Source organism: Luteimonas salinisoli, assembly GCF_013425525.1.
In the GTDB taxonomy this organism is placed as follows: Bacteria; Pseudomonadota; Gammaproteobacteria; order Xanthomonadales; family Xanthomonadaceae; genus Luteimonas; species Luteimonas salinisoli.
The window spans coordinates 1-55,320 of record NZ_JACCKA010000049.1 but is presented as its reverse complement, the minus strand read 5'-3'; the positions used below and the strand labels follow the sequence as shown (position 1 = coordinate 55,320).

The window sequence follows — 55,320 nt, the reverse complement described above, 5'->3', positions numbered from 1 at the left end:
GCGAGGGCGCCTGAGCCCGGCCGGACATCGGTACGCGGTCAGCGCCGCGGGGGGCCGCCGCCGCCCACCGGCAGCTGCCAGCCGTGCCGGATCGCCATGAACCGCAGCGCGAAGCACAGCACCGCGCCGCCGATCGCGGACAAGGCCGCGGGCCAGCCGAGCGCATCGCCGGCGACCACGCAGGCCGCGCCGAGCAGGGCGGCGACGGCGTAGAACTCCCGCCGGAGGACGATGGGGATCTCCGCGACCAGCAGGTCGCGGGCGATGCCGCCGCCGATGCCGGACAGCATCCCCAGCATCACCGCGCCGCTCGGCCCGAGGCCGGCGGCCAGCGCCTTGCCGGCGCCGGTGACCGCGAACAGCGCCAGCCCGACCGCGTCGAACAGTTGCACCGGGTTGCGCAGTCGCTCCACCCGTTCGTGCGCGTGGAAGGTGACCAGCCCGGCCAGCAGCGAGACCGCCAGGTAGCGCCAGTCCGCCAGCGCCACCGGCGGCACGGCGCCGATCAGCACGTCGCGGGCGATGCCGCCTGCGGTCGCCGCGGCGAAGGACAGCACCAGCACGCCGAACAGGTCCAGCTGCTTGCGCACGCCCAGGGTGGCGCCGCTGATCGCGAATGCGAAGGTGCCCGCCAGGTCGAGCACGAGGATCGGCAGCGACGTCATCATGCCCGCGCCGCCGCCGTCCATGTCAGGCCGCCGCCACCTGCACCACCCGCAGCGGGTTGTCCCATTCGCGCAGCAGCTCGGCCTCGCGGGCCTTGGCGGCGTGCAGATGCGCTTCCTTGACGTGGCCGTAGCCGCGGATGTGCTCGGGCACGCTGGCGATCTGTGCGGCGAGGTCGACGTTGCCGCCGTCCAGTCTTTCCAGCAGGCCGCCCACGGTGCGCTCGTAGTCCTCGATCAGCTGGCGCTCCATGCGCCGCTCGGCGGTGTAGCCGAAGATGTCGAGCGCGGTGCCGCGCAGGCGGCGCAGCTTCGCCAGCACGCCGAAAGCGCGGAACACCCAGGGGCCGAATTCCTTCTTCTGCAGTTCGCCCTTGTCGTTCTTCCTGGCCAACAGCGGCGGCGCGAGGTGGAAGTGAACGGTGTAATCGCCTTCGAACTGCTGTTCCAGGCGGCGGCGGAACTCGCCGCTGGTGTACAGCCGCGCCACCTCGTACTCGTCCTTGTAGGCCATCAGCTTGAAGAAATAGCGCGAGACCGCTTCGGTGAGGTCGGTGGAGCCCGGCGTATTTTCCGCTTCGGCCGCGCGTACTCGGGCGACGAAATCGCCGTAGCGACGCGCGTACCCGACGTCCTGATAGTCGGTGAGGAAGGCGATGCGGCGGGCGATCAGCTCGTCGAGCGAGCGCGACAGGCGCAGGTCGTCCAGCGGCAGGAAGGCGACATTGCCGTCACCGGTGGCCGTCCGGCCGCCCACGTCGCGGGCGATGTCCCCGTCACCCGCGGCGCGGGCGGCGGACATCGGCGGGCGGTCCGCGGCCGTCGGATCCGAGGCGGGCAGATGACGCAGATCGTCCTCGTCGCGGAGCGGCTTGGGTGCGCTGGTGGCGCCCCATTCGTTGCCTTCCCAGTCGCCCGGAGGGAGCGCGTCGAGCAGGTGCGGCGTGGACTCTGCAGCGGTCGGGGCGTTGCGCACGATCCCCGCCGCCTCTTCCACTGCGGACAAGTCGATCGCCGCCAGCCGACCCCAGGCGAACGCGGTCCTGTTCATCTCCACCGCCGCGCCGTTGAGCTCGACCGCGCGCATCAGCGACTCCAGCGACAGCGGCACCAGACCGCGCTGCCAGGCGTAGCCGAGGATGAAGAGGTTGGCGGCGATCGCGTCGCCCATCAGCGCGGTGGCCAGCTGGGTGGCGTCGACCAGCAGCGGCGCCTCCCCGCCCAGCGCGCCCTGGATCGCGGCGACGATGTCGGTGGCCGGGAACTCCATGTCCGGGCGGGTGGTGAAGGTGCCGGGCATCGCTTCCCAGGTGTTGAGCACCACCTGGCTGCGGCCGGCGCGGATCTTCGACAGCGCCCAGTAGTCGTTGACCACCACCATGTCGCAGCCCAGCACCAGGTCGGCTTCGCCGGCGGCGATGCGCACCGCGTGGATGTCGGCCGGCTTGCGGGCGATGCGGATGTGGGTGGTCACCGCGCCGCCCTTCTGCGCCAGTCCGGTCTGGTCGAGCACGGTCGAACCGCGGCCCTCCAGGTGCCCGGCCATGCCCAGCAGCGCGCCAATGGTGACCACGCCGGTGCCGCCGACGCCGGTGATCAGGATGTTCCAGGGCTGCGAAAGGTCGGTGCGGAACTCCGGCATCGGCAGGTCTGCCAGGCGCTCGGCCGCGGAGACCTTGCGGCCCTTGCGCGGCCTGCCGCCGTGCACGGTGACGAAACTCGGGCAGAAGCCCTCGACGCAGCTGTAGTCCTTGTTGCAGTTGGACTGGTCGATCGCGCGCTTGCGCCCGAACTCGGTGTCCTGCGGCAGCACCGAGACGCAGAAGCTCTTCTGCCCGCAGTCGCCGCAGCCCTCGCAGACCAGGGTGTTGACGAACACGCGCTTGGCCGGGTCCTCGATCTTGCCGCGCTTGCGGCGGCGGCGCTTCTCGGTGGCGCAGGTCTGGTCGTAGATCAGGATCGAGACGCCCTTCACCTCGCGCAGGCGCCGCTGCACCGCGTCCAGCTCGCCGCGGTCGAAGAACTCGACCCCGGACGGGAACAGCTCCGGCTTCGACCATTTGCCGATGTCGTCGCTCACCACCACGATGGTCTCGATGCCCTCGGCGCGCATCTGGTGGGCGATGTCCGGCACGCTGAGGCTGCCGTCGACCGGCTGTCCGCCGGTCATCGCGACGGCATCGTTGTAGAGGATCTTGTAGGTGATGTTGACCTTGGCGGCCACCGCCTGGCGGATCGCCAGCGAGCCGGAATGGAAATAGGTGCCGTCGCCGAGGTTCTGGAACACGTGCGGGGTCTCGGTGAACGCCGCCTGCCCGGCCCAGGTGACGCCTTCGCCGCCCATGTGGGTGAAGGTGTCGGTGTCGCGGTCCATCCACGTCACCATGTAGTGGCAGCCGATGCCGGCCAGCGCTCGCGAGCCTTCCGGCACCCGGGTGCTGCTGTTGTGCGGGCAGCCCGAGCAGTAGTGCGGTACGCGCGGGAACTGCGCCCGCGGCAGCGCCAGTTCGCTTTCCTTCTGCTCCATCCACGCCAGCACCTGGCGCATCTGTTCGGAGTCGTGGAAGCGCTGGATGCGGCGCGCGATCACCGCGGCGATCCGAGCCGGGGTCAGCTCGCCGGTGGAGGGCAGGATCCACTCGCCGGCCTCGTCGTACTTGCCGACGATGCTCGGCCGCCCGCCGCCGGGCAGGCCGAAATCGAAGTTGTAGAACAGCTCCTTCATCTGGCCCTCGATGAAGCCGTGCTTCTCCTCGACCACCAGGATGTCCTCGAGGCCCTGGGCGAAGGCGCGGATGCCCACCGGTTCCAGCGGCCAGGTCATGCCGACCTTGTAGACGCGGATGCCGAGCTCGGCGCAGGCGCGTGCGTCCAGGCCCAGGTATTCCAGCGCCTGCAGCACGTCCAGGTAGCTCTTGCCGGTGGTGACGATGCCCAGCCGCGGTCGCGGCGCGTCGATCACCACGCGGTCGATGCGGTTGGCGCGCGCGAACGCCTGCGCAGCCTTCACCGCGTAGCGGTGCAGGCGCATCTCCTGGTCCATCGGCGGGTCGGGCCAGCGGATGTTGAGGCCGCCGGGCGGCAGCTCGAAATCTTCCGGCGTGGCGATCTGCAGCGCGAACGGATCCACGTCCACCGACACCGATGATTCGACCGTCTCGGCAATGGTCTTGAACCCCACCCAGCGGCCGGTGTACCGGCTCATCGCCCAGCCCAGCAGGCCCATGTCGAGGATGTCCTGCACCCCGGCGGGGTTGAGCACCGGCATCATCGCGCTGGTGAATTCGCCCTCCGAGCCGTGCGGCAGGGTCGAGCTGCGGCAGGCGTGGTCGTCGGCGGCCAGGGCCAGCACGCCGCCGTGGCGCGCGGTGCCGGCGGCGTTGGCATGCTTGAACACGTCGCCGCAGCGGTCCACGCCGGGGCCCTTGCCGTACCACATCGCGTACACGCCATCGACCCGCGCGCCCGGGAACAGCCCGGTCTGCTGGGTGCCCCAGACCATGGTCGCGCCGAGATCCTCGTTGAGGCCGGGCTGGAACTTCACCCCCGCCTCTTCCAGGTGCTTGCGCGCGCGCCACAGCTCCAGGTCGAACCCGCCCAGCGGCGAGCCGCGGTAGCCGGAGACGAAGCCGCCGGTGTCCAGGCCTGCGGCCCGGTCGCGCAGCCGCTGCATCAGTGGCAGCCGCACCAGCGCCTGCACGCCGGACAGGTAGATCCGTCCGCCGGTGCGGGTGTAGCGGTCTTCCAGGGTGTAGTCGGGATCGACCACGCCGCGGGTCAGGCCGGTATCGGCCGAGGCGGGCGAGGAGAGCTCGGCGGTGCTGGTCATGGCGGAGTCTTCGGCTTGCGAACGGGTCGCTGGCGGGCCGCGGCGGCGTGACGCGGCGTCCGGGCAGCCGGAAATTGTAGCAGCGGCCCATCCGCCCTCGTCCGGACAGGTGGCGGACTGGCGCCGTCGGGCCAACGGGCGCAGGATGGCGACGGGGCGGGGAACCTTACCCGGCCACCGTAGGGGGCGAGAGGGATGTCGGCCATGGCGCAGGCAACCGATCGAAGCGAAAGCGGCACCTGGGCGCGCCGCCACAACCAGGCACTGGTGGCGCTGGCCAGGGAGGTCTGGCACGACCGCTGCAGCCTGGAGACCGCGTATGCGCGGATCTGCGAGATCGCCGCCGCCACCCTGGAAGCCGACCGCGTGGGCGTGTGGCTGCTCGATCCCTCCCGCGCCCGGCTCGCCTGCGTGCACCTGTACCTGCGCGCCGGTGCCCGGCACAACCCGGCCGGTTCGCGCGAGGAACTCGTCCTGGGCAGCGAATACGCGGCACGGCTGGGCGAGCTGCGGGTGATCGATGCCGCCGACCTGGCCGGCGATCGCGCCCTGACCGCCGCCGACCCGGCCCTGGACGGGTATCTCCGGCGCCACGACATCGCCTCGATGCTCGACGCCCCGGTGCGCTGCGCCGGCGAGGTGGTCGGCGTGGTCTGCCACGAGCAGGTCGGCGCGCAGCGGCGGTGGAGCGCCGAGGACCAGGCTTTCGCCGCCAGCATCGGCGACTACGTGGCGATGGCGGCGGAGATCGACCGCCGCCGCGAGGCCGAGGGCCGGCTGCGCTACCTGGAGCTGCACGATCCGCTCACCGATCTGCCCAATCGCGATCACCTGCTGGAGGTCGCGCACGCCGCGCTGCGGCCGCTGCACGGCGATTCCCGGGGTCTGGCGGCGATCCACCTCCAGGTCGAGCCCGGCGCCGTGGTCGGCGACGACGCCACCGTGCTGGTGGCTGCGGCCGGGCGCCTGCGCCGGGAATTCGGCGATGCCGCCACCCTGGCGCGGGTCCGCGAACACGCTTTCGCGCTGCTCCCGCACGGCCACGTGCTCGAGGCCGAGGCGCTGGAGATCGCCGAACGCTGCCTGGCCCTGGTGCAGGGTGCCGGCCATGCGGTGGCGGTGGGCATCGCCTTCGCCCACGACCTGGTCGCGCCTTCGGCCGATACGTTGCTCCGCAACGCCGAACTCGCCAGCCAGCGCGCGCGCAGCGGCGGGCAGAACCGCTGCGAAGTGTTCGATGCCGAGCACCACCGCGGCCTGCTGCGGCGCCTGGCCACCGAGCGCGCGCTGCGCGAGGCGATGGTGGAGGACCGGCTGGAGGTCTGGTACCAGCCGGAGCTGGACCTGCGCGACGGGCGCTGGCTGGGCGCCGAAGCGCTGCTGCGGATGCGCGATGCGGATGGCGCCCTGCATGCAGCGCAGGACTTCATCGACGTCGCCGAATCGTCCGGCCTGATCGTGCCGATCGGCCGCCGGGTCCTGGAGCGCGCCTGCCGCACGGCCTGCGGCTGGCCGGCGCGCGACGGGGTCGCGCCGGTGCTGCGGGTCAACGTCTCGGCGCGGCAGTTCGAGCAGCCCGGCCTGGTCGCCGACGTCGAGCAGGTGCTGCACGCCACCGGGCTGCCGCGCGCCCGGCTGTGCCTGGAGCTGACCGAGACCGCGCTGCTGGCCGACGCCGAGGGGGCCGCGCGCACCCTGGGGCGACTGCGGGCGCTCGGGGTGGGCGTCGCGCTGGACGATTTCGGCACCGGCTGGTCGTCGCTGGGCTATCTGCGGCGGCTGCCGATCGACACCATCAAGCTCGACCGAAGCTTCGTGGCCGGACTGCCGGGCGACCGCTACGACAGCGCCATCGTCGAGGCGGTGGCGGGAATCTCGCGCCGGACCGGGCTCGAGGTGGTGGCCGAGGGAGTGGAGTCGCAGGCGCACGTCGACGCCCTGCGGGCGCTGGGGATCGTCCGCGCCCAGGGCTTCCTGTTCGCGCCGGCGCTGCCCAACGGGGAACTGCTGGCGCGCTACGGCGGCGGCTGAGTGCGCAGTCACGCAGGGGTCCGCGCGCGCCGCTACAATGCCCGCGGGGATCCGGAACACGTGCCACTGCCATGAAAACCATGCTTGTCCGAGGCCTGGGCCTTGCGCTCCTGCTGCCGCTCGTCGCCCTCGCCCAGAGCCTGCCGCGGCCGAAGGAGTTCTACTTCTCCGAGGACGCCTTGACCACGCGTCCGGTGGTCGCCATCGAGGGCAGCGACGAGGCCACCCTGGCGCGGCTGATGCAGGTCGTCGAGCGCGGCCAGCGCGACGCCGACCGTGCCGCCGCGCAGCTGGCCCACGCGGCGATGCGAACCGGACGCACCGGGACCGGCATCGCCCTCTACGAGCGCGCGCTCGCCGACAGCGCGCGGCGCAGCCCGCTGCGCACGTCGATCCACTGGAACTACGGCTGGGACCTGCTGCGCAGCGGCGATGCCGAGGGCGCGCTGCAGCAATGGCAGGCGGCCGTATCGGGGCGCCTGGCCGGTCCGGAATGGCTGCCGCCCACCCTGGCCATGGCGCTGTGGCGGCTGGAGCGCCGGGACGAGGCCCGCGACTGGTACGCCGCCGCCGTGCGCACCCATCCGGAGCGCTGGCGCAGCCCTGGCGACTTCAGCGCGCTGCTGCCCGACTGGCGGGCCGACGAGCGCGCCACCCTCGGCGAAGTGCATGCCGCCTGGCAGGAGAATCCGCCGGCCTGGCCCTGAGGGCCGGGCCGCCCGCAGGAGCGGCCCATGGCCGCGAAGACCGCGGGAGTCCCCGGCCGGATGGGCGGTGATACCCGGTGTGCGAACCGCAGCGCCGTCGCGGTTCAACCGCCGGCGGGATCCTCGATCGCCACGTCATGGGCGCGCAGCCAGTCGCGGATCCGCTCGCGGCCGCGCTTGGCCTCGCCGCTGAGCACGTCCTCACGGGTGGTGAACAGGAAGCGCTGGAAGGTGACGTCCTGCACGTTGCGGGCATTCGGGTCGGCGCCCGCCTCGAGCAGCTTCAGTGCGTTCACCGGGTCGTTGTACTTGGCGGCCTGGTGCAGCGGCGTGTTGCCGCCGCGATCGGCGGCGTTGGGGTCCGCGCCGGCATCGAGCAGGGCCTGCAGTTGCGCCTCCCGCTTGCCCCGCAGCGCCGAGGCCAGCGGCGTGGCCTGGGTGACGGCATTGCGCGCGCCTGGATCGGCGCCGCGCGCCAGCAGCAGTTCCAGGTACTGCGCATCGTTCGCCATCGCCGCCAGGTGGATCACCGTGTCGCCGTCGATCCCCGGCTGGGCCGGATCCGCGCCGGCGTCGAGCAGCGCTTCCATGCCGCGCGGCGACTTGTTGAGCAGTGCCCACTGCAGCAGCGTGACCTGCTTGTCGCCCTGCGCATCGAGGGGCGCGCCGGCCTGCGCCAGGGCGCGCACGGCCGCGGCATCGCCGGCGGCGACGGCGGCGGCCAGCTCGGCCGCGCGCGGATCTGCGAAGACTTCGTTGGCATCCACCGGTTGGGCTCCCTGTCTGGCGCAGGCGGCGCCGGACAACAGCATAAACGAGAGCACCGCGACCCAGCGGAGCAGGGCGCAGTGCGACGGGGTTCGAGGGGAAGGCGGCATCGCGGCGATCGGCACGGAAGGCTGGCCCGCAGTCTAGTGAAGGCCCGCCACCGCCGAGGTGAACGGCATGCGTGCGCCGCACCCGGCGGACGTCGCAGGGCGGGGCCGCGCGCTACGGCGCATCAGAACCAGTTGCCGGGATTCCAGTTGCTGTCCTTGAAATCGTTCCAGCGGTCCTGGGTCCATTCGCCGGCGGCATTCAGGCCGCTGCTGACCTTGTCGCCGGCCCAGTCGAGTCCGCGTTCCGCCCAGCCGCCGACGGTGTCGAGCCCGTCGCCCAGCCACTGCGTGCCGCCCTCGACCCAGCCGCCGACGGTCTCGCCCGCTCCGGGCAGGCCGACCGCGTCGCCGAGGTCGCGGATCAGGCCCCCGGCGAGATTGCCGGTCGCATTGACCGCATCCCCGGTCAGGGCAAGGCCGCGGTTGAGGACGTTGCCCGTGCCCTGCAGCGCGAACTCGGCGATGTCGCCGGTGGCCCCGACCACGGCGTCGATGGGACGGCCGTTGGCCAGGTCGCGCCCGGAATCGAACAGGTCGCGGCCGAGCTCGACGCCGTCGCGCGCGGTGTCGACCACCAGCCCGCCGCCCTCGCGGATGGCGTTGCCGGCGAAGTCGAAGACCGCCTCACCGGGGCGCTCGATGGCGCTGTCCAGCGGCGAGGTTTCCACCGGCGTGACGTTGCCGCGCTCCAGGCCGCTGAGCACGGCCGGCATCAGGTGCGCGCGGATCGGGTCCTTGATGAAGTTGGTGTTGTCCAGGCGCAGTTCGTGACCGACCGCATTCGGCAGCGGCATGCCGTTCTGCTGCACTCCGGTCAGGATGTCGTTCTCGACGTTGTAGCGCCGCACCTGACCGTCGGCGGCGACCTCGCGCGCGCCGTTGGGGGTGAAGCCGAGACTGCGCAGCGATTCGTCGCTGAGCCCGGCGGCGTTGAAGGTCACCGCCGGATTGCCGGTGGCCAGCGACGCGGCCGAGGCCAGTCCACCGCCGAGCGAATGTCCGGTGATCACCAGGCCATCGCCCCACTCGGCGCGCGCTTCGTGGGCGAGCGCCATGGCGTCGCGGTACTGCGCGGTGTCGAAGCCCAGGCCCTGGCCGGCATTGGTCAGCCAGTCGCTGCCGCTGGCCGGATCGGTGCCGGCGAAGGCGAGCACGTAGCGGCCGTTGCCGTCGGTGTAGATGGCGGCCTGGAAGCCGCTGGCGTCGCTGGACAGGGGCGTGGAGATGCCGGGCGGCAGGTCTTCGACCCGGGTCCAGCTGCCGGCGCCGATGGCGGTGGCGCCTTCGGCGTTGTAGACGTCCTCCGAGAGCAGCGCCAGGTCCATGTCGAGCACGGCCTGCGGCTCCTGGCCGCGGGCCTGCTCGGCGAACGAGCCGGCGGGGACCGGGGAGGCGTCGCCGTTGGCCGCCATCAGGCTGCCGAACTGCGGATGGTAGGCGGGCTCGGCGACGTAGGGCGCGGCTTCCTGCAGCCACTGGTTGTAGCCGGCGGGATTGGTCTCGGGGTTGGGCGGCGGCGGCAGGTTGTGCTGCTGCGCCAGCGAAACCGCATTGTCGAACTGGACGGACATGTCCCTGCTCCGGTCGGGCGTCACCCGTGTCGCTGCCCACGCTAGGGCAGCGCGGACGCCGCTGCCAGCTAGGGCTGACCCGAGTCCGCCGCCCTGCGCGCGGGTGCGGCCCGTGGCCGAGCGCCCGGGCAGCGCCGGGTGCTTGGCGGCGATCGCGGGCGTGGTGGCCGCGCCGGTCTTCGCGTGCATGGCACGCTCCTACGCGGGGCGGGGCGGCGCGCTTTCCCGCAGGAGCGGCCCATGGCCGCGAAGGCCGCGGGCGGCTCCGGCCGGGCTGGCGGTGATTCCGGCTTCGGCGACCGCGCCGCTTTCGCGCGCACGACACGCTCCTACGGCGCTGGGCGGTGGCTGTCGGCGCGACGCCTTTCGCCGCCCGATCAGTCGCCCGCGCCTGCCTCCAGCGGGACGTCGTGCGCGCGCAGCCACGTCAGCACCGCCTCGCGGCCGCCGCGCGCCTCGGCGGTCAGGCGGTCGGCCGGGGTCTTGAACAAATACGCCTGGAAGGTGGCGTCCTGGGCGTTCTTGGCGCCGGGGTCGGCACCCGCCTCGAGCAGAGCCAGCACCTGGCTGCCGGCATTGAGCATTGCCGCGCGGTGCAGCGGGGTGTTGCCGGTGCGGTCGGCCGCGCCGGGGTCGGCGCCCGCCTCCAGCAGGTGCCGGAACTGCGCATCGGTGCGCGGCCCGGTCGCGCCGGCGAGCGGCGTGGCGCCGGTTTCGCCGTGGCGGGCGTCGGGGTCGCCGCCGTGCGCGAGCACGATCTCCAGGTACTCCGGGTCGTCGGCGATGGCGGCGCCGTGCACCGCGGTGCTGCCGCCCAGCCCCGGACGGTTGGGATCGGCCCCGGCCTCGAGGAGGGCGCGCAGGCCGGTCTTGCTCTGCGCCAGCATCGCCAGCTGCAGCAGATTGACCTTGCTCTCGCCCTGCGCGTCGGGGTCGGCGCCCTGCCGCACCAGGTCGCCGACGCGCGCAGCATCGCCGGCGGCGGCGGCCTCGGCCAGCGCCGCGGCGGTCGGGTCTTCGGGAAAGGCTTGCTTGGCGTCCATGGCGTCTCCGCTGCAGGCGGCGCCGGACAGCATCAGCAGGATCGTCAGCAGTGCGGCGCGCATCGGCCGATTCTCACACACCCGGGCGCTGCGCCACGGCGGCAGTCAGTTCTCCCAGGGGCGCTGGGCGCGCAGGGCGTCGAGCACCGAATCCTGCGAATGCAGCTCGCCGGCATGCTGGACGATGGCGATCGGGTTGAAGCGGCTCCAGCCGGTCAGCGGCGCGGGATCGTCCAGCACGATCTCGTGCCCGGGCGCATCGGGAATGCCGTTGACCACCCAGATGTCCTGCTGCGCCTTGGTCAGCGCTTCGCCGTCGACGTTGTAGCGGCGGATCTGCCCGGCCTCGGCGCCGGCCCTGGCGGCGCCGGGATCGAGACCGAGGTTGCGCATGGTGGCGTCGTGCACGCCGGAGGCGTTGAAGGTGACCGCGGCATTGCCGGTGGCGAGCGAGGCGGTGGCCGCCAGTCCGCCACCCAGCGAGTGGCCGGTGATGGCGAGGCTGTCGCCGAACGCGCCGGCAGCCAGCTGCGCCAGCTGTATGGCCTCGTCGTACTGCTCGGCCTGCCAGCCAAGACCCTGGCGCAGGTTGGCGCCGGTCCAGTCCTGGAACTCGTTGGAGCCGGCGAACGCCAGCACGTGGTTGCCCTCGCCGTCGGTGTAGATGCCGGCGCGGAATCCGGTCTCGGGATTCTCCAGCGAGGCGGGGTCGATACCGGCCGCCAGCAGCTGGGCGTCGTCCAGTCGGCTCCAGTCGCCGACCGACTGCACCGAAGGGTCGTAGACCGCCGCCGCCAGCTCCATCATCTGCAGGTCGATCGCCTGCGGCGCCTGGCCGCGGACCTGGGCGTCGAAGGAGGCGTTGGCCGCCTGCTGCGGGAACAGCGCCGCCAGCTGCGGGTGGTAGGTGGGCTCGAGGCGGTAGCTGCCGGTCGGCACCTGCGGCAACGGCTGCTGCATCGGGCCGGCGGCCTCGGACTGGGCGTTGCGCAACGGCTGCTGCGCGACCTGCGAGGACTCGATGTTCAGGCTCATGCCACGCCCCTCCATGCGGATGCATCCGACCCTAGCGCCGCGCCGACCGCGCGCCCAGCTAGGGGCGACCCGAGGCAGGGAGGAGCGGGCGCGGTATCGTGTAGGCCGGATCCACCCTGCGAGAACGCCGTGAGCCCGTTGCCGCCCCGCCCGCTCCTGCGCGCCGCCGCCGTCCTGGCGTTGTGCTGCGCCGCCGCACTGCCGCTGTCGGCTGCCGACCGCATCACCGGCGCGCCGTTCGCCACCCGCAGCGAGGTCTACGCCCCGCACGCCATGGCGGCCACCTCGCATCCGCTGGCCACCCAGATCGCGCTCGAAGTGATGCGCGGAGGCGGCTCGGCGATGGACGCGGCGATCGCCGCCAACGCCGCGCTCGGGCTGATGGAGCCGACCGGCAACGGCATCGGCGGCGACCTGTTCGCGATCGTCTGGGACCCGAAGACGCGCCGGCTGCACGGCTACAACGGCTCCGGGCGCTCGCCGCGTGCGCTCACCCTGGCCGAATTCCGGCGCCGCGGTCTCGAGGACGTGCCGCCGCACGGCCCGCTGCCGGTGACGGTGCCGGGCACGGTCGACGCCTGGTTCGCCCTGCACGAACGCTTCGGCCGGCGCGCGATGGCCGACAACCTGGCGCCGGCGATCCGCTATGCGCGCGAGGGCCATCCGGTGCACGAGACGATCGCCTACTACTGGAACCGCAGCGTGCCGGTGCTGTCGAAATGGCCCGGCTTCGCCGAGCAGTTCACCATCGACGGCCGCGCGCCGCGCACCGGCGAGACCTGGAAGAATCCGAACCTCGCCAACACCCTCTCGATGATCGCCGAGGGCGGCCGCGATGCGTTCTACAAGGGCGACATCGCCCGCACCATCGACGCGTATTTCAAGGCCAACGACGGGTTCCTGTCCTACGAGGACCTGGCCGCGCACCAGGGCGAGTGGGTGGAGCCGGTGTCGACCAACTACCGCGGCTACGACGTCTGGGAGCTGCCGCCGAACGGGCAGGGCATCGCCGCGCTGCAGATCCTCAACCTGCTCGAGCCCTACGACCTGGCCGGCTACGGCTTCGGCAGCCCCGAGCACGTGCATCTGTTCGTCGAGGCCAAGAAGCTCGCCTTCGCCGATCGCGCGCGCTGGTACGCCGACCCGGATTTCCACCCGGCGCCGGTGGCGCGGCTGATCTCCAAGGAGTACGCGGCCGAACGCGGCGAACTGATCTCGATGGACCGCGCCCTGCGCGAGGCCCAGCCCGGCACGCCGCGCCAGCTCGACGAGGGCGACACCATCTATCTGACCACCGCCGACGCCGACGGCATGATGGTCTCGCTGATCCAGTCGAACTATCGCGGCATGGGCAGCGGCATGGCGCCGCCGGGGCTGGGCTTCATCTTCCAGGACCGCGGAGAGCAGTTCGTGCTGCGCGAGGACCATCCCAACGGCTACGCGCCGGGCAAGCGCCCGTTCCATACCATCATCCCGGCGTTCGTGACCAAGGAGGGCGAGCCGTGGCTGTCCTACGGCGTGATGGGCGGGGCGATGCAGCCGCAGGGCCACGTGCAGATCCTGCTCAACCTGATCGATTTCGGCATGAACCTGCAGGAAGCCGGCGACGCGCCGCGCATCCAGCACGACGGCAGCACCGACCCGGCCGGGCAGGCGCTGGCGATGAGCGACGGCGGCGAGGTCGACCTGGAGAGCGGCTTCCCCTACGAGACGGTGCGCGCACTGATGGGCAAGGGCCACAGCGTGCGTTTCGCCCACGGTCCCTACGGCGGCTATCAGGCGATCATGGCCAACCCCCACGGCGGCTGGATCGGCGCCAGCGAATCGCGGAAGGACGGCCATGCAGGGGGGTACTGAGCGACGCCCGCGCAGCGCGGCGATGAAGTGGCTGGCAGCGTTCCTGCTGCTGGCCCTGGCGTGCCCGGTGTCCGCGCAGGAGGACGCGGCCGCCGCCGCGCACCGCGCCTGGCTGCAGGGACTGGTCGCGCGGCTGGCCGACGACGGCGGGCCGCGTGACCTGGCGCTGGCCGCGCTGCTGCGCGACGTGGTCCGGCAAGGCGAGGGCGACGCTCCCGTCGCGGCGGATCCGCAGACGCGCATCTGGCGCGAGACGGCATTCGCGCGGGCCGGCACGGACGTGGTCGCACTCAACCTGATCGCGGCCGGTGCCGGTGCCGATGAGGCCGTCCGCGGCCGCGCGCTGGCGCGTTGGCGCCAGCTCGAGCCCGGCAACCTTGCGCCCTGGCTGCTCGACGACGGTGCGGGCGTGGACGCGTCGCTCGGAGCTGCCCGCACCACGCGCGGCTTCAACGGCCACTTCTTCGCTCAGCTGCGCGCGATCGTCGCAGCCCTGGACAGGCACCCGCCCGCGCCGGAACAGGCGGCGCTGCTGATCGGGGTTCCGGATGCGCCCGCCACCAGCCAGGGGTACGCGGCGGCGATGGGGATGAGCCTGCTGGTCGCCCGGACCCTCCCGGCGCTGCAGCCGCTATCCGAGGCCTGCCGCGAGGCGATCGCGGCGGGCCCCGTGTCCGAGCGCGGCGCCGCCTGCCGCAGCGCCGCGCGCCTGCTGGCTGGCGCGGACATGATGCTGCTGCGGATGGTGGGGCTGGGCATGGCCGAGGACCTCGCCGCTGACGCCGACGCCCAGCGCGCCGCGCGCGAGGCACGGCGCCGCTTCGACTGGCAGATGCTGGAATGGGGCCGGCTGAGCGTGGCCGCCGAGGCTGGCGGCCTCGAGGACCTGGTCCGGCTGCTGGCCGATCCGGCGATCACCGGCGAGCCCGCGCTGGTCGAGCGCCTGCTCACCGAAGCGGGGATCCCGCTGCAGCCGCCAGCGGGCTGGCAGCCGCCGCGCGGCGGCTGAGACGACCCGGCGCGAATGCGCCTTTCGTCGCGCTGGCGCGGCGGCCCGGCTGCGCGCGATACTAGGATCCGCCGCGCGGCCGCGACCGGACCTGTGTCCGGGGGACGACGGGCCGCGGGCATACAGGGGGACCACCATGAAGCGCCATCTTTCCTGCGGCCTCGCGGCCGCGGCCATGCTCTGCCTTGCCGCTGCCGGCCAGGCCCAGGACTACGCCGGGTTCACGCTCGGTGCCGGCTTCACGCCCGATCCGCAGACCGCCACCGGGCTGACCGGCGGCAACGTCCAGGCCAGCCGCTACGGCAGCCAGTGCAGCGGCATGATCGACACCACGCCGGACCACGTGATCGACGTGACCAGCGCCCTCGACCTGCAGCTGGCGGTCGACAGCACCACCGACTCCACGCTGGTCCTGACCGGGCCGGCCGGCACCTTCTGCGACGACGACAGCGGCGGTCTGCTCGACGCGCGGCTGACCGCGCGCCTGACACCGGGGCGCTACGAGGTCTACGTCGGCCACCTCGGCACCGCCGGCAGCTACACCCTCACCCTCAGCGAGGCGGTCGGCGGCTCGGCGCAGGCGGCGGGCGGCGGCCTGTACCGCGACTTCCGCCTCGGCGCCGGCTTCACGCCGGACCCGCAGACCGCCACCGGCAGCACCGGCGGCCCCCGCAGCGCAGGCACCTATGGCGCGCAGTGCGAGGGCATGATCGACACCACCCCGGACCATCGCCTCGAGATCACCTCGAAGGTGGCGCTGCGCATGTTCGTCGAGAGCACCACCGACGCCAGCCTGGTGGTGGTCGGCCAGGGCCGCACCTGGTGCGACGACGACAGCCACGGCGCGCTCGACCCGGAGATCAGCGCGGTGTTCATGCCGGGCAGCTACGAGATCTACGTCGGCCACATCCGCGAGTCCGGCAGCTACACCCTGACCCTGACCGAGAACCGCTAGACGCGGTTTCGGGCCGGATGTCGCGGTGCCTGCTCGGCACCGGGCCGCGGCGCCGGGCGGGTGCCGGGCCAAGGACCGACCGGCGGACGGATCAGTCCGCCGGTACGGTGCGCTCCGCCGCCCAGGCGCGCAGGGCCGCGACCTGCTCGCGCATCACCACCGACAGCGGCCGGGTCTGCTTCAGTTCGCTGCGCAGCATGAAGTCGTTGAGCGGGGTGCCGGCGGCGTGGGCCGCGTAGAGGCCGGCGACGATCGCCTGCTCGATCTCGGCGCCCGAGAAGCCCTCCGCGGCCTGCGCCAGGGCATCCAGATCGAAGCCTGCCGGATCGAGATCGCGAGCGGTCAGGTGCAGGGAGAACACCTGGCGGCGAGTCTCGGCGTCGGGCAGGTCGACGAAGAAGATCTCGTCGAAGCGGCCCTTGCGCAGCAGCTCGGCCGGCAGCTCCTGCACCTGGTTGGCGGTGGCCACCAGGAACACGTTGGACCTGCGCTCGGCCATCCAGGTCAACAGGTAACCGAGCACGCGCCGCGAGACCCCGCCGTCGCCGTCGGGCCCGCCCGAGGCCAGGCCCTTCTCGATCTCGTCGATCCACAGCACGCAGGGCGCCAGTTGCTCGGTCGAGGCCAGCGCAGCGCGCAGATTGGATTCGGTCTCGCCGTGGTACTTGGCGTACAGGGTGCCGAAGTCCAGCCGCACCAGCGGCACGCCGAAGCCCCCCGCCACCGCCTTGGCCAGCAGCGATTTGCCGCAGCCCTGCACGCCGAGCAGCAGCACTCCCTTGGGCGGGTCGAGGCCGGGAGGCGCCTCGCCCTCGACGAAGACCTTGCGGCGCTGCTCGACCCAGCGCTTCAGCCGCCGCGCCCCGGCCACGTCGGCGAAGCGCGCGGTGTCGTATTCGTAGTGCAGGTGGCCGCTGCGATTGAGCAGTTCGAACTTGAGCCTGGTCAGTTGCGGCAGGTCGTCCGGACCGAGCACGCCGTCGGCGAAGATCAGCTGGCGGGCGATGCGGCGGGCGTCGGTCAGGCTCAGGCCCTGCAGGTTGCGCACGATCTGGCGCACCGTGGCGTCGTCCTGCTCCACCCGCCGGCCGTCGTGTTCTGCGGTATAGGCAGCCGCCTCTTCGTGCACCATCTTCTGCAGCAGCCGGGCGTCGGGCAGGCGCGGGGTATGGCGCACCGCCAGCGCCTCCAGTTCGGCCGGCAGCTCCACCTTGTGCCCGACCAGCACGATCACGTGCGGCAGGCAGTCGCGGCGCTGCAGCAGGTCGCGCAACTGGCGCTGGCTGCCGGCGTATTCCAGGTAGGGGTGGAAATCGAGCAGCAGGTAGACGCCGCGCTGGTCGGCGCCGCGGATCGCGCGCAGGGTGGTGCCGATGTCGGCAGCGTCCTCGGCCGGGTCCTCGCGGTCCAGGTCGATCCGGCGCAGGCCCTCGGTGATGGTCCAGCGGTACATCGCCCGCCACACGTGGGTCAGGGTCTGGCGGAATTGCTCCACCACCCGCGGCTCGTCGGGGGTCTCGACCACGATCAGCGGGGTGTCGGCGCGGATCAGCGCGGCCAGGTCCTGCAGTTCGCTCATGCGGCACGGGGGCGGGAGACGGGGCGTGAAGATAGCAGAGGCCCGCTCGCGACGGGGCGCGCGGCGGTGTACCCTCGCGGGAACCTGTCGGATCGGAGGGTGCGGATGAAGACTGTCCTGGTGGCCAGTTCCAAGGGCGGGGTCGGCAAGACCACGATCGCCACCCATATCGCCGCGCAGTCGGCGTTGGCCGGCCACAGCACAGCGCTCGTCGACGCCGACCCGCAAGGCTCCTCGACTCGCTGGGCCGAGCGACGCGCCGGGATGGAAAGCGCGGTGCTGCCGATCGAGGGCAGCCGCCGCCAGCGCAGCGTCTGGCGCGCGCTGCCGGCGGATGCCGAACGGGTGGTCATCGACGCTCCGGCCGGGGCGATGCGCGACGACCTCGACGCCTGGCTGGAGCATGCCGACGCGGTGGTGGTGCCGGTACTGCCTTCGGCGCTGGACATCGAAGCCACCGTGCCGTTCCTCAACGCCCTGGCCAAGCATCCGCGGGTGCGCCGCGGCGAGCTCAAGGTCGGCCTGGTCGGCAACCGGCTCAGGCCCTGGACCAACGCCTCGCAGCAGGCCCTCGAGTTGCTCGCCCAGTGGCCCTACCCGGTGGTGGCGCAGCTGCGCGACAGCCAGGCCTACGTGGTGCTGGTGGGGCTGGGCAAGAGCCTGTTCGACTACCAGTCGCAGCAGGTGCGCGAGCACCAGGCCGACTGGCAGCCGCTGCTGCGCTGGCTGCGGCGATAGCGGGACGCCGGGAACGGGGCATGGATGACAGCGCAGGTCCGCCGCCGCTGCCGGCGGTGTGGGCAGCGGATTCATCCTCGATTCCCTATTCTCGACTCCCCATCCCCGGCCCAGACCCATGCGCGAACTGATCCTGCTGCGTCACGCCCATGCCGATCCGGCCGTGCCCGGCGAGGCCGACCTCGACCGTCCGCTCTCTGCCGACGGCCACGCCGAGGCCGAGGCCGCGGCGCGCTGGCTGCAGCAGCAGCGGCTGATCCCCGACTGCGTGCTGTGCTCGCCGGCGCGGCGTACCCGCGAGACGCTGGAGATCGTCCTCGCCACCCTGGGCTATGTCGACCAGCGCCTCGAGCCGGCGGTCTACGAGGCCTCCGCAGGCACCCTGGCGGCCCTGGTCGACGCCCATCGCGAGCTCGACCGCCTGCTGCTGGTCGGCCACAACCCGGGCCTGGAGCGGCTGGCCGCGCTGATGCACAGCGGCCAGTCCGGCGACTACCGCGGCATGCCGCCGGCTGGCATCGCGGTGCTGGAGTTCGGGGCCGAGGCGCCGATCGAGCCGGGCGCGGCCACCCTGTCCGCGTTCTGGTGGCCGTGAAGCGCCATGCGGCGCTGCTGATCGCCCTGTTGTGCATGCCCCCGGCGCTGTCGGCGGGGGCGGGCGACATCGTCGTCGACGCCGAGGCTTCCGTGGCCGGTTTTTCCCTGCGTACGCGCTGGGGCGCCGCGCTGGAGGGCCGTTTTCCCGAGCTGTCGGGCGAGGTCCGGCTGCTGGCCGACGGCCGCAGGCAGGTGCACCTGCGGCTGTCGGCGCGCTCGGTGGAGATCGTCGGCCATCCGCGCTACTCGCGGCTGACCCGCGGCGAGGGCTTCTTCGACGCCGAGCGCCATCCCGAGGTCGTGTTCGTCTCGGAAGCCTTCGCCCCCGACCTGGTGCGCGAGGGCGGCGCGCTGGCGGGCGTGCTCGACATCCGCGGGGTGCAGCGCCGCGAACTGTTCGAGATCGCGCCGGCCGCCTGCGCGCGGCCGATGGTCGATTGCCCGGTGCTGGTCACCGGCAGCGTGCGCCGCGCCGACTACGCCATGGACCGCTGGGCTTTCGCGCTGTCGGAACGGGTGCAGTTCGATCTCTCGCTGCGCGGGGCGCCAACGCCATGAAGCGCGCGCCGCGGATGCTGCTGGCGGGACTGCTGGCGCTGTCGGCGGCCGGCTGCGCCGGGCTGTCGCCGCTGCAGCGCGACCAGGCCACCCACATCGTCGCGCAGGCGCGCGAGACGGCGGTGGACTGCGACCGGCCGTCGACCGCCTGCGCCAGGCCGTCGCCGCTGCGCCAGCTCGGTGCGCGCGCATTCGCCGAGAGCGCACCGGGGGCGCCGCGGCACTACGCGCTGCTGCTCGACTACGGCCAGGACGCGCTGATTTCGCGCCTCGACCTGATCCGCAGCGCGCAGCGCAGCATCGACCTGCAGACCTACATCTTCGACGAGGACGACGCCGGCCACCTCACCCTCGACGAGCTGCTCGGCGCGGCCCGTCGCGGCGTGCGCGTGCGCGTGCTGGTCGACCAGTTGGCGGCGCTGCGCCACGTCGACACCCTCGCGGCGCTGGCGGCGGCGCACGCCAACTTCGAATTGCGCGTCTACAACCCGGTGCTGGGTCGTGCGCGGATCAGCTACCCCCAGTACCTGCTGGCGGCGGCCTGCTGCTGGCGCCAGCTCAACCGGCGGATGCACAACAAGGTGCTGCTGGTCGACGGCATGGTCGGGATCACCGGCGGACGCAACTACCAGGACCGCTACTACGACTGGGACGACGAGTACAACTTCCGCGACCGCGACATCCTCGTCGCCGGCCCGGTCGCCGGCGAGATGGAGGAGAACTTCGAGGCGTTCTGGCACGCGCGCCGCAGCGTGCCGGTGGCCGCGCTCGGCGACGTCGCGCGGCGGCTGCTGCGCGGCGGCGTGCCGGAGATGCCGCACGCGCCCTATGCGGTGCCTGCGCGGGTGGAGGCGATCTCGCGCGATGCCGACGACCCGCTGCTGGTGCACGAGCGTCTCGTGCAGGCGGCGCTGCCGGTCGGCGCCGCCGCCTACGTGGCCGATCCGCCGGACAAGGACGGCGGCAGCTACGAGGAGATCGCGCCCTCGACCGTGCACATGCGCGAGCTGATCGAATCGGCCGCCGACGAGGTGCTGCTGCAGACCCCGTACCTGGTGCTGTCGCGGCCGGCGCAGGAGATGTTCGAGGCGCTGCACGCGCGCCCGGATGGTCCGCGCGTGGTGATCTCGACCAATAGCCTGGCGGCTACCGATTCCTTCATCACCTATGCCCTCTCGTACAAGTACAAACGCCGCTACCTGCGCGACTTCGGCTTCAACATCTACGAATACAAGCCGTTCCCGGAGGACGCGCCGATCGACCTGGACGCCACCGGCGCGGTGGGCGTGCAGTGGAACCCGGACGGCACCGTCGACATCCGCACCCGCGACGACGGCTACCGGGGCTCCGTTCCAACCGAGGTGCACATGCATCCGAGCGGCTCCGGCGCCGGGCAGCGGGGCCGACCCGAGGCCCGGGCCGCGCGTCAGTCCGAGCGCATGCCGCTCGAACGCGAATACTCGGCGCTGCGCTATGCCGGCATCGGCGTGAACAGGCGGGTCCCGCTGCAGCGCGCCGGCGTGCGCATCGGCCTGCACTCCAAGTCCCTGGTGGTCGACGAGCGCGTGGGGGTGGTGGGCACCCACAACTTCGACCCGCGCGGCGACAACCTCAACACCGAGAGCGCGCTGGTGATCGAGGATCCGGCGTTCGCCCGCGCGCTGGCCGCCAGCATCCGCCGCGACATCGCGCCGGCCAACTCCTGGGTGATCGCGCGGCGCGACAAGCCGCCGGTGTTCTCGGGACTGGAGTACTCGCTGGCCAAGGTCTCCGAGCACCTGCCGGTGTTCGACCTGTGGCCCACCCGCTACGCCACCAGCTACGAGTTCGCGCCCGGGCCGGGGTGCCCGGCGCCGTTGCCGCCGGACCACCCGGGCTTTCGCGAATGCCACCGGCCGGTGGGGGACTTTCCCGAGGTCAACCTCGGGATCAAGAGCGTGCTGACGCGGATCTTCACCGCGTTCGGGGCCGGCCTGGCGCCGATCCTGTAGACCGTTCGTCGGCGGGTGCCGCCGCAGAATTCAAATAAATCAATCACTTGGATTGGGGTCGTCGATGGGGTGACTTCCGGCACATGCCGTTTTTGCGTGGTGTTGTAGTCTACCAGCACACCGCAGCACTATTACCCCAGAGGAGTGACCCATGAACGCCAGCACCGCCACCCGCAACGAGTACCGCAACGTCGCCCGCGCCGTCCAGGCCCCGGCCCGTCCCGAACCCCGCGTGCGCGACTTCGGCGTCGGCTACGGCAGCAGCAGCGGCTACGCCAACGCCCGCCGCTATGCCAGCGCCTCGCTGTCGCCGCGCTTCCGCTTCGCCTGATCCACCGCCCGTCATTACCCCGGAGACCACCATGAACGCCCTCGCCGTCCAGTCGTCCAGCCGCCCGCACTCCGCCCGCCAGCCCCAGGCCCGTTCCGCCGGCACCGGCTACGGCCGCAGCAGTGGCTACGCCTCCCCCCGCAGCTACGCCGCCGCCTCCCTGGCCGCCCGCTTCCGGGTGGCGTGATTCCCGCGGCCCTCCCCACCGGCTTTCCCCCGAGTCCCCCCATGAACATCCACGTCCACTTCCAGACCCCGGTTCCTACCCCGCAGCACGGCGGCGCCTCGGCACCGCAGCCGGCCGGCGGCCGCCGCGAGTACCGCCCGCGCGACTTCGGTGTCGGCTACGGCAGCAGCAGCGGCTACGCCCGCGATCGCCACTGCCTCGACCATCTCGACCGCAGTCCCGCGCCGCGCTTCCGCTGCGCCTGACCGCGGCCGCGGCGCCCCGACACGCGCCGCCGTTCCGCATGGCGGCCCGGGGACGGGCTCGGCTATCGTGCGCGCCATGGACCAGAGCACACCCGCCGGCAGCGCCTCGCCATTCCGCCGCAGCGCGAGCCTCGACTCGCTCAACGCGCTCTCGCGCGAGACCGCGATGGAGCTGCTGGGCATCGTCTTCACCGAACTCGGCCCCGAATTCCTGCGCGCGACCATGCCGGTCGACGCCCGCACCCACCAGCCCTACGGGCTGCTCCACGGCGGCGCCTCGGTGCTGCTCGCCGAGACCCTGGGCAGTACCGCCGCGATGCTGTCGGTGGACGAGGGTCAGGGCTGCGTCGGCATCGAGATCAACGCCAACCACCTGCGCGGCGTCCGCGAGGGCAGCGTGACCGGCACCGCACGCGCGCTCCACATCGGCCGCAGCACCCAGGTCTGGGAAATTCGCATCGAGGACGCGACCGGACGCCTGGTCTGCATTTCGCGCCTGACCGTGGCGGTGATCGCGCGCCCGCCGCGCCGCGACGCGCCGCATCGCGGGTGAATGGCCGCGCGATCGCCGGCCCGGGCGGCCGCGGGACGGCCGCTGTCGCATAATCAGCGGTTCCGCCGCGGCTGCCGCCGCGGTGCCGCCGACCTGGCCGCTCGTCCCGCATGAATCGATCCCCGACCTCCCCGGACGCCGCCGCTCCCGGCTACGGCAGTTCCCCCCTGGCGCGCGCGGCGCGCTACGGCTACCGCGTGCCGATGCTGCTCTGGCACATGCTGGTGGATCTGCCGCTGCTGCTGCTGGCGCTCAACCCGCTCACCGGCGGCCTGCGCCTGGCCAGCGGCGAGCGGCTGGACCATCGCATGATCCGCGCGTGGTCGGCCGGGCTGATGCGGGTGTTCGGCTTCCGTCTGCGCCGCAGCGGCACCCCGGTCCCCGCCGCCGCGCTGTTCGTGGCCAACCACGTCAGCTGGGTCGACATCGTCGCCCTGCACAGCCAGCGGATGATGGGTTTCGTGGCCAAGAAGGAGATCAGCCGCTGGCCGCTGGTGGGCTGGCTGGCCAGTCGCGGCGAGACCATCTACCACCAGCGCGGCAGCCAGGAATCGCTGGGCGGGGTGCTGCACGAGATGCTGGCGCGGCTGCGCGGCGGGCGCTCGGTGGGCGTGTTCCCGGAAGGGCGCACCCGCGACGGCCGCGCGGTGGGACCGTTCCATGCGCGGATCTTCCTGGCTGCGGTGGAGGCCGGGGTGGCGGTGCAGCCGGTGGCGCTGCGCTACGGCGAGCGCGCCTCGGCCCAGACCCTGGTGGCCTTCCGCGGCGGCGAGAGCTTCCTCGGCAACTTCGTGCGCTTGCTCGGCGAGCCGGCCAGAAGCGCGGAGGTGGCGTTCCTGGCGCCGATCTCCCCGGGCGATGCCGATGGCCGGCGCCGCATCGCCGAGGTGGCGCGCCAGCGCATCGTCGCGGCCATGGACGGCGATCCCGGGCCGTCCGCGCCATGAAGCGCGGCCGGGCATCGCAACCGCCCGTGCACGACGCAGACATCGTTGCGCAACCGCCTGCGCCGGCCGCCAGCGGCTACCGTCCGCCGCCGTGGCTGCGCAACGCCCACGTGCAGTCGGCGCTGGGCAGCAGTCCCTGGCGACGCCGGCGCGGCGCGCTGGCGCTGGCCGCCACCGGCGCGGAGACCTTCGAGCACCTGATCGACGCCGGCGACGGGGTGCGCCTGCACGGCCTGCACAGCGCGGTGCCGGGGCGGCCCGCGCGTGGACTGGCGCTGCTGCTGCACGGCTGGGAGGGCAGCAGCGATTCCAGCTACATGCGCCTGACCGCCGCCCAGCTGCTGCGCCGCGGCTTCGAGGTGTTCCGGCTCAACTTCCGCGACCACGGCCCCACCCACCATCTCAATCCGGACCTGTTCCACTCCAACCGCCTGGACGAGGTGGTGCATGCGGCGCTGGATGTCGCCGAGCGGTTCCCGGCGCGGCCGCTGCTCGCGGCGGGCTACTCGCTCGGCGGCAACTTCGCCCTGCGCCTGGCGCTGCGCGCGCCCGCCGCCGGGCTGCCGCTGGCGCGGGTGGCGGCGGTCTGCCCTGTGCTCGATCCCGCGCTGACCCTGGCGCAGATGGAGCAGGGCATGCCGCTGTACCTGCGCTACTTCGAGCGCAAGTGGCGCGGCTCGCTGCAGCGCAAGCGCGCGCTGTTCCCGCAGCTGCACGACTTCGACGATGCCACCCTGCGCCTGGGCATGCGCGCGCTGACCGAGTGGCTGGTGCTGCGGCATACGGACTTCGGTTCGCTGGAGGCGTACTTCGACGGCTATTCCATCGCCGGCGAACGCCTGGCGGCGCTGCAGGTGGCGGCCGACATCCTCACCAGCACCGACGACCCGGTGATCCCGGTCGACGGCTTTCGCGCGCTGCGGCTGCCGGCGACGGCGAGGGTGGAGATCGCGCCCTGGGGCGGGCACTGCGGGTTCCTGGAGAACGCGCGCCTGGAGGGCTACGCCGAGCGCTGGGTGGCCGAGCGCCTCGGCGGCGCCTAGGGCCCGTTCCGGAAGCGTCCCCAGGCCCGGGTTTGCCGGGCTGCCGCGGTGCAGCCGCTACAATGGCCGGCCGCGCCCGCCTCGGGCGGCAGTCCCGGATATCCGTACCGATGCACGAGCAGATCCTAGAAGCCCTGGGCCGCGGCGACCTCGCTTCGGCATTGGCCGCCGCCGACGCCGCGATCGAGGCCGACGACAACGACGCCCGCGCCCATCACCTGCGGGCGATGGCGCAGCGCGCCTCCGGCGACACCGAGGCGGCGCTCGCCAGCATCGACCGCGCCATCGCCCTGGCGCCGACCGATCCGACGCTGCACTTCCAGCGCGCAAGCTTCCTGATCGATGCACGCCAGTTCGACCGCGCCCGGCAGGACCTGGCGCGTACCGTCGAGCTCGATCCCAACAGCCTCGGCGCCTATCTCGTGCAGGCGGAACTGGCGATCGTCGGCGGCGACGTCGACGAGGCCGAGCGCCACGCCCGCGCCGCCGAGCGGATCGCGCCCGACCATCCGGCGCTGGCCGCGGTGACCGGCATGGTGGCGCTGCGCCGCGGCGATCCGGACCGCGCGCTGTCGGTACTGATGGCCGCGCAGGCGCGCGGCGGCGAGGCGCCGCAGCTGCTCAACGCGCTCGGCTTCGCCTATATGGCCAAGGGGCACCTGGCCTTCGCCGAACAGACCTTCCGGCGGATGCGCGCGGCCGGGATGGCCGGTGCCCCGCAGCAGCGCCTGATCGCCGAGATCGTCCACCGCCAGGGCCGCCACCAGGAGGCGCTCGCGGAGCTGCAGCCGCTGCTCGGCGAGGACGCCGCCCCGGCGAACATGGCCTTCGCCGGCAAGCTCGAACTGGCGATGCAGCAGCCCGACCGCGCCCTGCCATGGCTGCGTCGGGCGCTGGCCGCCGACCCCGCCGATCCGCACACCCTGAACCTGATCATGGCCGCCTGGCAGCAGCGCGGCGACCTCGACGAGGCCCGCAACGCCCTGGACGCGGCGCTGGCGACCTCGCCGCAGCTGCCGCAGCTGTGGCAGGCGCGCGCCGCGGTCGAGCGCGGGACGCTGGAGCGCGAGCGCGCGGTCGTCGCGCGCTGGCTGGCGGCCGCGCCGGACACGGTAGCGCCGCTGGAGGCGCAGCTCGCACTGCTGGGTCCCGACGATGCCGGCGCCGCAGAGGACGCCGCGCGGCGGATCCTGGAGCTGCAGCCGGGCCACCTCGGAGCCGAGGCGCGGCTGCTCGACCTGCTGGCGCGCCGCGATCCGCCGGCCGCCGTGCGCCACGCCGAGCAACTGCAGCGGCTGCCGGGCGACGAGCGCGTGAAGCGGCTGGTGCGCGGCTGGCTGGCGGTGGCCAACGACGCCGCCGGCCACCAGGACGAGGCGGTGCGCCTGTGGACGGCGCTGCACGCCGAGCTCGGCGAACGGACGATCCCGCCGCTGGAGTGGAGCGAACCGGAGGCGCCGCGCCAGCCGGCCGCGGCGGTGCCGGACGGCGCGCCGGAGGTGGTCCTGCTGGCCGGGCTGCCCGGCGCAGGCGTGGAACGCCTGGGACAGCTTCTCGATGTGATCGTGCCGGCGTTCCGCGCCGACCGCTACGGCGCGCAGCCGCCGGACGATCCGCTGCAGAAGCTCCCCACCATTCCCGCGCTGGCGCGCGGCGAGGCGGATCCGGGCGACATCGCCCGCGACTGGCGCGCGCAGCTGCCCGCGCGCGGCATCGCCGATGGCGCGATCATCGACTGGCTGCTGTGGTGGGACAACGCGCTGCTCGACGTATTCGCGCCCAACGTGCCGCAGGCGCGGGTGCTGCTGGCGCTGCGCGATCCGCGCGACATGCTGCTCAACTGGCTCGCCTTCGGCGAGCCCCTGCCGGTACGGATGGGCTCGCCGCAGCAGGCGGCCGAATGGCTGGCGCGCGGTCTCGAGCACGTCGCCGTGCTGCACGAGCGCGGGACGCATGCGCACCGGCTGCTGCGCACCGACGAGGCCATCAACGATCCGCCGGCCATGGCCGGGCCCCTGGGCGAGGCGCTGGGGCTGAAGCTGCCGGTGCCGCCGGCGGGGTTTTTCGCCGCGCGCCGCTTCCCCGCCGGGCACTGGCGGGCCTACGCCGACGTGCTGGCGGCGCCCTTCGCCGCGCTCACGCCGGTGGCGGTACGGTTGGGCTACCAGGCAACCTGAGCGCCCGCGACGCGGGCGCCGTCGATACCAGGAGGCAGACAGCGATGCAGATCCGCAGCGACAGTTTCCGGCACCGCGCGCCGATTCCTGCCGAGTTCGCCCTCGGCGCGCCCGACGGCTTCGGCGGCAACCGCAACCCCCACCTGGCCTGGGACGAGGTGCCCGCAGGCACGCGTTCGTTCGCGCTGCTGTGCGTGGACGCCGACGCGCCGACCCGCCCGGAGATGGCCGGCAAGCAGGGCGTGGAGATCCCGCTGCATCAGCCGCGCGCGGACTTCGTGCACTGGGCGATGACGGACATCCCCGCGCAGCTGCGCGAAATCGCCGCCGGCAGCTGCAGCGACGGACTGGTCGAGGGCGGCAAGGCCGAGCCGTCCGGGCCGGAGGGCGCGCGCCAGGGCCTGAACGACTACACCGGCTGGTTCGCCGGCGATGCCGACATGGGCGGCGACTACCTCGGCTACGACGGCCCGTACCCGCCGCCGAACGACCTGCGCGTACACCGCTATTTCTTCCGCCTGTTCGCGCTGGACGTCGACAGCCTGGCGCTGCCGGCGCGCTTCACCGCCGGCGACGCGCTGGCGGCGATGCAGGGCCGCGTGCTCGCCGAGGCCGCCATCCACGGCACCTACACCCTCCACCCCGGGGCCACCGCCGCCGGCGGTTGAGCGGAAGATCCGGGCCGTCGCCGCGCCCGTGCCGGTCGCCGCCCCCGGGCGGCGGTCACGGAATCCGCGCGCGGGTCGCGGAGGTGTCGAATCCGCCGCCGCCGGTTCGTCTTCCAGGCAGGAGCGTCCGCCACGGGGCGCTCGCGTGCCGGGGAGGGCGACGGACATGCGATTCATGGCGATGGTCAGGGCGAATGCCGACAGCGAGGCCGGGACCCTGCCCGACGGCCGCCTGCTGGTCGAACTGGAGCGCTTCAACGCCGAACTGGCCCGCGCCGGGGTGCTGCTCGCCGCCGAGGGACTGCAGCCGAGCGCTCGGGGCGTGCGGGTGCGCTTCGCCGAGGCGCGCCGGACTGTGACCGATGGGCCCTTCGCCCCGGAAGACGGCCTGGTGGCGGGGTTCTGGCTGCTGCAGGCGCGGACCCTGGAGGAGGCGGTCGAGTGGATCAAGCGCTGCCCCGATCCGCACGGCACGGGCGGAGAGATCGAGATCCGGCCCGTGCGCGAGGCCGGCGGCGAGCCGCTCCCCGCCCGCGTGCGCGACAGCCCGCGGCCGGCGGCGCCTGCATCTCCCGCTGCGGCGAGTGATCCGCAGGACGGCGCCGCCGCCGCGCCCGACGAGGTGGTGGTCGAGGGCCGGCTCTACCTGCATCCGGGCCAGCGCCATGCCTACCTGGCCGGATGCGCGCCGATGGTGGCGCGCGCGCGGCGCCAGGCGGGGTGCCTGGACTTCTCGATCTCGGCCGACACTGTCGATCCCGGGCGCGTCAACCTGATCGAGCGCTGGGACTCCGAGCACAGCCTGGCCGCCTGGCGCCGCCAGGCCGATCCGCCGCAGGACCTGCCCGAGGTGCTGCACGCCGAGGTCCGCAAGCACCGGGTCGCCTGGAGCGGCGACCCCTTCGCGGCGTCCTTCGGGCGCTAGCCGGGCGCCGCGCGCCGCGCGTCCGCTCCCCTTCACCACCACCCATCGCGACAGGAGACCCGCATGCCGTTGCAGCTCTACGCCCATCCGTTCTCGTCCTACTGCCAGAAGGTGCTGGTGGCGCTGTACGAGAACGACACCGCCTTCGAGCTGCGCATGCTCGACGGGCCGGACAGCCCCGCCTGGCGCGAACTGGCGGCGGCGTGGCCGCTGCAGCGCTTCCCGATGCTGATGGACGAGGGCACGATGGTGGTCGAGGCCAGCATCATCATCGAGCACCTCCAGCTGCGGCATCCCGGCCGCGTGCGCCTGATCCCGGAGGACCCGCACGCGGCGCTCGAGGTGCGCATGCTCGACCGCTTCTTCGACAACTACGTCTCCACGCCCCAGCAGAAGCTCGTCTTCGACAGCCTGCGGCCGGCCGACCGGCGCGACGCCCAGGGCGTCGAGGACGCCCGCGCCATGCTCGAGACCGCCTATGCTTGGCTCGAGCGCAGGATGGCGGGCCGCACCTGGGCGGCGGGCGACGCCTTCAGCCTGGCCGACTGTGGCGCCGCGCCGTTCCTGTTCTATGCCGACTGGACCCATCGCATCGCCGAAGGATTCGCCAACGTCCATGCCTACCGGCAGCGGCTACTGGCGCGGCCCTCGTTCGCGCGCGCGGTCGACGAGGCGCGTCCGTACCGGCCGCTGTTCCCGCTCGGCGCCCCGGACCGCGATTGACGACGGGCGGGACCGACGGCCCTTGCGGCGGCGCGCCCATGGTGGTCTGATCCGGCGCCATGAGCACGGACGTCAACAGGACCATCGACGCGGTCTGGCGGATCGAGTCGCCCCGGCTCATCGCCGGGCTGATGCGCATGGTGCGCGACCTCGACCTGGCCGAGGAGCTGGCGCAGGACGCGCTGGTGGCGGCGCTCGAGCGTTGGCCGCGGACCGGGGTGCCCGATAACCCGGGCGCGTGGCTGATGGCCACCGCCAAGCACCGCGCCATCGACCGCCTGCGCCGCGCCAAGCTGCTCGACCGCAAGCACGAGCAGCTCGCCTACGAGCTCGAGTCCGACCGCGAGGACGCCGATGCCAGGCATACCGCCGAGCTCGACGACGAGATCGGCGACGACCTGCTGCGGCTGATCTTCATCGCCTGCCATCCGGTGCTCTCCACCGAGGCGCAAGTGGCGCTGACCCTGCGCATGCTCGGCGGCCTGACCACGCCGGAGATCGCCCGCGCGTTCCTGCTGCCCGAGCCCACCGTGGCGCAGCGCATCGTCCGTGCCAAGCGCAGCCTCGGCGCCGCGCAGGTGCCGTTCGAGATCCCGCGCCGCGAGGAGCTGGCGCCGCGGCTGGCCGCGGTGCTGGGGGTGATCTACCTGGTCTTCAACGAGGGCTACTCGGCCAGCAGCGGCGAGGACTGGATCCGGCCCGGACTGTGCGAGGACGCGCTGCGGCTGGGGCGGGTACTGGCCGGCCTGATGCCGCGCGAGGCCGAGGTGCACGGACTGGTGGCGCTGATGGAGCTGCAGGCCTCGCGCCTGGGCGCGCGCACCGCGCCCGACGGCACCCCGATCCTGCTGCCCGACCAGGACCGCGGCAAGTGGAACCGGCTGCTGATCGGCCGCGGGCTGGAGGCGCTGGAACGCGCCGAACGTCTGGGCGAGGTGCGCGGCCCGTACGCGCTGCAGGCGGCGATCGCCGCCTGCCACGCGCGTGCGGCTACCGCCGGGGAGACCGACTGGGTCGGGATCGTGGCGCTGTACGACGCGCTGTCGACGCAGGCGCCTTCGCCGGTGGTGGAGCTCAACCGCGCGGTGGCGCTGGCGATGGCCTACGGGCCGCAGGCCGGACTGGACCTGGCTGATCAGCTACTGGACGCGCCTGCCCTGGCGAAATACCACCTGTTGCCCGGGGTGCGCGGCGACTTGCTGGCGAAGCTGGGCCGCCACGCCGAAGCGAAGGACGAGTTCGAGCGCGCCGCGGGGCTGGCCGGCAACGAGCGCGAGCGCGCGCTGCTGCTCGAACGCGCCGCCCGCAGCGCCGCGCAGGCCTGATCGCCGGCCAGCTGCTGCCGTGCCGTGAGCTTCGGCCCCGTCTCCGGTCGCCGCCAGCCAAGGCCGCCAGCTACAGGTACGAAGTGAATGCGGGCGCACGATCCTGGCGATCCTCGCGTCCGTCCTGCGGCTCCACCGCCAGCGCGTCCAGCTCGCGGGGGTCGATGCCTTCGAGGCAGGCCACGTTGACCGCGTGGAACACGCCGCCGAGCTCGGGCATCTCGCCGCGTCCGAACGGCTTGACCCCGCAGCGGCTGCAGAAGCGGTGGCGGATCGCGCCGCTGCCGAAGCGGTACTCGCTGAGCGCGTCTTCGCCGCCGAGCAGGCGGAAGTCCTCGTCGGGCACGATCGCCTTCCAGAATCGCCCGCGCACGCAGATCGAGCAGTTGCAGCGGCTGGTGCCCAGCTCCAGGTCCAGATCCGCCTCGAAGCGGACGGCGCCGCAGTGGCAACTGCCGGTGTAGGTTCTTCTCATGGGGTCCGCTCCCTGCGGCGGCCGCGCCTCGCGACCGAGGCGCGGCGACGATCACATTTCGACGATGCCCTTGAATCCGCCCCAGATCATCCGCTTGCCGTCGAACGGCAGCGTCTTCGGGTCCATGCTGGCAAGCCGCGGGTCGGCCATCACCTGCTTGTTGACGCGGTCGCGCTGCGCCCGCGACTTGTAGACGATGTACGAGAACACCACCACCTCGTCCTTCTTCAGCTTCACCGCCTGCGGGAACGAGGTCGTCTTGCCGGGCTGCACGTCGTCCTCGACGCACTCCACGTACTGCAGCGCGCCGTACTCCATCCAGATCTTGCCGGCCTTGCGCGCCAGGGCGCGGTAGGCGGACAGCTTCGCCTTGGGAACGGCGAGCAGGAATCCATCGACATAGCTCATTGCGGGTCTCCTGGGTGGTCGGGTGGCCCCGGGGGGCGCCGCTGCGGCGCTCCCGGCGGTTCCGATGATGCGACGAACCGCGGAGCGTCGTTTCGACACCCGCCGCCGGCCTTCGCGCCTGCGCGCTGCCAGGGAGTCAATCCCCGGCAGGCAGCACCAGCAACAGCGTCGCGCCCAGCAGCACCCGGTAGACCGCGAAGCCGGTATAGCGGTGCGACTTGATGTAGCCCAGCAGCCAGCGCACGACGACGAAGCCGGTGGCGGTGGCCGCGGCGAACGCCAGCGCCACCTCACCCCAGGCCTCGCCCCCCAGCCCCTGCTTCATCCACAGCTCGAGGAAGGCATAGGCGCTGGCCGCGAACATGGTCGGGATGCCGACCAGGAACACGAATTCGGTGGCGGAGGAACGCCGGCTCAGCCCGGCCAGCATCGCCATGAAGATCGCCGCCGCCGAGCGCGAGGTGCCCGGGAAGACCCCGGCCACCACCTGCGCCAGGCCGACCAGCACCGCCACCGTCCAGGTGACGTCGGTGCGGTCCCCGCGGCGCTCGGCCAGGCGCTCGGCGACGATCATCCACACGCCGCCGAGGATCAGCGCCCAGGCCACCGGGGTCACCGTTTCGGGCAGCTCCCAGCCGGCCAGGCGCACCGGCAGGCCGACCAGCGCGGTCACCGCGAAGGCCGTCGCCAGCTTCAGCGCGTAGTCGCGGTTGTCGCGCTCGCCCAGGCCGGTGGCCAGCGTCCACAGTCGCTGCCGGAAGACCAGGGTGATCGCCAGGATCGCGCCGGCCTGGATCACGATGTTGAAGAAGTCGGAGCGCGCGCCGAGCCAGTGCTGGACGATCAGCAGGTGCCCGGTGCTGGACACCGGCAGGAACTCGGTGAGGCCTTCGACGATGCCCAGCAGCAGGGCGGAAAGCAGATCCGACATGAAGGTTCGCGGCCGTGGGGAAGCGCAAGGATACGCGACAGACCACGCTTGCTTTCCGTCGCGGCCCGGAGCGAACGGGCCGCGAGCCGCACGGGGGGATGGGCGGGCGTCACAAACCGACGCTGTCGCTCGACCATGCCGGTAGTCCCCCGACGCAACAGGAGAATCGCCGATGACCCGCAACCCCGAAGCCACGCTTCCCGCCGTCCAGGCCGGCCATCGCCGCGTGCTGACCCTGCTCGATCCGCCCGAACTCTACGATCCCGCTTCCAACGGCTATTCCCATGTCGCCAGCGTGGCGGGTGCGGGGCGCTGGGTGTTCGTGGCCGGGCAGGGCGGCGAGACCGTCCACGGCAGACTGTCGCCGGCGTTCCGCGCGCAGGTGCGCCAGGCGCTGGCCAATCTGCTGCGCGCGCTGTCCGCCGCCGGCGCAGCGCCCGCCGACGTGGTCAAGCTGACGGTCCTGGTCGTCGACCACGACCACGCCCGGCTGCGCATCTTCGGCGAAGAACTGGGGCGGGCATTCGGCGGGCACCGGCCCGCCTGCACCCTGATCCCGGTGCCGCGGCTGGCCCTGGACGGCATGCTGTTCGAGATCGATGCGGTCGCGGTGCCGGCCGGGGAGGCACCGTGACGGCGCCCGGGCCGATGCAGTCCGTTGGATCGGCGCGTCAGGCCGGCAGGTCGCGGTAGTGCACCTGGATGTCGTCGCCGGCGACCTCGATCACGCCGTAGCCCGGCGGCTCGTCGCTGTACTGCAGTTTCGGCGCCGTCGCATCGAGGGCGATCTGTACGTGCAGGCTCTTGAGCGTGGCGAACGGGTGCCCGGCCCAGCGCCCCGACATGCTGCGGTGGATATGGCCGCAGAACAGGTGGGTGGGCGCGGTACGGGCCCGCAGCAGGCGCTCGAGCGGGTCGCTCTCGAGCAGCCGCAGCCGGTCCACGGCCGGGATTCCCACCGCGAACGGGGGGTGGTGCTGGAACACCAGCAGGGGCCGCGCGTCCGCTTCGGCCAGGCGCACCTCCAGCCAGTGCAGGCGCTCGCCGCACAGCTCGCCGTGGTGGCTGCCGTCGTTCGCCAGGGTGTCCAGGTACAGGAGCTGGGCGTCGCCGAGATCCTCGAAGCTCTGCACGAAGCCGCGGTGGCTGCCGGTGTCCGGGAACGCCGCCAGCAGTTCGGCGCGGTCGTCGTGGTTGCCCGGCAGCAGCCGGTACGGCATCGGCAGTTCCGCGAGCGCTTCGCGCAGCGCGGCGTAGGTGGCGGGTTCGCCGCGCTGCGCCAGGTCGCCGGTCAGTACCGCGCGGCTGGCGCCTGCGTGCCGGGCCGCCGCCTCGGCCAGGGCGGCGCGCAGCCGCGGCCAGGCGTCCACGCCCATGGGCTGCGCCTGGCCGGGCGTGGCCAGGTGCGGGTCGGTCATCCAGATGATGCTGCTCATGCCTGCGCTTCCCGGTTCTGCGGCGCGATCGCGATCGAGGAGAGGTCGTTGGCCGCCTCCAGCGCGGCGTCGGCCGCCTGCCGGCGCTCGGAGTAGCGGTCCACCAGCTGCGCCGCGTGCGGCCGCAGCAGTACGGTGAAGCGGATCAGTTCCTCCACCACGTCGACGATACGCTCGTAGTAGCTCGACGGCAGCATCCGCCCGGCCTCGTCGAAGCGGCGAAACGCCTGCGGCACACTGGACTGATTGGGAATGGTGAACATGCGCATCCAGCGCCCGAGCAGGCGCAGGGTGTTGACCGAGTTGAACGACTGCGAGCCGCCCGAGACCTGCATCACCGCGAGCGCCCGGCCCTGGGTGGGGCGGATGCCGCCCATGCTCAGCGGCAGGTGATCGATCTGCGCCTTCATCACGCCGGTGATCTGGCCGTGCCGCTCCGGGCTGCACCAGATCTGGCCTTCCGACCACAGCGACAGCTCGCGCAGTTCGCGCACCGCGGGGTGGTCCCCGCCGGACCCCTGGTCGGGCAGCGGCAGATCGGACGGATCGAAGATGCGCGGCTCGCCGCCGAAATGGCGCACCAGCCGGGCGGCTTCCTCGATCGCCAGCCGCGAATACGAACGCTCGCGCAGCGAGCCGTACAGCAGCAGGATCCGCGGCGGCGCCTGCGGCCCGGGCGCCAGGCCTTCGGCCGGGCGGTGCAGCGCATGTTGCGGCTGCAGCGCCGGCAGGTGGTCGGGGTCGGGCAGGGTGCGAAGCCTCATGCGGGGTTCTCCTGTGGCAAGCCGGGCCGTGCCGGCGCGGGGACGAGGGCGAGCAGCGCGGCCAGCACGGCCAGCGCCAGAGCGATCGAAAGCAGCAGGGCGTTCGCGCCGTAGCGGGTCATCAGCAGCGCGAACAGCAGCGGAGCCCCGGCCTGCGCGAACCGCGCCGGCACCATCAGCACCCCCTGGCGGAAGCCGTAGCCGCCGGGGCCGAACAGCGCCAGCGGCAAGGTGCCCTTGGCGATGGTGAGGATGCCGTTGCCGGCCCCGTGAAGCAGGGCGAAAGGGATTGCCGCCGGTGCGCCGAACGCCAGCAGCGCGAGAGCGCCCAGGGGGTGCGCTGAAGCCGCCAGTCGCGCCGAAAGCAGCGGATGCACGTGCCGAAGCAGACCGAATTCCAGCAGCCGGCCGGCGACCTGCGCGGGCCCGACCATGGCGGCGGCGGCGATGGCCGCCGTGGCCGAGGCACCGGCCTCCTGCAGCAGCCATGGCAGGTGCGCGGCCATCGCGGTGGCGACGAACCAGCTGCCCGTGAAGATGCATGCCAGCAGCCACATGGCACGTCGCGGGTGGGCCGCGGCGGGTGCGCGGGTGGCGGTCCCGTCCGCGCCAGCCGCCGGGGCGGCGGCGTGTGGAGCGCCTTCCGTGCCCGCGTGCGGCTTCGGCACCAGCAGGCGGTTGACCGGAAGACCGACTGCCAGGTGCGCGCCCGCCCAGAACAGGCAGGTGGCGCGCCAGCCGAGTTCCGCGTCCAGCCATGCCGAGAGCGGCCAGCACACCGTGCTGGCGAAGCCTGCCAGCAGGGTGATGCCGGTGATCGCGCCGCGCGCATGGTCGCCGTAGAGGCGCGCCAGAGTGGCGAACGCCGCCTCGTACAGGCCGAGCGACATGCCCAGGCCGATCACCAGCCAGGCGGCGAACAGCTGGAATGCATCCTGCGCCAGCCCGAGCAGGGCAAGGCCCGCTGCGAACACCAGACTCGAGGCCGCCAGCACGCCACGCCCGCCGTGGCGGTCGATGCGACGACCCACCAGCGGACCCACCAGCGCCGCCACCACCAGCGCCCCCGAGAACGCCCCGAAGACCATGCCGGGTGCGAGCCCGAGCGACCGCGCCATCGGCATCGCCAGGATCGCCGGCAGGTAGTAGCTGGATCCCCAGGCCAGGGTCTGGGCGCCACCGAGGGCGATCACCACGCCGGTGCGGTTCACCGCGGCGACCTCCCGCCGGATCCGCAACCCGAAAGGTCGATGGTCGATGCATCGATGATCGATGTATTTGGACGAAAAAAAGCCATTTCAGCAGCAGCCGTCGCGCGCGTCGGGGTCGGCGGCCTCGCTGGCCGCGCGACTGGCCAGGATGCAGTCGGTGGCCTGCAGCCAGGCCTGCACCGCCACGCGGAACGCCTCGCGTCCGCGCCCGGTGAGCGTGTAGACCTTGCGTTCGCGCCCCTGCACCGTCTCCAGCTGCGCGGTGAGCAGGCCGTTCGCCTCGAAGTCGTTGAGCATCGGGTAGATGGTCCCCTCGGTGGGGCTGCAGCAGCCGCCGGTGGTCCTTTCCACCGCCTGGACGACTTCGTAGCCGTGCATCGGCCGCTGGTGCAGCACCCGCAGCACGAAGAACTTGGACAGCGACATCTTGATCGTGCCTTGCCAGTAGCCGCGGCTGGCGTAGTCGGGCGTGGGGCGCGCAACCGGGCGCAAGGATTTGCCGGCGGGAGACATGCCGCCGTTATACCCATCGAACCCCGATGTATCAAGCCCATCCCCGCGCCGCTGGGTGCCGCAGGCCGGCCGCAACCCGGCGCCCCGAACGGCTGTCGGTCGGCCGCGGGCGTATGCCGCTGCCTGTTTGCCGCGCGGGCGAGGGGTCGCGGGGCTTATAGTCGGCGCCGGCCGGCCGCCGTCGCAGGGCACCGGTGCCTCCGCCGGTCCGCCGGTACCTGTCGAACTTCGATCATGGACATTGCCCTCCGCCCCGCCTTGGCCGCCGACGCAGCCGCACTCGCCGGCATCTACAACCACTACATCGCCCACACCTGCGTGACGTTCGAAACCGAGCCCGTGGAGGCGGCGGGCATGGCGGCGCGGATCGCCGAGACGGCGGACGCCGGCCTGCCCTGGCTGGTCGCGGAGGGCTCCGCTGGCATCCTCGGCTATGCCTACGCGTCGAAGTGGAAGGGACGCTGCGCCTACCGCTACACGGTGGAGTCGACCGTGTACCTCGACCCTGCAAGCACGGGCGCCGGCGTCGGCGGCCGCCTCTACGCCGCGCTGATCGACGCGATCCGCGCCTGCGGCATGCACGCGGTAATCGGCGGCATCGCCCTGCCCAATGCCGCCAGCGTGCGGCTGCACGAGCGCCTCGGATTCCGCGAGGCCGGACGTTTCGAGCAGGTCGGCTGGAAGCAGGAGCGCTGGGTGGACGTGGGGTACTGGCAGCTGCTGCTGTAGCGGGCTGCGTCCCCGTGGCGGGCAGGGCGCCCGAAGCCGTATGACGCGGCGGGTCGTCGGGTCCGCGCTGGAAACGCGCTTCCCGCAGCGCACCAGATTGGTGCGGCGGCGCATCGAGCTGCACTTCTGCAGTGCAGCAGTACCAGTCCTCGGCGATCCCGGCTAATGAAATCAACGACTTGTGCCGCAGCAGCGGTTGGCACGGCGCTTGCGACCCAACGTCGCATCCACACACCACCGAGGTTCAACGTCCAGATGTCCACCGACCACGTCGAAAAGCTGATCAAGGACCACAAGGTCGAGTTCGTCGACCTGCGCTTCACCGACATGCGCGGGGTGCAGCACCACGTCACCTATCCGAAGTCGATCGTCGAGCCCGGGCTGTTCGAGGACGGCACCATGTTCGACGGCTCGTCGATCCCCGGCTGGAAGGGCATCAACGAATCCGACATGGTGCTGCTGCCCGATCCGTCCAGCGCCTACGTGGACCCGTTCCCGGCCGACCCCACCCTGGTGCTGGTCTGCGACGTGCTCGACCCGTCCACCATGCAGTCGTATTCGCGCGATCCGCGCGGCGTGGCCAAGCGCGCCGAGGCCTTCCTCAAGTCCTCCGGCATCGCCGACCAGGCGTTCTTCGGCCCGGAGCCGGAGTTCTTCGTGTTCGACTCGGTGCGCTTCGGCGTCGAGATGGGCCACACCTTCTTCCATATCGATTCGGAAGAGGCGCACTGGAACTCGGCCAAGGAGTACCAGGGCGGCAATACCGGCTACCGGCCGACCATCAAGGGCGGCTACTTCCCGACCCCGCCGGTCGACTCGCTGCACGACCTGCGCGCCGAGATGTGCAAGACCCTGGAGCAGATCGGCATCGAGGTGGAGGTGCACCACCACGAGGTCGCCAACGCCGGGCAGTGCGAGATCGGCACCAAGTTCAACTCGCTGGTCAAGAAGGCCGACGAGCTGCTGGCGATGAAGTACGTCATCAAGAACGTCGCCTTCCGCAACGGCAAGACCGCCACCTTCATGCCGAAACCGCTCGTCGGCGACAACGGCAGCGGCATGCACGTGCACCAGTCGCTGGCCAAGGGCGGCACCAACATGTTCACCGGCGACGGCTACGGCGGCCTGAGCCAGACCGCGCTGTGGTACATCGGCGGCATCTTCAAGCACGCGCGGGCGATCAACGCCTTCGCCAACTCCACCACCAACAGCTACAAGCGCCTGGTGCCGGGCTTCGAGGCGCCGGTGATGCTGGCCTACTCGGCGCGCAACCGTTCGGCGAGCTGCCGGATCCCGTTCGTGGCCAATCCCAAGGCGCGCCGCGTCGAGGTGCGCTTCCCGGACCCGATGCAGTCGGGCTACCTCACCTTCGCCGCGCTGCTGATGGCGGGGCTGGACGGCATCAGGAACCAGATCGACCCGGGCGGCCCCAGCGATAAGGACCTCTACGATCTGCCGCCGGAAGAGGAGAAGAACATCCCGAAGGTGTGCCACTCGCTCGACCAGGCGCTCGACGCGCTGGACGCCGACCGCGAGTTCCTCACCGCCGGCGGGGTGTTCACCGACGACTTCATCGACGGCTACATCGCGCTGAAGATGCAGGAAGTGACCAAGTTCCGCGCCGCGACGCACCCATTGGAATACCAGCTGTACTACACCGTCTGACCGGGGAAGGGCGGCCCGGCGCGGAGTGCGCGCCGGGCCGCAGGTTCCTCCAGCGCGCGGCCAGGCGGGCGGCGCAGGGGCAGGGCCAGGAACGGCGCTCGACGCACGGAGAGAAACAGGCAGGGCCGGCACGGGGGCACAGAACCCCGGCCGGAGCGCGGCAGGCAGCGATGCGGGCGGCCGCGCGGCAACGGCGACACGCAAGACGCAATGACGGGGAGGGTTCCATCATCGAGGAGCCTGGTCATGACGTTTCACGCAAGAGGGGTTGCATCGCTGCTCGCGCTCGGCCTGCTGGCCGCTGGCGGCGCACACGCGGAAGTCTCCGGCTCGGTCGCATTGACGAGCGACTACCTGTTCCGCGGCCTGAGCCAGACCAACGAGGAGCCGGCCCTGCAGGGCGGCATCGACTACACCCACGACAGCGGCTTCTACGCCGGCGCCTGGGGCAGCAGCATCAGCTGGCTGGCCGATTCGGATCCCGACGTCTCCAGCCAGGTGGAGATCGACCTGTACCTCGGCTACGGCGGCGAGTTCGGCGGCAGCGGCCTGGGCTACGACGTCGGCGCGATCTACTACTGGTATCCCGGGGACTACCCGCCCGGCTTCGCCGATCCCGACACCACCGAGGTCTATTTCGGCCTGGGCTTCGGCATGTTCGGGGCCAAGTACTCCTATGCCGTCACCGACCTGTTCGGGCTGCCGGACTCCGACGGCAGCAGCAATCTCGACGTGACCGCCGATTGGGAATTCACCCCGGGGTGGACCCTCAACGCAGCGGTCGGCAAGCAGTGGGTGAGCGGCTACGACGGCGCCGACTACGCGTTCTGGAAACTCGGCCTCAGCAGGGCCTTCGAGAATGGCTTCGAGATCGCCGCCGCGTTCAACGACAACGACCTCATCGGCCCGGACGAGACCTTCACCTTCGCCGTCGCCAAGTCGTTCTGACGGCCGTGGCGACGGCACCGCATTCCACCGGAGGAGCATCATGAAACTGATCACCGCCATCATCCGCCCGTTCAAGCTCGACGAGGTGCGCGAGGCGCTCGGCGAGGTCGGCGTGTCCGGGCTCACCGTCACCGAGGTCAAGGGCTTCGGCCGACAGAAGGGCCACACCGAGCTGTACCGCGGCGCCGAGTACGTCGTCGATTTCCTGCCCAAGCTGAAGCTCGAGTGCGCCGTGTCCGACGACGCCTTCGATGGCGCGATGGAGGCCATCACCAAGTCCGCCGCCACCGGCAAGGTCGGCGACGGCAAGGTGTTCGTCACCGCGCTCGAGCAGGTGATCCGCATCCGCACCGGCGAGCTCGGCGCCGATGCGCTCTGACCCCACGACGGAGGAGACAACCATGAAGATCCGCGATTTCTCCGGGTGGAAGACCCGAGTGCATCTGTTGTGCATGCTGACCCTGCTCGCGGTGCTCGGTCTCGGCTTCGCGGCCGGCGCCGTCGCCCAGGACGCCGGCGTGCCGCAGCCGGAGACGGTGGAGGAAGGCTACGAAGTCCCCGCCGCCGGTGCGATGTCGCAGGTTGTCGGCGAGGCGCCGGACGAGGCCGCCGCCGCGGAGGCGGCGTTCGACAGCGGCGACGTCGCCTGGATGCTCACCTCCACCCTGCTGGTGCTGCTGATGGTGGTGCCCGGACTGGCGCTGTTCTACGGCGGCATGGTGCGCTCCAAGAACGTGCTGTCGGTGCTGATGCAGGTGCTGGTGGTGTACTCGGTGGTGATGCTGGTCTGGGTGGCCTATGGCTACAGCGCGGCGTTCACCGAGGGCAACGCGTTCTTCGGCTCGTTCACCGAGAAGGCCTTCCTGCGCGGCATCGTCGCCGATACCGACGCCGGCGGCCTGCCCGAGTTCCTGTTCGTGGCGTTCCAGGCCACCTTCGCCGGCATCACCACCGCGCTTATCGTCGGTTCCTTCGCCGAGCGCATCAAGTTCGCCGCGGTGTTGCTGTTCTCGGTGCTGTGGGTCACCTTCGCCTACCTGCCGATGGTGCACATGGTGTGGAGCGGCGAGGGCGGGTTCCTGGCGCACCGCGGCGTGATCGACTTCGCCGGCGGCACCGTGGTGCATATCAACGCCGGCGTGGCCGGGCTGGTGGGCGCGTACTTCCTCGGCAGGCGGCTGGGCTACGGGCGCGAGGCGATCAAGCCGCACAGCGTGCCGTTCACCTTCATCGGCGCCTCGCTGCTGTGGGTGGGCTGGTTCGGCTTCAACGCCGGGTCGGCGCTGGCCGCCGACGCCAGCGCCGCGCTGGCGATGATCAATACCATGGTGGCCACCGCCGCAGCGGTGGTGGCGTGGAGCCTCGTCGAGGCGGTGAGCAAGGGCCGGCCGTCGGCCCTGGGTGCGGCCTCGGGCGCGATCGCCGGCCTGGTCGGCATCACTCCCGCCGCCGGCACCGTCGGCCCGCTCGGTGCGATCGTGATCGGCCTGGCCGCCGGCGCGATCTGCGTGTGGGCGGTCAACGGCCTCAAGCGCCTGCTCGGCGCCGACGACAGTCTCGACGTGTTCGGCGTGCACGGCGTCGGCGGGATCGTCGGCGCGCTGCTCACCGGAGTGTTCAGCGCCGAATCGCTGGGCGGCACCGAGGCCGACCTCGCCATCGGCACCCAGGTCGGCGTGCAGGCGATCAGCGTGGTGTTCACCATCGTCTGGTGCGCCGTGGTGACCGCCTTGGCGATCCTGGCCACCAAGCTGATGGTCGGCCTGCGCGTGAGCGAGGAGGACGAGCGCGCCGGCCTGGACATCGTGTCCCACGGCGAGTCCGCCTACGAAACCTGAGCGGCATCCACCTCCCCCACGAGGTGAGACGGGCAGCGAGCGATCGCTGCCCGTTTTTTTTGGACTTGCAATCGCGCCGGCCAGCGGGTGCAATGCGGCATGCGCTTCCGCCCCGCCCTGCTGCTCGCGTGCCTCGTCGCACTGTCCGCCTGCACCCACGCGCCGCCGCGCAACCCGCTCGCCCAGTGGGTACCGTCGGACAACCACGACGCGCGCCGCGCGGTGTTGATCGTGGTGCACTACACCGAGCAGGACTCGGTGCGGCAGAGCCTGCACACCCTGCGCACGCGCAACAGCGGCGGCCGGGTCAGCGCGCACTACCTGATCGGCGACGACGGCGCGCTGTACCAGTTGGTCTCCGACGAGCATCGCGCCTGGCACGCCGGCGCCGGCAGCTGGGGCGCGATCGGCGACGTCAACTCGGCCTCGATCGGCATCGAGCTGGACAACGACGGTCGCGAGCCGTTCTCCGACGCCCAGATCGAGTCGCTCCTGGTGCTGCTCGAGGACCTGACCACGCGCTTGCGCATCCCGCGCGAGAACGTGATCGGCCATTCCGATCTCGCGCCGGGCCGCAAGGTCGATCCCGGCGCGCTGTTTCCCTGGAAGCGCCTGGCCGAGGCCGGCTTCGGCATCTGGCCAGACCCGGCCGCGCCGCCGCCGCCGCCCGGATTCGACCCGCTCGCCGCGCTGCGCCAGATCGGCTATCCGGTGGACCGCCCGGAAGCGACCATCCACGCGTTCCGGATGCGCTTTCGCGGCCTCGACGGCAGCGTGCTGGACGACGAGGACCTGCGCATCCTGCATGCGCTGACCTGGACCCCGCTGCCGCTGCTGTCGCCGGCCGAGTGAGTCGATGAACGTCGCGCAGCTCAAAGCCTTCTGTGCGGGCCTGCCGGGCGCCGAAGGCTACGAGCACGGCGCTCCTGCCAACATCCTGGTCTACAGCGTCGGCGGCAAACGCTTCGCCCACTTCAAGACCAGCGCGCCGGAACGCTGGCGCTTCAGCCTCAAGGTGGCGCCTGAGCGGTTCCTGGAGCTGACCGACGTGCCTGGCATCCGCCCTGCGCGCTGGCTGGCCCGCCACCGCTGGATCACCATCGTCGACGTGGCCGCGTTTCCCGGGGACCAGCTGCGCGAGCTGGTGGAGTGGTCCTGGCGCCGCGCGCTGGACACGTTGCCCAGGGCGCGCCGCGAAGCGATCCTCGGTGCAAGCGCCGCGCAACGCCGCAAGCCGCCCTCTCCAGCCGACGCGACCGTCCTCCCGTAGGAGCGGCCCATGGCCGCGAAAGCCTGCGCCGGCCCCAACGCCCGGCATCACCGCAAGCCCGGCCGAAGCCGCCCACCCTCGGCTCAGTCGCCGGCAGGCAATTTCTGCCTCATCGAATCGAAGCCCTCCCACGGATCCCCGCGCAGCCGCGCAGCACGCTGCTTCGCGCGGACCAGGTGAAAGGCATCGGGCCGTTCGACGCTTCCCAGCTCGCGCCAGCGGATCGGCACCGCCACCGGCGCGCCCTTGCGCGCGCGCAGCGACCACGACGCCACGCTGGTCTGCCCGCGTGCGTTGCGCAGCCAGTCGATGAACACCTTGCCGCCGCGCTTGGCCTTGGCCATCGTCGCCACGTAACGTTCGGGGTCCGCTTCCGCCATCTTCCGCGCCATCGCCTCGCAGAAGCCGCGCACCTCGTCCCAGGACGGGCCCGGCGCGATCGGCACCACCACGTGCAGGCCCTTGCCGCCGGACAGGCGCACGAAACTTTCCAGCCCGGTCCGCTTCAGCGCGCGGCGCATCGCGCGCGCGGCGCCGACGATGTCGGGCCAGCCGACGCCGCGGCCGGGATCGAGGTCGAAGACCAGGCGATCGGGGCGTTCCGGCGCGGCGATGCGCGAGCCCCAGGGATGGAACTCCAGGGTGTTCATCTGCACCAGCTGGAGCAGCCCCTCGACGTCGTCGATGTACAGGTATTGCGCCGGCCCGCTCTTCTGCTCCAGCTCGATCGCGTGCACGTGCGTGCCCAGGCTGTCGGCATGGTGCTTCTGGAAGAAGCAATCGCCGCCGGCGCCGTCCGGGCAGCGCAGCAGCGACAGCGGCCGGCCGGCGATCTCCGCCAGCAGCCGATCCGCCACCGCGCGGTAGTAGTCGGCCACGTCGCGCTTGGTGCAGCCGGCACCCTTGAACACCACCCGGTCGGGGCTGGTCAGCCGCATCTTGCCCGCCTCGCGTCTTCAGCCCGCCTTGCGCGCGGCGGTCTTCTTCGCTGCCTTGCGGCCGGATTTCTTGGCGGTCTTCTTGGTCGTCTTCTTCGCGGCCTTCTTTGCGCTCTTCTTGCTGCCGGTCTTCTTCGCCGGCGTGCGCTTCTTGCCGGCGATGCTCTTCTCCAGCAGCGACATGAAGTCGACCACGTTGGTGGTGGCGTCCTCGGGCGTGTCGAACTCGCGCTCGTCGGTCTCGGCCAGGGCGCCCTTGGACTTCATCTTCTTGCGGATCACTTCCTCCAGCCGCGCGCGGAACTCGTTCTTGTAGTCCTCCGGCTTCCACTCGCCGGACATCGACTCGATCAGCTGCCTGGCCATCTGCAGCTCCTTCGCGCTGATCCGGTAGTCGGAGGCCTTGCCCTCGGGCAGGCGGTACTCGGCCGGGTCCACCAGCTCCTGCGGATAGCGCATCAGCATCAGCAGCAGGGCGTCGTCGCGCGGGATCACCGCCGCCAGGTACTCGCGGGTGCGGATCACCACCTTGGAGATGCCGACCTTGCCGGTCTCCTTCAGGGTCTCGCGCAGCAGCACGTAGCCCTTCTCGGCCTTCTTGCCCGGCACCAGCACGTAGGGCTTGTCGAAATAGGTCAGGGGGATGGAGTCGGCATCGACGAAGGTCTCCACCTCCACCGTCTCGTGGCTCTCCGGCGCCGCCGAGGCGATATCGGATTTCTCCAGCACCACGTAGCTGCCCTTGTCGTACTCGAACGCCTTGACGATGTCCTTCCAGGGCACCTCCTCGCCGCTCTCGGCGTTGACCCGCTCGTAGCGCACCGGGGTGTTGTCGCGCGAGTCGAGCATGCGGAAATGCAGGTCGGTCTTGCGCTCGCCCGACATCAGCGACACCGGCACGTTGAGCAGGCCGAAGGAGAGGGTGCCGGTCCAGATCGGGCGCGCCATGGGAAGGCTCCGCAAAACGGGAAATCGACGCTACGGCTGAATGGGTGAGTCAGAGGTGAAAGACAGGCCCTCGGCACGGATGTGCGGATCATGTGGCCGACCAGTTCTCAGCGGCCCTCTGGCGGTCGAGCCGGAATCCGTCCCCAAGTCCCCAGGCTGCAGAGTCCCCAAGGGGGTGGAATGACGGCCTCGAGAGCGCAGCGAAGCGCGGGTAGAACAACGGAAGGGCCGCCAACGGGACATCAGCCACCTCGCCGACTCAATAGGAGCGTGCGCCGAGGGCGAGTCCCGCGCTACGATCCCCGAATCTCCGGCCACGAAAGGACTCGCGATGAACCTCCCGTCGGACTCTCGTTCCGACGATCGCCGTGATCATGCGCTTTGCCGCGCTCGCTGCTCGTCGACATGAAGACTACGACCGGAATCCTCGACGGACGCGCCGCAGAACCGCCGAGGATCACGGAGTGCTGGCGGGTCCCGACATTGCTGCCTCAACACACGAGTCGATGACGCCCGCCGATGCCACCCACGACGTATCGGGGCCAACTGGCACCACAGGGCGCCGAGCTGCTGGATTGGTCGTGGGTGCGAGTGAGATGACTGTCTTGAATCGTCTGCATCGTTACTACTATCGAACGCTGTTGTATTTGCTGCGAGCGTTCTCGATCGTGGGAGGGGTAGTAACTGCGGTCCTGGGATGTTTCGTCGTTTGGAGCTTGGTCAGTGGAAGCGGTGAGTACGACATGAGTGCCGCACTTGTTTTGCTATTGCTTGGCGCAGCATTCTGGGCTATGTGGGCAGCGTCTTCAGTTGGACTGAAGTGGCTGGCTGTAGACGCTGGTGCCAGCTCGGACCCGAATGCAGATCCGTAAATTGAACTGCGTATCTCTACTTGCGACGATGGCCGTGGCCGCCGACAGGCCCTGATCAGCGGACGAACCAAGGGCGTACACCAATGCACCCAGTACTTGTGGCGCTTGTTTATGCTTGCGTCGTAGCAGTGGTGATTCCTCTCACCCTGTCGATTTTCAATGATCCGTATGAGTGGGACGACGTCGCAATCATCGCTGCAGGTACGGGGGTGGCGACGCTCGTGCCCGCAATCGGCTGGCCGTTTTCGCTTCTTGTCCTGATCGGGTTGCTGCATTGGAGGATCTCTGCGGATTGGGTGCCAGATCTGACGGTGGCTGTCGTGGCTTCGAGGCTGGCGACGATTCCGGCACTCATGTTGTTGTCGCCCTGATGCTCAAAAGTGCTTCGCGTTCGACGATGTGGCAGGTCGAGAGGAGATTGAGCGTCGATGAGTGTCATCCACTCGCTATGGGCAAAGGCTGTATCGGCGGCGTCCGTTTGGCGGGCAAGCCCAGGGCGATGATTCCGTCCGAATGCCGACAGCATCGGTGACCACCGGGACCAATGGACGCCGGAACGCCCTCTGAAGGCCGCTGCTGAAGCGGATTGATGCTCGACAGAACCGAGCGGCAGCGGGGGGCGGCAGCGTGTTGCCGAAGGGCAACGATTCGATCCCCTCCTCGCCCCCACCCGGTGCATGCACTACATTGGTGCAATGCCCCCTCCGGACCTGCCCGACTCCCCCCTCGACGCCCTGGTCACCCCCGTGGCCTGGACCGACCGCCACGCGCGCATCGAGGGCTGCAACGCCGCCTTCGCCCACTGGCTGGGGGTGAGCGCGCGGCGGCTGCTGGACCAGCCGCTGGCGGCGCTGGAGGTGGAGGGCGAGGCGCTGCGGCGGGCGCTGGCGGCCGGCGGCGCCGAGGTCGAGCCCAGCGAGCAGCTGCGGCTGCGGCGGATCGAGCTGGCCTTCCTCGGCGGCGAGCCGCGCTTCGCCGATGGCTGGCTGTCGCGGCGCGAGGACGGCGGCTGGCTGCTGGAGGCGCATCCGGTCGACGAGTTCCCCGGCGACGACCCGCTGCGGGTGTTGCCGAGCGCATTGGCGGCGGCGCTGAAGGGTCTGGCGCACGAGCTGCGCAACCCGCTGGCCGGGCTGAAGGGCGCGGCGCAGCTGCTGGCGCGGCGCAGCGAAGAGGGCGAGGCGCGCGAGCTGGTGGCGGTGATCCAGGCCGAGGTCGGGCGCCTGACCGGGTTGGTCGATCAGCTGCTGGCGCCGGCGCCGCCGCAGCCGCACGCGCCGCTCAACATCCACGGCGTGCTGGAGCGGGTGCTGCGCCTGGCCGAGCACGAGGCGGGCTGGGTGGTGAAGCTGATCCGCGACTACGACCCCAGCCTGCCCGACCTGCACGGCGATGCCGACCGCCTCACCCAGGCGGCATGGAACCTGGTGCGCAACGCGATCCAGGCGGGCGCGGCCAACGTCACCCTGCGCACCCGCATCGAGCGCGGCGTGCGCATCGCCGATGCCGTGCACCCGCTGGCGCTGCGCCTGGAGATCGTCGACGACGGCCGCGGCGTGCCCGAGGAGCTGACCGAGCAGATCTTCCTGCCGCTGGTCTCGGGCCGCGCCGACGGCAGCGGCCTGGGCCTGGCGCTGGCGCAGCAGGTGGCGCGCGAGCACCGCGGTTCGCTGGCCTACCGCTCGCGCCCGGGGCATACGGTTTTCACGCTGCTGCTGCCGCTGGCGGCCAGGGAGCACGACGATGTTTGAGCGCGAACGCGGCGCCGCCGGGCGATCCCCCGTAGGAGCGGCCCATGGCCGCGAAAGCCCGCGAACCGGATCGCCAGGTCGGTCCCGATTCCCGGCCGCGTGCTGCGGAGACGCTTCTCCCCGGTGGAACCGGGGATGGCGGGGGCCGAAGGTGCGCGGGGTCCATGATTCGCGGGCTTTCGCGGCCATGGGCCGCTCCTACGAGAGCATGGGCCGCTCCTACGGGATCACGGGTCGCACCGGCAGAAATCCGCAACGGCGTGGAGGCCGACGATGAGCGCGCCGGCCGTGGTCTGGGTGGTCGACGACGACCGCAGCGTGCGCTTCGTGTTGGCGGCGGCGCTGGGCGATGCCGGCTACGAGGTGTCGGGGTTCGATTCGGCGCAGGCGGCGCTGGATGCGCTGTCGCGCCGCACCGCGCAGCTGCAGCCGGCGCCGGACCTGCTGTTCACCGACGTGCGCATGCCCGGCGACGACGGCCTGGCGCTGCTGGAAAAACTGAAGGCGGCGCACCCCGGGCTGCCGGTGATCGTGATGTCGGCCTATACCGACATCGCCAGCACCGCCGGCGCATTCCGCGGCGGCGCGCACGAGTTCCTGTCCAAGCCCTTCGACCTCGACGACGCCGTGGCGCTGGCGGCGCGCACGCTGCGCCGCGATGCGTCGGCCGAGCCCGGCGACGTCGCCCCCGACGCGGCTGGCACGGCCGACACCCTGGTCGGCGACACCCCGGCCATGCGCGATCTGTTCCGCGCCATCGGTCGCCTGGCGCAGGCGCCGCTCAACGTGCTGGTCACCGGCGAGACCGGCACCGGCAAGGAGCTGGTGGCGCGCGCCCTGCACCGGGAGTCGCCGCGCGCACGCGCGCCCTTCATCGCCATGAACACCGCCGCGGTGCCCTCCGAGCTGCTCGAGAGCGAGCTGTTCGGGCACGAGGCCGGCGCCTTCACCGGCGCCGCGCGGCGCCACGTCGGCCGCTTCGAACAGGCCGACGGCGGCACCCTGTTCCTCGACGAGATCGGCGACATGCCGCTGCCGTTGCAGACCCGGCTGCTGCGGGTGCTGGCCGAGGGCGAGTTCTTCCGTGTCGGCGGCCGCGAGTTGATCCGCGTCGACGTGCGGGTGATCGCCGCCACCCACCAGCAGCTGGAGGCGCTGGTGGCCGAGGGCCGCTTCCGCGCCGACCTGCTGCACCGCCTGGACGTGGTGCGGCTGCGGCTGCCGCCGCTGCGCGAACGTCGCGCCGACGTGCCGCGGCTGGCCGAGGCCTTTCTGCAGGCCGCGGCGGCCCGGTTCCTGGCGCCGGTCAAACGCTTCGACCGCGGCGCACGCGAGCGCCTGCTGGCGCACGTCTGGCCGGGCAACGTACGCGAGCTGGAGAACCTGTGCTGGCGGCTGGCGGCGCTGGCGCCGGGCGACACCATCACCGCGGCCGACGTGGACGGGGCGCTGTCCGCACCGCCGCCGGCGGGGGATGAGGCCTCGTGGGAGGACGCGCTGGGGCGCTGGGCGCGCGAGCGCCTGGCCGCAGGCGACTCCGATCTGCACACGCAGGCGCTGGAACGCTTCGACCGCGTGCTGCTCGAGGCGGCATTGGCGCACACCGGCGGCCGCCGCGCCGAGGCGGCCGCGCGGCTCGGCCTGGGCCGCAACACCGTGACCCGCAAGCTCGCCGGCCGCAATCGGCGCTGACCCGGCCCAACGCCTCTTCCCCCGTTTTCCGCTGCGGGCCAGACCCCTGTAGGAGCGCGCCATGCGCGCGAAGGCCGGCGCGACAGGCAGCGACCGGAATCGCCGCCAACCCGACCGGAGCCTCCCGCGGCTTTCGTGGCCATGGGCCGCTCCTACAGAAAAACGCCCGAGTTGCCCGGCACGTCTGTAGGAGCGCGCCATGCGCGCGAAGGCCGGCGCGACAGGCAGCATCCGAAATCGCCGCCAACCCGGCTGTAGCCTCCCGCGGCCTTCGCGGCCGTGGGCCGCTCCTACAGTTCATCGCGCGCTCCGGCGTGCGGCGTTATCTTCGCGGCCCCGATCGCCAATGAGCGCCGCGACATGCGTCCGATCCTTTCCGTTGCCGCCGCCCTGCTGATGACCGCCTGCGCCAGCACCGCGCCGCCGACCGCGCCGCCGCGTGCGGGCGGGGCCACGCCGCTGCCTTCGCCGTCGCTGGCCGAGCAGGGCACCGCCAGTGCGGCGGTGGCCAACCTGGCCTCGGCCTCGGGCAGCCTGGTCAGCGGTCGGGTGGAGCTGGCCGCGGTGCCGGGCGGCGTGCGCATCACCGGCGAGGTCGGCGGCCTGGTCCGCAACGGCGCCCACAGCCTGCAGGTGCACGAGCGCGGCGACTGCAGCGCGGCCGACGCCGCCAGCGCCGGGCCGTACTTCGATCCGCAGGCGGGTGCGGAACAGGTCGGCGTGGTCGGCGGCAACCGCGACCGCATCGTCGCCGATGCGGAGGGCGTGGCCCGCGTCGACCTGCTGGTCGCGCGCGCAGTGCTGGGCGGCGGGGCGGCCAACGACATCGCCGGCCGGGCGCTGGTGGTGCTCGGCGCCACCCCCGGGGCCTTCAGCGCACGCGTGGCCTGCGGCGCGATCGCGATCACGCGATGACGGCTGCGTGACGCGGCCGTGTGTATACACAGCGAACCCGTCTCATCCAGAGGAAACGACCCATGCGCCTCTCCCGCACTCTGCTGCTGGCCCCGGCCCTGTTGGCGCTGGCCGCCTGCTCGTCCGACGACCGGCCCGACACCGAAGCCGAGGTCGCCGCCGACACCGCGATGACCGAGCCGGCCGATCCCGACCGCGCCCCGGTCGCGCAGGCCTACGGCACCCAGGCCGGCACCGACGCCGAGCAGTCCGCCGTCGCCCGCGCCACCCTGGAGCCGACCGAGGGCAACGACGTCGCCGGCGAACTCAGCTTCAACGCCGAGGGCGGCCTGGTCCGCGTCAGCGGCGAGGTCCGCGGCCTGTCCGCCGACAGCGTGCACGGCTTCCACGTGCACGAGAACGGCGACTGCAGCGCGCCCGATGCGACGAGCGCCGGCGGGCATTTCAATCCCGGCGACGATCCCCACGGCCGTGCCGGGCGGGGCGAGCACCACGCCGGCGACAGCGACAACATCCGCGCCAACGCCGACGGCGTGGCCACGGTCGACGCGACGCTGCACGGGGCGACCCTCGGCGACGGCGGCGCGGCCGACATCGCCGGCAAGGCGGTCATCGTCCATGCCGATGCGGACGACTACAGCACGCAGCCGACCGGCGACGCCGGCGCACGCCTGGCCTGCGGCGTGATCCGCCTCTGATCGCGACACCCATGCGAGCGGCCAAAGGCCGCGAAGGGCGCGGGAACTTCGGCCGGGTTGGCGGTGATTCCGGGGGTTGCCGGCCGCGCCGGCTTTCGCGTGCATGGCACGCTCCTACAGGGGCGGCGGCGAGCGGCAGCTCTGTAGGAGCGGCCCATGGCCGCGAAAGCCGCGGGAGGCTCCGGCGGGGTGGGCGGCGATTCCGGGTGTAGCCGGCCGCCCGCTCAGGCCAGCTCGTCGTGGGGGTCCAGGCGCGAGCGGCAGTGGGCGTAGGTGACCGGGATGCCATGCGCCTGCAGCAGCGCGGCGATCTGGCGCTGGCGCGCTTCGAAGCGGGCGAAACCCCGCTCCAGTCGCGCCTCGTCGTCGTCGCCGATGGCGTAGCGGTTGCGCCAGCCGTCGGGCGAGAACAGGGCGATGCGGGCCTCGCCGTCGACGTAGTGCAGCAGCGGTTCGGGCGGGGCGTCCAGCCAGGCCTCGTCGGCCGGTGCCAGCAATGCGGTCTCGAGCAGCGGCCACAGCGGCTTGAGTCCGGCGTGCTCGTACTGCAGCGCGGTCATCGCGCAGAGGTCGTGCAGGGTGAGATAGCGCGCGTGCTCCAGCTGCAGGCCGAAACCGTCCTGCGCCAGCAGCGCGGTCGCCGCGCCGGCCATCCCGCGTTCCATCAGCTCGCTTTCGAAGGCCGCGTCCACACCGGCCTGCACCGCCGGGTCGCCGATCAGCGTCAGCGGCACCAGCCGCAGGGGTCCCCCGCGATGCTCGGACGAGGGTGCGAACGCGCCGGGCAGCCGCCCCTGGTGGGCGCCGAAGGCGATCACCCGACCGCCGCTCTCGCCGGGCGCGCGCGCCGAAAGCTGCTCGAGTTCGCGGTGCAGCGGCCAACCCGGCCGCAACAGCTCCACCGGGTCGTAGTGCGCGCCCACCAGCACCAGGTCGAGGCCCATCGCCTCGGCGGCGAAGCCGGCCAGATCCGCGGCGATCAACGCGCCCAGTTCGCCGGCATCGTTCTGCGCAAGGGCGTCGCGCGTAGCTTCGCTGCCGGGCCTGAGTTCCAGTGCCAGGGCCGCGCGCACCGGCGGAGTGGGGTTCAGGGCGGATTGGGTCATCGTGATTGGCCGTGCACGGTGGCGGCGCTAAACTGCCGTCATTATGCCCGTCATGGTCGATGGGCCGTCGCGAGGTGCTTCCGATGCAGCAAGGTCGTCCCGTCGCCGTGCTCGGTGGCGTCCGTATCCCGTTCTGCCGCCGCAACACCGCCTATGCGGACGTCGGCAACCTCGGAATGTCGGTACGCACCCTCGGCGCGCTGGTCGAACGTTTCGGCCTGCATGGCCAGCAGCTCGGCGAGGTCGCGATGGGCGCGGTGATCAAGCACGCCAGCGACTGGAACCTCGGCCGCGAAGCGGCGCTGTCCTCGGGCCTGTCGGCGCTGACCCCCGGCATCACCCTGCAGCGCGCCTGCGGCACCTCGCTCGACAGCCTGATCACCGTCGGCAACAAGATCGCCGTGGGCCAGATCGAGGCCGGCATCGGCGGCGGTTCCGATACCACTTCCGACGTGCCGATCGTCTACGGCCAGTCGCTGCGCCGGCGCCTGCTGCGCGCCGCGGCCGCCAAGACCACCGGCGAGAAGCTGGCCGCGTTCCGCGGCTTCCGCCTCCGCGAACTCAAGCCGGACTTTCCCGGCGTGGCCGAGCCGCGCACCGGCAAGTCGATGGGCGATCACTGCGAGGACATGGCCAAGGAGTGGAACATCTCCCGCGACTCGCAGGACGAGCTGGCGGTGGCCTCGCACCACAAGCTGGCCGCCGCCTACGAGCGCGGCTTCTTCGACGACCTGGTGGTGAGCTTCCGCGGGGTGGCGCGCGACAACGTCCTGCGTGCCGACACCTCGATCGACAAGCTGGCCACGCTCAAGCCTGCTTTCGATCGCGCCTCCGGGCGGGGCACCCTCACCGCCGCCAACTCCACGCCGCTCACCGATGGCGCTGCCGCCTGCCTGCTGGCCAGCGAGGACTGGGCGCGGACCCATGGCCATGAGCCGCTGTGCTGGATGCGCGATGCGCAGGTGGCGGCGGTCGATTTCGTCCATGGCGAAGGCCTGCTGATGGCGCCGACCGTGGCGGTGGCCGAACTGCTCCGCCGCAACGATCTGACGCTGCAGGATTTCGACATCTACGAGATCCACGAGGCCTTCGCGGCGCAGGTGCTGTGCACGCTGCGCGCCTGGGAGAGCGAGGACTACTGCCGCAACCGCCTCGGCCTGGAAGCGCCGCTGGGGCGGATCGACCCTGCCAGGATCAACCCGGTCGGCTCGTCGCTGGCGGCGGGGCATCCGTTCGCGGCTACCGGTGCGCGCATCGTCGCCACCGCGGCCAAGCAGCTGGCCGAGCGCGGCGGCGGCCGCTGCCTGGTGTCGATCTGTACCGCCGGCGGCATGGGCGTGGTGGCGATCCTCGAGCGCTGAGCAGTCCGCCTCAGGCGGCGTACCGCACGCGGCGCCTGCGGAGCGGTCGGCCGCTCGCGCGGTTGGCGGCGCCCCGCCGCGTAGGAGCGCGCCATGCGCGCGAAGGCCGGCGCGGCTGGAGCTGCCCCGAATCACCGCCCACCCGGCCGGAGCCTCCCGCGGCCTTCGCGGCCATGGGCCGCTCCTACAGGGAACGGCGGCTATTCGCGCAGCCGCGGCATCCCGTGCTCGTCGCGGTCCTCGCTCGCGGCCTCGTCGAAGATGCGCTGGCGCAGGTCGCGGTCGGCGAAGGCCTCGACCGGTTCGCCGCGGGCGGCGTGCAGCGCGTTGCGGTAGCACAGCCGCGCGCGCGCGTCGTCGCCGCGGGCCGCGAAGCCGTGGCCGAGTTCCTCCCATGCCTCGCTGCCCGCGCCCTGCGCGAGCGCGCGGTGCAGGTAATCCTCGGCCTGGGTCCACTGTCCCTGCTCGCGCGCCAGCCGCGCCAGCGCCAGCAGCAGCGCCGGGCTGGAGGGGTGCGCCTGCAGCCAGCGTTCGGCGGTCTGGCGGCGCTGCTCCAGGCGTCCCAGCGGCAGCGCGCCGTAGCGTTCGGCCAGCGACTCGTCCCAGCGCGCATCCAGCGCCTGTTCCAGGCTCTTGGCCGCGGCCTCCTCCCAGCGCAGCGCGGCCGCGCGCTCGGCGTAGGCCGCGACCACCGCCGGCTCCGCCTTCAGCGCCTTGGTCATCGTCTCCCAGCGGTCTGCCAGGACATTGGCGTCGGCGGCCTCGCGCAGGGCGGCGGCGGCCCACAAGATCTCGTGGTCGTCCAGGCGTGCGCCCGGCAGGGCCTGCTGCTGGCGCAGCGCGCCGAGCATCTCGTAGGCCTGCGCCGCCTGTCCCGAGGTCGCCAGGGCCTCGGCGCGCAGCGCCAACCCGCGCGGCGGCAGGGGCTGCGCCGCCGGGGCGTCCAGCGCCACCAGTGCGTCGGTGGGACGACCGTCGGCCAGGGCCAGCTCGGCCTCGGCGATGGCGCGCGAGGCGGGATGGCGCTCGCCGAAGCCCGCCAGCAGCTGCCGCGCCAGGGGCGCATCGCCGCGCGCCCAGGCGGCGTGCGCCGCGGCCACCCGCGCCGGCGCCTCGCCATGCGGATCCTCGCAGGCCTGCGCCAGCAGCTTCTCGGCGCGCTGGTAGTGCCCCTGGTGCAGGGCCTCCAGGCCGTCGCCGAGCCGCGCGCGGCTCTGGCGGTCGCGGTGGCGGCTCCAGCTGCGGAACGGGAAGCTCAGCAGCTTCCACAGCAGCCAGAGCACCAGCAGCGCCAGCAGGCCGATGCCGATCGCCCGGACCAGGGTGGTGGTGTAGTCGTAGCCGCCGTAGCGCACCAGCACGAAGCCGTGGTCGTGGGTGAGCAGCATCTGCGCCAGCAGCGCACCCAGCACCGCCAAGGCGATCCAGAACAGCAGGTTGCGGAACAGGTTCATGTGGCGGCTCCTGGCTCGTTGCCGTTCACGTTAGGCGCGGGGATGTGGCCGGGGCGTGCAGCCCGCGGCCGCCGGTGCCGGCGGGCCGGCCCCCGTTCAGCTTTCCCCAGGCGCTGCGGCGGGCCGCGGCGGCGAGGCGCGCTGCCGGCGCAGCTGTTCCAGGGTGCTGCCCAGGGAGGGCAGGGACGCCGACAGCGGCGCTTCGCGCAGCGCGGCGAGGGCGGCACGCCGCTCGCGCAGCCCGGCGGAGTCCGGCCATAGCCGCGTCAGCCAGGCGTCGACGCGATCTAGGGCTTCGCGCAGCCCGGCCTCGTCGCGGCGCTCGATCGCCACCCGCGACAGGGTCAGTTCCAACTGCAGCGCCGCGAGGCCGGCGGCGCGGTCGGCCGGCTCCAGCGCCAGCGCGCCGTCGCTGGGCCGGACCTCGACCAGGCGCGCGAACGCCCGCTGCCACCAGCTTGCGGCCGGCTGGCCGGCCGCCGGCGCGTGCACCGGAAGCGCGGGCAGCGCGGCAGCGAGCGCTTCCAGGCGCCCGGCGGCGGTTCGTCGCGGGTCCTCGCCGAGCGCGTCGAGCGCGGCGCGCTCCTGGGCCAGGGTCTGGCGCAGGTTGAGCAGGCCGGGATCGGGATGCTCCAGCCCGGCCAGCAACTGCGCAGCCAGGGCATAGGCGCGGTGGGCGCCGTCCTGGTCGCCGGCCAGCTGCAGGCGCTGCTGACCCTGGGCGAGCAGCAGTTCCACCTCGTCCAGCCGCAGCGCCTGGGCGGCGTCGCGCTGCGGTCTCGCCACGGCGGCCAGGTCGTCCTCCAGGATCGCGGCGCGTTGGCCCAGCCCCAGCAGCTCGTCGCGCAGGACCCGGTTGGTCGCCTCGGCCTGCTGCAGGCGCTGCGACTGCGCGCGCAGGTCCAGGCGCAGGCGCGCGGTGCGCGCCTCCAGCGCCTGCAGGTGCTGGTCGAGGTCGCGATCATCGGCCATCCGCATCTGCTCCTGCGCCGACCACCAGCGCCACCCGCCCCAGACGACGAGCAGCACCAGCGCAAGCGCCAGCAGCCAGACGGCACCGCGGCCGCTGCCGCGGGCGCGGGGTTGGGAAGCAACGGACGTTTCGGTCATGACGGGGGCAGGGGGACCGGCACGGGCCGGTGCCGACGATGCTACCGGATCGCCGCCGTCGCGGCGGCGGCCAGCAGCGAGCGCGGCCGCGCATCCGCGGCCATCGTGACCGCCGCGAAT

The 55,320-nt window shown here is 72.3% G+C and carries 53 protein-coding genes and 1 pseudogene (1 of these 54 only partly in view); 35 read left to right on the top strand and 19 right to left on the bottom strand.

Going from position 1 to position 55,320, the window contains the following annotated elements:
• A protein-coding gene (locus H0E84_RS07210; protein ID WP_180677963.1) for a cupin domain-containing protein crosses the window boundary here: on the top strand, window positions 1-14 show its 3' portion. 784 nt of this gene lie to the left of the window's left edge; 14 of the gene's 798 nt are visible here — the last part of the coding sequence; its start codon lies beyond the left edge, outside the window; its stop codon occupies window positions 12-14.
• Between the two features lie 24 nt (window positions 15-38).
• Here H0E84_RS07210 and H0E84_RS07205 read toward each other — a convergent pair whose 3' ends face one another.
• Both H0E84_RS07205 and H0E84_RS07200 read right to left on the bottom strand, forming a co-directional pair.
• Window positions 39-665, bottom strand: a complete 627-nt coding sequence (locus H0E84_RS07205) for a trimeric intracellular cation channel family protein (protein WP_180678046.1) — start codon at window positions 663-665, stop codon at window positions 39-41.
• Between the two features lie 25 nt (window positions 666-690).
• Entirely contained in the window at window positions 691-4,494 is a 3,804-nt protein-coding gene (locus tag H0E84_RS07200) for an indolepyruvate ferredoxin oxidoreductase family protein (RefSeq protein WP_180677962.1), read from the bottom strand.
• A gap of 204 nt (window positions 4,495-4,698) precedes the next feature.
• Here H0E84_RS07200 and H0E84_RS07195 point away from each other — a divergent pair, with 204 nt between their 5' ends.
• The gene (locus tag H0E84_RS07195; protein WP_180677961.1) at window positions 4,699-6,525 is read left to right on the top strand and encodes a putative bifunctional diguanylate cyclase/phosphodiesterase; all 1,827 of its coding nucleotides are present in this window, start codon (window positions 4,699-4,701) and stop codon (window positions 6,523-6,525) included.
• A 71-nt stretch (window positions 6,526-6,596) separates the two neighbouring features.
• Complete coding sequence (locus H0E84_RS07190; RefSeq protein ID WP_425600470.1) at window positions 6,597-7,232, top strand: tetratricopeptide repeat protein; 636 nt, start codon at window positions 6,597-6,599, stop codon at window positions 7,230-7,232.
• Window positions 7,233-7,336: 104 nt separating this feature from the next.
• Here H0E84_RS07190 and H0E84_RS07185 read toward each other — a convergent pair whose 3' ends face one another.
• The 4 genes from H0E84_RS07185 to H0E84_RS07170 form a co-directional block, all read right to left on the bottom strand.
• Window positions 7,337-7,999 (bottom strand): ankyrin repeat domain-containing protein, encoded by a 663-nt coding sequence (locus H0E84_RS07185; protein ID WP_180677960.1) that lies wholly within the window; start codon window positions 7,997-7,999, stop codon window positions 7,337-7,339.
• Between the two features lie 233 nt (window positions 8,000-8,232).
• Window positions 8,233-9,681 (bottom strand): Tle-like phospholipase domain-containing protein, encoded by a 1,449-nt coding sequence (locus tag H0E84_RS07180; protein ID WP_180677959.1) that lies wholly within the window; start codon window positions 9,679-9,681, stop codon window positions 8,233-8,235.
• A 377-nt stretch (window positions 9,682-10,058) separates the two neighbouring features.
• Complete coding sequence (locus tag H0E84_RS07175) at window positions 10,059-10,787, bottom strand: ankyrin repeat domain-containing protein (protein WP_180677958.1); 729 nt, start codon at window positions 10,785-10,787, stop codon at window positions 10,059-10,061.
• 42 nt (window positions 10,788-10,829) lie between these two features.
• Entirely contained in the window at window positions 10,830-11,759 is a 930-nt protein-coding gene (locus tag H0E84_RS07170) for a Tle-like phospholipase domain-containing protein (RefSeq protein WP_180677957.1), read from the bottom strand.
• Between the two features lie 156 nt (window positions 11,760-11,915).
• Here H0E84_RS07170 and ggt point away from each other — a divergent pair, with 156 nt between their 5' ends.
• From ggt to H0E84_RS07155, 3 genes are all read left to right on the top strand, one after another.
• The gene (ggt, locus tag H0E84_RS07165) at window positions 11,916-13,616 is read left to right on the top strand and encodes a gamma-glutamyltransferase (RefSeq protein ID WP_180678044.1); all 1,701 of its coding nucleotides are present in this window, start codon (window positions 11,916-11,918) and stop codon (window positions 13,614-13,616) included.
• Window positions 13,600-14,625, top strand: a complete 1,026-nt coding sequence (locus tag H0E84_RS07160; RefSeq protein ID WP_180677956.1) for a hypothetical protein — start codon at window positions 13,600-13,602, stop codon at window positions 14,623-14,625. Before ggt ends, H0E84_RS07160 begins: the two co-directional genes overlap by 17 nt.
• 136 nt (window positions 14,626-14,761) lie before the next feature.
• Window positions 14,762-15,580, top strand: a complete 819-nt coding sequence (locus H0E84_RS07155) for a hypothetical protein (protein WP_180677955.1) — start codon at window positions 14,762-14,764, stop codon at window positions 15,578-15,580.
• A 91-nt stretch (window positions 15,581-15,671) separates the two neighbouring features.
• Here the strand turns inward: H0E84_RS07155 and H0E84_RS07150 are convergent, their stop codons facing one another.
• Window positions 15,672-17,159 carry an AAA family ATPase gene (locus tag H0E84_RS07150; RefSeq protein WP_180677954.1) on the bottom strand — a complete coding sequence of 496 codons (1,488 nt, stop codon included), beginning with the start codon at window positions 17,157-17,159 and terminating at the stop codon, window positions 15,672-15,674.
• 105 nt (window positions 17,160-17,264) lie between these two features.
• On the opposite strand from H0E84_RS07150, the gene H0E84_RS07145 reads away from it, so the two are divergent.
• From H0E84_RS07145 to H0E84_RS07075, 15 genes are all read left to right on the top strand, one after another.
• Entirely contained in the window at window positions 17,265-17,897 is a 633-nt protein-coding gene (locus H0E84_RS07145) for a ParA family protein (protein ID WP_180677953.1), read from the top strand.
• A 118-nt stretch (window positions 17,898-18,015) separates the two neighbouring features.
• On the top strand, window positions 18,016-18,492 hold the full coding sequence (locus tag H0E84_RS07140) for a SixA phosphatase family protein (protein WP_180677952.1): 477 nt from the start codon (window positions 18,016-18,018) through the stop codon (window positions 18,490-18,492).
• On the top strand, window positions 18,489-19,052 hold the full coding sequence (locus H0E84_RS07135; protein ID WP_180677951.1) for a YceI family protein: 564 nt from the start codon (window positions 18,489-18,491) through the stop codon (window positions 19,050-19,052). Before H0E84_RS07140 ends, H0E84_RS07135 begins: the two co-directional genes overlap by 4 nt.
• Window positions 19,049-21,043, top strand: a complete 1,995-nt coding sequence (locus H0E84_RS07130; RefSeq protein WP_180677950.1) for a phospholipase D family protein — start codon at window positions 19,049-19,051, stop codon at window positions 21,041-21,043. Before H0E84_RS07135 ends, H0E84_RS07130 begins: the two co-directional genes overlap by 4 nt.
• 151 nt (window positions 21,044-21,194) lie before the next feature.
• Complete coding sequence (locus H0E84_RS07125) at window positions 21,195-21,374, top strand: hypothetical protein (RefSeq protein ID WP_180677949.1); 180 nt, start codon at window positions 21,195-21,197, stop codon at window positions 21,372-21,374.
• A 31-nt stretch (window positions 21,375-21,405) separates the two neighbouring features.
• Complete coding sequence (locus H0E84_RS07120) at window positions 21,406-21,561, top strand: hypothetical protein (protein WP_180677948.1); 156 nt, start codon at window positions 21,406-21,408, stop codon at window positions 21,559-21,561.
• Between the two features lie 41 nt (window positions 21,562-21,602).
• Window positions 21,603-21,806 (top strand): hypothetical protein, encoded by a 204-nt coding sequence (locus tag H0E84_RS07115; protein WP_180677947.1) that lies wholly within the window; start codon window positions 21,603-21,605, stop codon window positions 21,804-21,806.
• 76 nt (window positions 21,807-21,882) lie between these two features.
• Window positions 21,883-22,359 (top strand): hotdog fold thioesterase, encoded by a 477-nt coding sequence (locus tag H0E84_RS07110; protein WP_180677946.1) that lies wholly within the window; start codon window positions 21,883-21,885, stop codon window positions 22,357-22,359.
• 110 nt (window positions 22,360-22,469) lie between these two features.
• The gene (locus H0E84_RS07105; RefSeq protein ID WP_180677945.1) at window positions 22,470-23,306 is read left to right on the top strand and encodes a lysophospholipid acyltransferase family protein; all 837 of its coding nucleotides are present in this window, start codon (window positions 22,470-22,472) and stop codon (window positions 23,304-23,306) included.
• A complete protein-coding gene (locus tag H0E84_RS07100; RefSeq protein WP_180677944.1) occupies window positions 23,303-24,349 on the top strand; it encodes a YheT family hydrolase in 1,047 nt (348 codons plus the stop codon). The genes H0E84_RS07105 and H0E84_RS07100 overlap by 4 nt, the downstream gene beginning before the upstream one ends.
• A gap of 110 nt (window positions 24,350-24,459) precedes the next feature.
• Window positions 24,460-26,526, top strand: coding sequence for a tetratricopeptide repeat protein (locus tag H0E84_RS07095; protein ID WP_180677943.1), 2,067 nt, complete (start codon window positions 24,460-24,462; stop codon window positions 26,524-26,526).
• A 44-nt stretch (window positions 26,527-26,570) separates the two neighbouring features.
• Entirely contained in the window at window positions 26,571-27,194 is a 624-nt protein-coding gene (locus tag H0E84_RS07090; RefSeq protein WP_180677942.1) for a YbhB/YbcL family Raf kinase inhibitor-like protein, read from the top strand.
• A 166-nt stretch (window positions 27,195-27,360) separates the two neighbouring features.
• Window positions 27,361-28,119, top strand: a complete 759-nt coding sequence (locus H0E84_RS07085; RefSeq protein ID WP_180677941.1) for a YciI family protein — start codon at window positions 27,361-27,363, stop codon at window positions 28,117-28,119.
• A gap of 63 nt (window positions 28,120-28,182) precedes the next feature.
• Window positions 28,183-28,842, top strand: a complete 660-nt coding sequence (locus H0E84_RS07080; RefSeq protein ID WP_180677940.1) for a glutathione S-transferase family protein — start codon at window positions 28,183-28,185, stop codon at window positions 28,840-28,842.
• A 59-nt stretch (window positions 28,843-28,901) separates the two neighbouring features.
• Window positions 28,902-30,167, top strand: coding sequence for an RNA polymerase sigma factor (locus tag H0E84_RS07075; RefSeq protein ID WP_180677939.1), 1,266 nt, complete (start codon window positions 28,902-28,904; stop codon window positions 30,165-30,167).
• A gap of 70 nt (window positions 30,168-30,237) precedes the next feature.
• Here H0E84_RS07075 and H0E84_RS07070 read toward each other — a convergent pair whose 3' ends face one another.
• From H0E84_RS07070 to H0E84_RS07060, 3 genes are all read right to left on the bottom strand, one after another.
• A complete protein-coding gene (locus H0E84_RS07070; RefSeq protein WP_180677938.1) occupies window positions 30,238-30,642 on the bottom strand; it encodes a GFA family protein in 405 nt (134 codons plus the stop codon).
• 51 nt (window positions 30,643-30,693) lie between these two features.
• The gene (locus tag H0E84_RS07065) at window positions 30,694-31,050 is read right to left on the bottom strand and encodes a DUF1428 domain-containing protein (protein WP_180677937.1); all 357 of its coding nucleotides are present in this window, start codon (window positions 31,048-31,050) and stop codon (window positions 30,694-30,696) included.
• A gap of 136 nt (window positions 31,051-31,186) precedes the next feature.
• Entirely contained in the window at window positions 31,187-31,981 is a 795-nt protein-coding gene (locus H0E84_RS07060) for an undecaprenyl-diphosphate phosphatase (RefSeq protein ID WP_180677936.1), read from the bottom strand.
• 172 nt (window positions 31,982-32,153) lie between these two features.
• Between H0E84_RS07060 and H0E84_RS07055 the strand changes: the two genes are divergently transcribed.
• Window positions 32,154-32,615, top strand: a complete 462-nt coding sequence (locus tag H0E84_RS07055) for a RidA family protein (protein ID WP_180677935.1) — start codon at window positions 32,154-32,156, stop codon at window positions 32,613-32,615.
• Window positions 32,616-32,652: 37 nt separating this feature from the next.
• On the opposite strand, the gene H0E84_RS07050 is transcribed toward H0E84_RS07055, so the two are convergent.
• The 4 genes from H0E84_RS07050 to H0E84_RS07035 all read right to left on the bottom strand — a co-directional run bounded on the left by H0E84_RS07050 (window position 32,653) and on the right by H0E84_RS07035 (window position 35,905).
• Entirely contained in the window at window positions 32,653-33,417 is a 765-nt protein-coding gene (locus H0E84_RS07050; protein WP_180677934.1) for a phosphodiesterase, read from the bottom strand.
• Entirely contained in the window at window positions 33,414-34,181 is a 768-nt protein-coding gene (gene arsH / locus H0E84_RS07045; RefSeq protein WP_180677933.1) for an arsenical resistance protein ArsH, read from the bottom strand. Before arsH ends, H0E84_RS07050 begins: the two co-directional genes overlap by 4 nt.
• A complete protein-coding gene (locus H0E84_RS07040; protein ID WP_219339631.1) occupies window positions 34,178-35,392 on the bottom strand; it encodes an MFS transporter in 1,215 nt (404 codons plus the stop codon). The genes arsH and H0E84_RS07040 overlap by 4 nt, the downstream gene beginning before the upstream one ends.
• An 87-nt stretch (window positions 35,393-35,479) precedes the next feature.
• Complete coding sequence (locus H0E84_RS07035; RefSeq protein WP_219339630.1) at window positions 35,480-35,905, bottom strand: PadR family transcriptional regulator; 426 nt, start codon at window positions 35,903-35,905, stop codon at window positions 35,480-35,482.
• A 234-nt stretch (window positions 35,906-36,139) separates the two neighbouring features.
• On the opposite strand from H0E84_RS07035, the gene H0E84_RS07030 reads away from it, so the two are divergent.
• The 7 genes from H0E84_RS07030 to H0E84_RS07000 all read left to right on the top strand — a co-directional run bounded on the left by H0E84_RS07030 (window position 36,140) and on the right by H0E84_RS07000 (window position 42,355).
• Window positions 36,140-36,634: an arsinothricin resistance N-acetyltransferase ArsN1 family B gene (locus H0E84_RS07030; RefSeq protein WP_180677932.1), complete on the top strand. Its 495-nt coding sequence runs from the start codon at window positions 36,140-36,142 to the stop codon at window positions 36,632-36,634.
• 255 nt (window positions 36,635-36,889) lie between these two features.
• A complete protein-coding gene (gene glnA, locus H0E84_RS07025) occupies window positions 36,890-38,299 on the top strand; it encodes a type I glutamate--ammonia ligase (protein WP_180677931.1) in 1,410 nt (469 codons plus the stop codon).
• A gap of 246 nt (window positions 38,300-38,545) precedes the next feature.
• Window positions 38,546-39,247: a TorF family putative porin gene (locus H0E84_RS07020; RefSeq protein ID WP_180677930.1), complete on the top strand. Its 702-nt coding sequence runs from the start codon at window positions 38,546-38,548 to the stop codon at window positions 39,245-39,247.
• Between the two features lie 40 nt (window positions 39,248-39,287).
• Window positions 39,288-39,626, top strand: coding sequence for a P-II family nitrogen regulator (locus H0E84_RS07015; protein WP_180677929.1), 339 nt, complete (start codon window positions 39,288-39,290; stop codon window positions 39,624-39,626).
• 22 nt (window positions 39,627-39,648) lie between these two features.
• The gene (locus tag H0E84_RS07010; protein WP_180677928.1) at window positions 39,649-41,085 is read left to right on the top strand and encodes an ammonium transporter; all 1,437 of its coding nucleotides are present in this window, start codon (window positions 39,649-39,651) and stop codon (window positions 41,083-41,085) included.
• Between the two features lie 99 nt (window positions 41,086-41,184).
• Window positions 41,185-41,937: an N-acetylmuramoyl-L-alanine amidase gene (locus H0E84_RS07005; protein WP_180677927.1), complete on the top strand. Its 753-nt coding sequence runs from the start codon at window positions 41,185-41,187 to the stop codon at window positions 41,935-41,937.
• A 4-nt stretch (window positions 41,938-41,941) separates the two neighbouring features.
• Complete coding sequence (locus H0E84_RS07000; RefSeq protein ID WP_180677926.1) at window positions 41,942-42,355, top strand: MmcQ/YjbR family DNA-binding protein; 414 nt, start codon at window positions 41,942-41,944, stop codon at window positions 42,353-42,355.
• Between the two features lie 83 nt (window positions 42,356-42,438).
• Here the strand turns inward: H0E84_RS07000 and ligD are convergent.
• Window positions 42,439-43,299: pseudogene (gene ligD / locus H0E84_RS06995) on the bottom strand (non-homologous end-joining DNA ligase); the annotation flags it as partial.
• A gap of 12 nt (window positions 43,300-43,311) precedes the next feature.
• Window positions 43,312-44,241, bottom strand: a complete 930-nt coding sequence (gene ku / locus H0E84_RS06990; RefSeq protein WP_180677924.1) for a non-homologous end joining protein Ku — start codon at window positions 44,239-44,241, stop codon at window positions 43,312-43,314.
• A gap of 1,003 nt (window positions 44,242-45,244) precedes the next feature.
• On the opposite strand from ku, the gene H0E84_RS06985 reads away from it, so the two are divergent.
• From H0E84_RS06985 to H0E84_RS06965, 5 genes are all read left to right on the top strand, one after another.
• Entirely contained in the window at window positions 45,245-45,484 is a 240-nt protein-coding gene (locus H0E84_RS06985) for a hypothetical protein (RefSeq protein WP_180677923.1), read from the top strand.
• A 324-nt stretch (window positions 45,485-45,808) separates the two neighbouring features.
• Window positions 45,809-46,864 carry a two-component system sensor histidine kinase NtrB gene (locus H0E84_RS06980; protein ID WP_425600469.1) on the top strand — a complete coding sequence of 352 codons (1,056 nt, stop codon included), beginning with the start codon at window positions 45,809-45,811 and terminating at the stop codon, window positions 46,862-46,864.
• A gap of 273 nt (window positions 46,865-47,137) precedes the next feature.
• Window positions 47,138-48,556, top strand: coding sequence for a nitrogen regulation protein NR(I) (ntrC, locus tag H0E84_RS06975; protein ID WP_180677921.1), 1,419 nt, complete (start codon window positions 47,138-47,140; stop codon window positions 48,554-48,556).
• A 360-nt stretch (window positions 48,557-48,916) separates the two neighbouring features.
• Entirely contained in the window at window positions 48,917-49,471 is a 555-nt protein-coding gene (locus tag H0E84_RS06970) for a superoxide dismutase family protein (RefSeq protein WP_180677920.1), read from the top strand.
• A gap of 62 nt (window positions 49,472-49,533) precedes the next feature.
• On the top strand, window positions 49,534-50,169 hold the full coding sequence (locus H0E84_RS06965) for a superoxide dismutase family protein (RefSeq protein ID WP_180677919.1): 636 nt from the start codon (window positions 49,534-49,536) through the stop codon (window positions 50,167-50,169).
• A 224-nt stretch (window positions 50,170-50,393) separates the two neighbouring features.
• Here H0E84_RS06965 and H0E84_RS06960 read toward each other — a convergent pair whose 3' ends face one another.
• Window positions 50,394-51,275, bottom strand: coding sequence for a hypothetical protein (locus H0E84_RS06960; RefSeq protein ID WP_180677918.1), 882 nt, complete (start codon window positions 51,273-51,275; stop codon window positions 50,394-50,396).
• 83 nt (window positions 51,276-51,358) lie between these two features.
• Between H0E84_RS06960 and H0E84_RS06955 the strand changes: the two genes are divergently transcribed.
• Complete coding sequence (locus H0E84_RS06955) at window positions 51,359-52,636, top strand: acetyl-CoA C-acetyltransferase (RefSeq protein ID WP_180677917.1); 1,278 nt, start codon at window positions 51,359-51,361, stop codon at window positions 52,634-52,636.
• 200 nt (window positions 52,637-52,836) lie between these two features.
• On the opposite strand, the gene H0E84_RS06950 is transcribed toward H0E84_RS06955, so the two are convergent.
• Both H0E84_RS06950 and H0E84_RS06945 read right to left on the bottom strand, forming a co-directional pair.
• Window positions 52,837-54,090 carry a heme biosynthesis HemY N-terminal domain-containing protein gene (locus H0E84_RS06950; RefSeq protein WP_180677916.1) on the bottom strand — a complete coding sequence of 418 codons (1,254 nt, stop codon included), beginning with the start codon at window positions 54,088-54,090 and terminating at the stop codon, window positions 52,837-52,839.
• 96 nt (window positions 54,091-54,186) lie between these two features.
• A complete protein-coding gene (locus tag H0E84_RS06945; RefSeq protein WP_180677915.1) occupies window positions 54,187-55,200 on the bottom strand; it encodes a uroporphyrinogen-III C-methyltransferase in 1,014 nt (337 codons plus the stop codon).
• Window positions 55,201-55,320: the final 120 nt, after the last annotated feature.

Bases quoted from the DNA above. Each gene is read 5' to 3' on its own strand.
- H0E84_RS07205 (WP_180678046.1), bottom strand. From the start codon at position 665: ATGACGTCGCTGCCGATCCTCGTGCTCGACCTGGCGGGCACCTTCGCA.
- H0E84_RS07200 (WP_180677962.1), bottom strand. From the start codon at position 4,494: ATGACCAGCACCGCCGAGCTCTCCTCGCCCGCCTCGGCCGATACCGGC.
- H0E84_RS07195 (WP_180677961.1), top strand. From the start codon at position 4,699: ATGGCGCAGGCAACCGATCGAAGCGAAAGCGGCACCTGGGCGCGCCGC.
- H0E84_RS07190 (WP_425600470.1), top strand. From the start codon at position 6,597: ATGAAAACCATGCTTGTCCGAGGCCTGGGCCTTGCGCTCCTGCTGCCG.
- H0E84_RS07180 (WP_180677959.1), bottom strand. From the start codon at position 9,681: ATGTCCGTCCAGTTCGACAATGCGGTTTCGCTGGCGCAGCAGCACAAC.
- H0E84_RS07175 (WP_180677958.1), bottom strand. From the start codon at position 10,787: ATGCGCGCCGCACTGCTGACGATCCTGCTGATGCTGTCCGGCGCCGCC.
- H0E84_RS07170 (WP_180677957.1), bottom strand. From the start codon at position 11,759: ATGAGCCTGAACATCGAGTCCTCGCAGGTCGCGCAGCAGCCGTTGCGC.
- H0E84_RS07160 (WP_180677956.1), top strand. From the start codon at position 13,600: ATGCAGGGGGGTACTGAGCGACGCCCGCGCAGCGCGGCGATGAAGTGG.
- H0E84_RS07155 (WP_180677955.1), top strand. From the start codon at position 14,762: ATGAAGCGCCATCTTTCCTGCGGCCTCGCGGCCGCGGCCATGCTCTGC.
- H0E84_RS07150 (WP_180677954.1), bottom strand. From the start codon at position 17,159: ATGAGCGAACTGCAGGACCTGGCCGCGCTGATCCGCGCCGACACCCCG.
- H0E84_RS07145 (WP_180677953.1), top strand. From the start codon at position 17,265: ATGAAGACTGTCCTGGTGGCCAGTTCCAAGGGCGGGGTCGGCAAGACC.
- H0E84_RS07140 (WP_180677952.1), top strand. From the start codon at position 18,016: ATGCGCGAACTGATCCTGCTGCGTCACGCCCATGCCGATCCGGCCGTG.
- H0E84_RS07130 (WP_180677950.1), top strand. From the start codon at position 19,049: ATGAAGCGCGCGCCGCGGATGCTGCTGGCGGGACTGCTGGCGCTGTCG.
- H0E84_RS07125 (WP_180677949.1), top strand. From the start codon at position 21,195: ATGAACGCCAGCACCGCCACCCGCAACGAGTACCGCAACGTCGCCCGC.
- H0E84_RS07120 (WP_180677948.1), top strand. From the start codon at position 21,406: ATGAACGCCCTCGCCGTCCAGTCGTCCAGCCGCCCGCACTCCGCCCGC.
- H0E84_RS07115 (WP_180677947.1), top strand. From the start codon at position 21,603: ATGAACATCCACGTCCACTTCCAGACCCCGGTTCCTACCCCGCAGCAC.
- H0E84_RS07110 (WP_180677946.1), top strand. From the start codon at position 21,883: ATGGACCAGAGCACACCCGCCGGCAGCGCCTCGCCATTCCGCCGCAGC.
- H0E84_RS07105 (WP_180677945.1), top strand. From the start codon at position 22,470: ATGAATCGATCCCCGACCTCCCCGGACGCCGCCGCTCCCGGCTACGGC.
- H0E84_RS07100 (WP_180677944.1), top strand. From the start codon at position 23,303: ATGAAGCGCGGCCGGGCATCGCAACCGCCCGTGCACGACGCAGACATC.
- H0E84_RS07095 (WP_180677943.1), top strand. From the start codon at position 24,460: ATGCACGAGCAGATCCTAGAAGCCCTGGGCCGCGGCGACCTCGCTTCG.
- H0E84_RS07090 (WP_180677942.1), top strand. From the start codon at position 26,571: ATGCAGATCCGCAGCGACAGTTTCCGGCACCGCGCGCCGATTCCTGCC.
- H0E84_RS07085 (WP_180677941.1), top strand. From the start codon at position 27,361: ATGCGATTCATGGCGATGGTCAGGGCGAATGCCGACAGCGAGGCCGGG.
- H0E84_RS07080 (WP_180677940.1), top strand. From the start codon at position 28,183: ATGCCGTTGCAGCTCTACGCCCATCCGTTCTCGTCCTACTGCCAGAAG.
- H0E84_RS07075 (WP_180677939.1), top strand. From the start codon at position 28,902: ATGAGCACGGACGTCAACAGGACCATCGACGCGGTCTGGCGGATCGAG.
- H0E84_RS07070 (WP_180677938.1), bottom strand. From the start codon at position 30,642: ATGAGAAGAACCTACACCGGCAGTTGCCACTGCGGCGCCGTCCGCTTC.
- H0E84_RS07065 (WP_180677937.1), bottom strand. From the start codon at position 31,050: ATGAGCTATGTCGATGGATTCCTGCTCGCCGTTCCCAAGGCGAAGCTG.
- H0E84_RS07060 (WP_180677936.1), bottom strand. From the start codon at position 31,981: ATGTCGGATCTGCTTTCCGCCCTGCTGCTGGGCATCGTCGAAGGCCTC.
- H0E84_RS07055 (WP_180677935.1), top strand. From the start codon at position 32,154: ATGACCCGCAACCCCGAAGCCACGCTTCCCGCCGTCCAGGCCGGCCAT.
- H0E84_RS07050 (WP_180677934.1), bottom strand. From the start codon at position 33,417: ATGAGCAGCATCATCTGGATGACCGACCCGCACCTGGCCACGCCCGGC.
- arsH (WP_180677933.1), bottom strand. From the start codon at position 34,181: ATGAGGCTTCGCACCCTGCCCGACCCCGACCACCTGCCGGCGCTGCAG.
- H0E84_RS07035 (WP_219339630.1), bottom strand. From the start codon at position 35,905: ATGTCTCCCGCCGGCAAATCCTTGCGCCCGGTTGCGCGCCCCACGCCC.
- H0E84_RS07030 (WP_180677932.1), top strand. From the start codon at position 36,140: ATGGACATTGCCCTCCGCCCCGCCTTGGCCGCCGACGCAGCCGCACTC.
- glnA (WP_180677931.1), top strand. From the start codon at position 36,890: ATGTCCACCGACCACGTCGAAAAGCTGATCAAGGACCACAAGGTCGAG.
- H0E84_RS07020 (WP_180677930.1), top strand. From the start codon at position 38,546: ATGACGTTTCACGCAAGAGGGGTTGCATCGCTGCTCGCGCTCGGCCTG.
- H0E84_RS07015 (WP_180677929.1), top strand. From the start codon at position 39,288: ATGAAACTGATCACCGCCATCATCCGCCCGTTCAAGCTCGACGAGGTG.
- H0E84_RS07010 (WP_180677928.1), top strand. From the start codon at position 39,649: ATGAAGATCCGCGATTTCTCCGGGTGGAAGACCCGAGTGCATCTGTTG.
- H0E84_RS07005 (WP_180677927.1), top strand. From the start codon at position 41,185: ATGCGCTTCCGCCCCGCCCTGCTGCTCGCGTGCCTCGTCGCACTGTCC.
- H0E84_RS07000 (WP_180677926.1), top strand. From the start codon at position 41,942: ATGAACGTCGCGCAGCTCAAAGCCTTCTGTGCGGGCCTGCCGGGCGCC.
- ku (WP_180677924.1), bottom strand. From the start codon at position 44,241: ATGGCGCGCCCGATCTGGACCGGCACCCTCTCCTTCGGCCTGCTCAAC.
- H0E84_RS06980 (WP_425600469.1), top strand. From the start codon at position 45,809: ATGCCCCCTCCGGACCTGCCCGACTCCCCCCTCGACGCCCTGGTCACC.
- ntrC (WP_180677921.1), top strand. From the start codon at position 47,138: ATGAGCGCGCCGGCCGTGGTCTGGGTGGTCGACGACGACCGCAGCGTG.
- H0E84_RS06970 (WP_180677920.1), top strand. From the start codon at position 48,917: ATGCGTCCGATCCTTTCCGTTGCCGCCGCCCTGCTGATGACCGCCTGC.
- H0E84_RS06965 (WP_180677919.1), top strand. From the start codon at position 49,534: ATGCGCCTCTCCCGCACTCTGCTGCTGGCCCCGGCCCTGTTGGCGCTG.
- H0E84_RS06960 (WP_180677918.1), bottom strand. From the start codon at position 51,275: ATGACCCAATCCGCCCTGAACCCCACTCCGCCGGTGCGCGCGGCCCTG.
- H0E84_RS06955 (WP_180677917.1), top strand. From the start codon at position 51,359: ATGCAGCAAGGTCGTCCCGTCGCCGTGCTCGGTGGCGTCCGTATCCCG.
- H0E84_RS06950 (WP_180677916.1), bottom strand. From the start codon at position 54,090: ATGAACCTGTTCCGCAACCTGCTGTTCTGGATCGCCTTGGCGGTGCTG.
- H0E84_RS06945 (WP_180677915.1), bottom strand. From the start codon at position 55,200: ATGACCGAAACGTCCGTTGCTTCCCAACCCCGCGCCCGCGGCAGCGGC.